General features: G+C 47.4%; 46 protein-coding genes, 10 tRNA genes, 3 rRNA genes and 1 other RNA gene (1 of these 60 only partly in view). 56 read left to right on the forward strand and 4 right to left on the reverse strand.

The window, feature by feature from the left end:
* Positions 1–1,744, reverse strand: the 5' portion of a protein-coding gene (locus tag MKY92_RS00555; protein WP_339298752.1) for a PBP1A family penicillin-binding protein. Its footprint begins 335 nt before the window's first position; only the first 1,744 of its 2,079 coding nucleotides appear in the window; the start codon lies at positions 1,742–1,744; its stop codon lies off the left edge, out of view.
* 412 nt (positions 1,745–2,156) lie between these two features.
* Here MKY92_RS00555 and speE point away from each other — a divergent pair, with 412 nt between their 5' ends.
* Both speE and speB read left to right on the forward strand, forming a co-directional pair.
* On the forward strand, positions 2,157–2,984 hold the full coding sequence (gene speE / locus MKY92_RS00560; protein WP_339298753.1) for a polyamine aminopropyltransferase: 828 nt from the start codon (positions 2,157–2,159) through the stop codon (positions 2,982–2,984).
* 15 nt (positions 2,985–2,999) lie between these two features.
* Positions 3,000–3,869, forward strand: coding sequence for an agmatinase (speB, locus tag MKY92_RS00565; RefSeq protein WP_237178613.1), 870 nt, complete (start codon positions 3,000–3,002; stop codon positions 3,867–3,869).
* 309 nt (positions 3,870–4,178) lie between these two features.
* Here the strand turns inward: speB and MKY92_RS00570 are convergent, their stop codons facing one another.
* Positions 4,179–4,310, reverse strand: a complete 132-nt coding sequence (locus tag MKY92_RS00570) for a hypothetical protein (protein ID WP_017691304.1) — start codon at positions 4,308–4,310, stop codon at positions 4,179–4,181.
* A gap of 392 nt (positions 4,311–4,702) precedes the next feature.
* On the opposite strand from MKY92_RS00570, the gene MKY92_RS00575 reads away from it, so the two are divergent.
* From MKY92_RS00575 to argS, 5 genes are all read left to right on the forward strand, one after another.
* On the forward strand, positions 4,703–5,890 hold the full coding sequence (locus tag MKY92_RS00575) for a hypothetical protein (RefSeq protein ID WP_339298754.1): 1,188 nt from the start codon (positions 4,703–4,705) through the stop codon (positions 5,888–5,890).
* Between the two features lie 218 nt (positions 5,891–6,108).
* A complete protein-coding gene (locus tag MKY92_RS00580; protein ID WP_339298755.1) occupies positions 6,109–7,590 on the forward strand; it encodes an alpha-N-arabinofuranosidase in 1,482 nt (493 codons plus the stop codon).
* Positions 7,591–7,593: 3 nt separating this feature from the next.
* The gene (locus tag MKY92_RS00585) at positions 7,594–7,860 is read left to right on the forward strand and encodes a DUF6171 family protein (protein ID WP_339298756.1); all 267 of its coding nucleotides are present in this window, start codon (positions 7,594–7,596) and stop codon (positions 7,858–7,860) included.
* 265 nt (positions 7,861–8,125) lie between these two features.
* Complete coding sequence (locus MKY92_RS00590) at positions 8,126–8,551, forward strand: DUF1934 domain-containing protein (RefSeq protein WP_017691299.1); 426 nt, start codon at positions 8,126–8,128, stop codon at positions 8,549–8,551.
* Positions 8,548–10,227, forward strand: a complete 1,680-nt coding sequence (gene argS / locus MKY92_RS00595) for an arginine--tRNA ligase (protein WP_339298757.1) — start codon at positions 8,548–8,550, stop codon at positions 10,225–10,227. The genes MKY92_RS00590 and argS overlap by 4 nt, the downstream gene beginning before the upstream one ends.
* 283 nt (positions 10,228–10,510) lie before the next feature.
* Here argS and MKY92_RS00600 read toward each other — a convergent pair whose 3' ends face one another.
* Entirely contained in the window at positions 10,511–11,665 is a 1,155-nt protein-coding gene (locus MKY92_RS00600; RefSeq protein WP_339298758.1) for a S8 family peptidase, read from the reverse strand.
* A gap of 462 nt (positions 11,666–12,127) precedes the next feature.
* Here MKY92_RS00600 and rpoE point away from each other — a divergent pair, with 462 nt between their 5' ends.
* From rpoE to MKY92_RS00845, 49 genes are all read left to right on the forward strand, one after another.
* On the forward strand, positions 12,128–12,697 hold the full coding sequence (gene rpoE, locus MKY92_RS00605; RefSeq protein WP_047841137.1) for a DNA-directed RNA polymerase subunit delta: 570 nt from the start codon (positions 12,128–12,130) through the stop codon (positions 12,695–12,697).
* Between the two features lie 453 nt (positions 12,698–13,150).
* Entirely contained in the window at positions 13,151–14,755 is a 1,605-nt protein-coding gene (locus tag MKY92_RS00610) for a CTP synthase (RefSeq protein WP_339298759.1), read from the forward strand.
* A 228-nt stretch (positions 14,756–14,983) separates the two neighbouring features.
* Positions 14,984–15,370 (forward strand): response regulator, encoded by a 387-nt coding sequence (locus tag MKY92_RS00615; RefSeq protein ID WP_017691292.1) that lies wholly within the window; start codon positions 14,984–14,986, stop codon positions 15,368–15,370.
* 260 nt (positions 15,371–15,630) lie between these two features.
* Complete coding sequence (gene fba / locus MKY92_RS00620) at positions 15,631–16,485, forward strand: class II fructose-1,6-bisphosphate aldolase (protein ID WP_036607263.1); 855 nt, start codon at positions 15,631–15,633, stop codon at positions 16,483–16,485.
* 147 nt (positions 16,486–16,632) lie between these two features.
* Positions 16,633–17,886, forward strand: coding sequence for a UDP-N-acetylglucosamine 1-carboxyvinyltransferase (locus tag MKY92_RS00625; RefSeq protein WP_017691290.1), 1,254 nt, complete (start codon positions 16,633–16,635; stop codon positions 17,884–17,886).
* A 463-nt stretch (positions 17,887–18,349) separates the two neighbouring features.
* Positions 18,350–19,675 (forward strand): transcription termination factor Rho, encoded by a 1,326-nt coding sequence (gene rho, locus MKY92_RS00630; RefSeq protein ID WP_036607258.1) that lies wholly within the window; start codon positions 18,350–18,352, stop codon positions 19,673–19,675.
* A gap of 97 nt (positions 19,676–19,772) precedes the next feature.
* Positions 19,773–21,047, forward strand: coding sequence for a radical SAM protein (locus MKY92_RS00635; protein ID WP_339298760.1), 1,275 nt, complete (start codon positions 19,773–19,775; stop codon positions 21,045–21,047).
* Positions 21,048–21,149: 102 nt separating this feature from the next.
* A complete protein-coding gene (gene rpmE, locus MKY92_RS00640; protein ID WP_036607255.1) occupies positions 21,150–21,347 on the forward strand; it encodes a 50S ribosomal protein L31 in 198 nt (65 codons plus the stop codon).
* Between the two features lie 148 nt (positions 21,348–21,495).
* An RNA gene (gene ffs / locus MKY92_RS00645) (signal recognition particle sRNA large type) lies at positions 21,496–21,763 on the forward strand.
* Between the two features lie 172 nt (positions 21,764–21,935).
* Positions 21,936–23,681 (forward strand): DNA polymerase III subunit gamma/tau, encoded by a 1,746-nt coding sequence (dnaX, locus tag MKY92_RS00650; RefSeq protein ID WP_221824830.1) that lies wholly within the window; start codon positions 21,936–21,938, stop codon positions 23,679–23,681.
* A gap of 41 nt (positions 23,682–23,722) precedes the next feature.
* Entirely contained in the window at positions 23,723–24,034 is a 312-nt protein-coding gene (locus MKY92_RS00655) for a YbaB/EbfC family nucleoid-associated protein (RefSeq protein ID WP_036607248.1), read from the forward strand.
* Positions 24,035–24,069: 35 nt separating this feature from the next.
* Positions 24,070–24,669: a recombination mediator RecR gene (gene recR / locus MKY92_RS00660; protein ID WP_036607246.1), complete on the forward strand. Its 600-nt coding sequence runs from the start codon at positions 24,070–24,072 to the stop codon at positions 24,667–24,669.
* Positions 24,670–24,857: 188 nt separating this feature from the next.
* Positions 24,858–25,133, forward strand: coding sequence for a DUF2508 family protein (locus MKY92_RS00665; protein ID WP_074092951.1), 276 nt, complete (start codon positions 24,858–24,860; stop codon positions 25,131–25,133).
* Positions 25,134–25,165: 32 nt separating this feature from the next.
* Positions 25,166–25,435: a pro-sigmaK processing inhibitor BofA family protein gene (locus MKY92_RS00670; RefSeq protein WP_339298761.1), complete on the forward strand. Its 270-nt coding sequence runs from the start codon at positions 25,166–25,168 to the stop codon at positions 25,433–25,435.
* Positions 25,436–25,783: 348 nt separating this feature from the next.
* Positions 25,784–27,336, forward strand: a 16S ribosomal RNA gene (locus tag MKY92_RS00675).
* A 99-nt stretch (positions 27,337–27,435) separates the two neighbouring features.
* A 5S ribosomal RNA gene (gene rrf, locus MKY92_RS00680) occupies positions 27,436–27,552 on the forward strand.
* A 36-nt stretch (positions 27,553–27,588) separates the two neighbouring features.
* Positions 27,589–27,665: transfer RNA gene (locus MKY92_RS00685), tRNA-Ile, on the forward strand.
* 22 nt (positions 27,666–27,687) lie between these two features.
* Positions 27,688–27,763, forward strand: a tRNA-Ala gene (locus tag MKY92_RS00690).
* A 209-nt stretch (positions 27,764–27,972) separates the two neighbouring features.
* Positions 27,973–30,900: ribosomal RNA gene (locus tag MKY92_RS00695) — 23S ribosomal RNA — on the forward strand.
* Together the 16S, 23S and 5S rRNA genes with 10 tRNA genes alongside form the textbook arrangement of a ribosomal RNA operon.
* Positions 30,901–30,981: 81 nt before the next feature.
* Positions 30,982–31,073: transfer RNA gene (locus MKY92_RS00700), tRNA-Ser, on the forward strand.
* 43 nt (positions 31,074–31,116) lie between these two features.
* A tRNA-Met gene (locus MKY92_RS00705) sits at positions 31,117–31,193 on the forward strand.
* A 9-nt stretch (positions 31,194–31,202) separates the two neighbouring features.
* Positions 31,203–31,278: transfer RNA gene (locus MKY92_RS00710), tRNA-Val, on the forward strand.
* A gap of 5 nt (positions 31,279–31,283) precedes the next feature.
* Positions 31,284–31,359: transfer RNA gene (locus MKY92_RS00715), tRNA-Thr, on the forward strand.
* A gap of 9 nt (positions 31,360–31,368) precedes the next feature.
* Positions 31,369–31,446 (forward strand) — tRNA-Asp (locus MKY92_RS00720).
* 21 nt (positions 31,447–31,467) lie between these two features.
* A tRNA-Phe gene (locus MKY92_RS00725) sits at positions 31,468–31,540 on the forward strand.
* A 12-nt stretch (positions 31,541–31,552) separates the two neighbouring features.
* Positions 31,553–31,638, forward strand: a tRNA-Tyr gene (locus tag MKY92_RS00730).
* A 7-nt stretch (positions 31,639–31,645) separates the two neighbouring features.
* Positions 31,646–31,718: transfer RNA gene (locus MKY92_RS00735), tRNA-Lys, on the forward strand.
* A 142-nt stretch (positions 31,719–31,860) separates the two neighbouring features.
* The gene (locus MKY92_RS00740) at positions 31,861–33,054 is read left to right on the forward strand and encodes a helix-turn-helix domain-containing protein (protein ID WP_339298762.1); all 1,194 of its coding nucleotides are present in this window, start codon (positions 31,861–31,863) and stop codon (positions 33,052–33,054) included.
* A gap of 103 nt (positions 33,055–33,157) precedes the next feature.
* Positions 33,158–34,285, forward strand: a complete 1,128-nt coding sequence (gene ugpC, locus MKY92_RS00745; protein ID WP_017691279.1) for a sn-glycerol-3-phosphate ABC transporter ATP-binding protein UgpC — start codon at positions 33,158–33,160, stop codon at positions 34,283–34,285.
* Between the two features lie 417 nt (positions 34,286–34,702).
* Positions 34,703–35,641, forward strand: coding sequence for an HPr(Ser) kinase/phosphatase (gene hprK, locus MKY92_RS00750; RefSeq protein ID WP_017691278.1), 939 nt, complete (start codon positions 34,703–34,705; stop codon positions 35,639–35,641).
* Between the two features lie 121 nt (positions 35,642–35,762).
* Positions 35,763–36,788: a prolipoprotein diacylglyceryl transferase gene (lgt, locus tag MKY92_RS00755; RefSeq protein WP_339298763.1), complete on the forward strand. Its 1,026-nt coding sequence runs from the start codon at positions 35,763–35,765 to the stop codon at positions 36,786–36,788.
* Positions 36,789–36,794: 6 nt separating this feature from the next.
* Positions 36,795–37,451, forward strand: a complete 657-nt coding sequence (gene ppaX / locus MKY92_RS00760) for a pyrophosphatase PpaX (protein ID WP_017691276.1) — start codon at positions 36,795–36,797, stop codon at positions 37,449–37,451.
* Positions 37,448–37,990: a DapH/DapD/GlmU-related protein gene (locus MKY92_RS00765; protein WP_036616162.1), complete on the forward strand. Its 543-nt coding sequence runs from the start codon at positions 37,448–37,450 to the stop codon at positions 37,988–37,990. The genes ppaX and MKY92_RS00765 overlap by 4 nt, the downstream gene beginning before the upstream one ends.
* Positions 37,991–38,380: 390 nt before the next feature.
* Positions 38,381–39,580: an ATP phosphoribosyltransferase regulatory subunit gene (locus tag MKY92_RS00770; RefSeq protein ID WP_339298764.1), complete on the forward strand. Its 1,200-nt coding sequence runs from the start codon at positions 38,381–38,383 to the stop codon at positions 39,578–39,580.
* Between the two features lies 1 nt (position 39,581).
* Positions 39,582–40,241, forward strand: a complete 660-nt coding sequence (gene hisG, locus MKY92_RS00775) for an ATP phosphoribosyltransferase (RefSeq protein ID WP_237178353.1) — start codon at positions 39,582–39,584, stop codon at positions 40,239–40,241.
* Positions 40,242–40,368: 127 nt separating this feature from the next.
* Positions 40,369–41,673 carry a histidinol dehydrogenase gene (gene hisD / locus MKY92_RS00780; RefSeq protein WP_339298765.1) on the forward strand — a complete coding sequence of 435 codons (1,305 nt, stop codon included), beginning with the start codon at positions 40,369–40,371 and terminating at the stop codon, positions 41,671–41,673.
* Positions 41,666–42,295, forward strand: a complete 630-nt coding sequence (hisB, locus tag MKY92_RS00785; protein WP_339298766.1) for an imidazoleglycerol-phosphate dehydratase HisB — start codon at positions 41,666–41,668, stop codon at positions 42,293–42,295. Before hisD ends, hisB begins: the two co-directional genes overlap by 8 nt.
* A gap of 3 nt (positions 42,296–42,298) precedes the next feature.
* Positions 42,299–42,925 (forward strand): imidazole glycerol phosphate synthase subunit HisH, encoded by a 627-nt coding sequence (gene hisH / locus MKY92_RS00790; RefSeq protein WP_076216872.1) that lies wholly within the window; start codon positions 42,299–42,301, stop codon positions 42,923–42,925.
* Between the two features lie 60 nt (positions 42,926–42,985).
* Positions 42,986–43,720, forward strand: a complete 735-nt coding sequence (gene hisA, locus MKY92_RS00795) for a 1-(5-phosphoribosyl)-5-[(5-phosphoribosylamino)methylideneamino]imidazole-4-carboxamide isomerase (RefSeq protein WP_047841450.1) — start codon at positions 42,986–42,988, stop codon at positions 43,718–43,720.
* 30 nt (positions 43,721–43,750) lie between these two features.
* Positions 43,751–44,512, forward strand: coding sequence for an imidazole glycerol phosphate synthase subunit HisF (gene hisF, locus MKY92_RS00800; RefSeq protein ID WP_017691268.1), 762 nt, complete (start codon positions 43,751–43,753; stop codon positions 44,510–44,512).
* A gap of 1 nt (position 44,513) precedes the next feature.
* Positions 44,514–45,239, forward strand: coding sequence for a bifunctional phosphoribosyl-AMP cyclohydrolase/phosphoribosyl-ATP diphosphatase HisIE (hisIE, locus tag MKY92_RS00805; protein ID WP_339301632.1), 726 nt, complete (start codon positions 44,514–44,516; stop codon positions 45,237–45,239).
* A gap of 12 nt (positions 45,240–45,251) precedes the next feature.
* Positions 45,252–46,076 (forward strand): histidinol-phosphatase HisJ, encoded by an 825-nt coding sequence (hisJ, locus tag MKY92_RS00810; RefSeq protein WP_074092958.1) that lies wholly within the window; start codon positions 45,252–45,254, stop codon positions 46,074–46,076.
* A gap of 264 nt (positions 46,077–46,340) precedes the next feature.
* Entirely contained in the window at positions 46,341–47,288 is a 948-nt protein-coding gene (locus tag MKY92_RS00815; protein ID WP_253504789.1) for a ribose-phosphate pyrophosphokinase, read from the forward strand.
* A 253-nt stretch (positions 47,289–47,541) separates the two neighbouring features.
* On the forward strand, positions 47,542–49,803 hold the full coding sequence (locus tag MKY92_RS00820) for a helix-turn-helix domain-containing protein (RefSeq protein WP_339298767.1): 2,262 nt from the start codon (positions 47,542–47,544) through the stop codon (positions 49,801–49,803).
* Between the two features lie 449 nt (positions 49,804–50,252).
* Complete coding sequence (locus tag MKY92_RS00825; RefSeq protein ID WP_339298768.1) at positions 50,253–51,842, forward strand: extracellular solute-binding protein; 1,590 nt, start codon at positions 50,253–50,255, stop codon at positions 51,840–51,842.
* A gap of 131 nt (positions 51,843–51,973) precedes the next feature.
* A complete protein-coding gene (locus MKY92_RS00830) occupies positions 51,974–52,873 on the forward strand; it encodes an ABC transporter permease subunit (protein WP_124118325.1) in 900 nt (299 codons plus the stop codon).
* Positions 52,874–52,944: 71 nt separating this feature from the next.
* Positions 52,945–53,817 (forward strand): carbohydrate ABC transporter permease, encoded by an 873-nt coding sequence (locus MKY92_RS00835; RefSeq protein ID WP_192136227.1) that lies wholly within the window; start codon positions 52,945–52,947, stop codon positions 53,815–53,817.
* A gap of 58 nt (positions 53,818–53,875) precedes the next feature.
* Positions 53,876–54,826: a TIM barrel protein gene (locus MKY92_RS00840; RefSeq protein ID WP_339298769.1), complete on the forward strand. Its 951-nt coding sequence runs from the start codon at positions 53,876–53,878 to the stop codon at positions 54,824–54,826.
* A gap of 264 nt (positions 54,827–55,090) precedes the next feature.
* Complete coding sequence (locus MKY92_RS00845) at positions 55,091–56,842, forward strand: hypothetical protein (RefSeq protein ID WP_339298770.1); 1,752 nt, start codon at positions 55,091–55,093, stop codon at positions 56,840–56,842.
* A gap of 139 nt (positions 56,843–56,981) precedes the next feature.
* Here MKY92_RS00845 and MKY92_RS00850 read toward each other — a convergent pair whose 3' ends face one another.
* Positions 56,982–57,431, reverse strand: coding sequence for a hypothetical protein (locus MKY92_RS00850; RefSeq protein ID WP_339298771.1), 450 nt, complete (start codon positions 57,429–57,431; stop codon positions 56,982–56,984).
* Positions 57,432–57,671: the final 240 nt, after the last annotated feature.

A 57,671-nucleotide genomic window follows, 5' to 3' on the forward strand; every position in this document is an offset into this window, starting at 1 on the left:
TGGCTTTGCCTTGGTCGTACCCAACCCATACGGCGGTAGAGAGCTCCGGTGTGAATCCGACGAGCCAGGCATCCGTATTGGTCGTTCCCGTCTTTCCGGCAACCGGACGTTTGATCGCCTTAGACACCCGGTTACCCGTTCCGCCATTTTCGAAGACACTTTCCATTAAACGAGTCAGGACATAAGCTGCTGCAGGTTCCACGACGGTCTTAGCCTTGGTTTGAGGCGATTCATAGAGTACGCGTCCTGCGGCATCTGTTACTTGCAGAATGGCGACAGGTGGCGTCCGTTGTCCACCAGCAGCAATGACGGAAAAGGCTGACGCCATCTCCAGCGGACTGACAGGTGACGTTCCCAGTGCAAGAGAAGGTACGGCGCTCAGGTTGCTTGTAATGCCAAGGTTTTTCGCCATACTCACAACCTGTTCAGGACCGATCTGCATAATGGTGTTCACCGCATAGATATTATCTGAAGCGGCGATCGCTTGTCTTAGATCAATCTCACCCAGATACTTGTCTCCAAAGTTGCCGGGTTTATAGGTTTTGCGGTCATTGTCATAGTGAAAAAGGGTAGGTTCACTGTTAAATATGGATGCGCTGGTGAGCTGCTTGGATTCCAGGGCTGCCAGATACATAATGGGTTTAAACGCCGAACCTGGCTGGCGTGTGGTCGCCAGTACATGGTTGATCTGATTGGTGCGGTAATTCTTGCCGCCTACCAGGGCTTTGATGTAGCCCGTACGAGGGTCGATGGACACGAGAGCCGTCTCCAGCTCGCTTTTGGCATCCATACCTTTTGCTACAGCATCTTCAGCCGCTTTTTGTACACGCAGATCCAGGGTGGTGTAGATATTCAATCCCCCATGATCCAGCATTGCTTCACTGATTCCCAGCTCTTTGATGGCCAGACTCCGGATATAGTCACGGAAATACGGGGCACTTTCCACCGTTTTACGCTCACTTTCCGGTTTGAACGAGAGCATTTTCTCATAGGCCTTATCCGCTTCAGCCTGGGTGATCTTACCGATATCAGCCATGGCATTCAGCACAATCTTCTGCCGGTCTTTGGCATTCTTCATATGGTTATAGGGTGAATAGTAGGTAGGTCCTTTCGGGATTCCTGCCAGCATGGCGCTCTCTGCAAGATCCAGCTGTTTGGCTGATTTGCCAAAATACATTCGTGAAGCCGCTTCGATACCGTACGCACCATGCCCATAATAGATTTCGTTCAAATACATCTGCAAAATTTCATCCTTACTGTATTTCATCTCCAATTGCGCCGTGTACATGGCTTCCTTGGCTTTGCGAGTCCATGTTTTCTCATGAGACAGATACAGGTTACGCGCCAGCTGTTGAGTCAATGTACTCGCACCCTGCGACATCTGCATATGTTCGAGATTAACAAGCACAGCCCGTCCCATCCCTTGCACGTCGAACCCGTAGTGATTATAGAATTTGCGGTCCTCTACAGCCAGAGTGGCATTGACCAGATCCGGAGCGATATCCTCCAGTTGAACAGGTACAGAGTCTTTGCCACCTGCGGAGAAGGTAGCTATGACTTCACCTTGACTGTCCAGTAATCTGGAATTCCGATCAGAGTCTGCGAGAGGCAGGCTGGTTGCATATAGGTACACCAATCCCGCAGCGACAGCAAGTATGGCGAGCACGGCGAGCAGAGACAGGTTTTTAAACAATTTTCGTATACGGAACCCGCGTTTGCGGGTCTTTTGATTTGGCTTGGTCATGGAACGGGCTCCTCTCTTTTCTTCCAGTATGGGACTTGATTGGCAGGGATATTCAATCGGGTGCATAAGCAAACAAAATGTAGCATTTTCGCCTTAAAAACCGTTTTGCAGTATAAACGTCAATCGCGTATAATGCAAAAGGGTAATGAAAAGGTAAGATTCGGCACAAGATACTAAAGCGCGTAAGAACGAACAGACGAATGGTCATTGACTCATTGATTAGTCAGACGCTCTGCACGCTCTGGTCAATTTAATCTATATAATGAAGTGAACCGCGGACTTTTCCCGCAGGCCAGCAATCATAACGTGATATGGCGCCGAACGCTGGACGTGCTTGGGCGAACCGATTATAGTGCACCGCACTTGGTCGGGTATGGCTGATCATTAACTTTACGGAAAGAAGGTAGAGATTATGGAATTGTGGTTTACGGAGAAACAGACCCCGGTATTCGGGATCACCGCGAAGATTAAGCAGACCTATGTTACAGAGAAAACGGATTTTCAAGATTTGGCCATGGTAGAAACCGAAGAATTCGGTAACATGTTGCTTCTTGATGGCATGGTGATGACGACTGTAAAAGACGAATTCGTATATCACGAAATGGCGGCACACCCTGCGCTGAACACTCACCCGAGTCCGAAAAAAGTTCTGGTTGTCGGTGGCGGCGATGGCGGAGTCATTCGTGAAGTCGTTAAACATGATGCTGTAGAAAAAGCAGTTCTCGTCGAAATCGACGGTAAGGTTATTGAATACTCTAAATATTATTTGCCTGAAATCGCCGGCAAGTTGGACGAGCCTAATGTTGAAGTGCTCGTAAACGACGGCTACATGCATATTATTGAACATAAAAATGAATACGATGTGATCATCGTAGACTCGACGGAGCCTGTAGGCCCGGCTGCTCCCTTGTTTGAACGTGGGTTCTATCAAGGCATCTACGAAGCATTGAAAGAAGACGGAATCTTCGTTGCCCAAACGGACAACCCTTGGTTCAAGGCGGATCTGATCCAGAAGGTGAACAAAGACGTCAAAGAAATCTTCCCGATCGTACATGTGTACGGCTGTAATATTCCAACCTATCCAAGTGGTTTGTGGACATTCACCATGGGTAGCAAGAAACATGACCCGCTTGAAGTGGATGAGACTCAAATCCAGGAGATGGATACCAAGTATTACTCTCCGCGTCTGCACAAAGCAGCATTTGTACTTCCTAAATTCGTGGAAGATTTAACGAAATAAAAGGGGAAATCATTAATGAAACTGGATCAAGCTTATTCAGGAAACGTATTTATTTGCAGCTCTGAGGATTATGAGAACTCCAAAGCGGTTATCTATGGTATGCCGATGGATTACACCGTCAGCTTCCGTCCAGGTTCCCGTTTCGGCCCATCTCATATCCGTCAGGCATCGGTTGGACTTGAAGAGTACAGCCCATATCTCGACAAAAGCATTGTAGACATGACATACTTTGATGCTGGAGACCTGCTCTTGCCTTTTGGTAACGCGGGACGCAGCCTTGAGGTAATTCATGAATACATCGGCAGTCTGCTCGCTGACGACAAATTCCCAGTGGGTCTCGGTGGCGAGCATCTGGTTACTTGGCCAGTCATCCAACAGATGTACAAGAAATACCCGGATCTTATCCTGATTCATATTGATGCACACGCTGACCTTCGTGAAAACTATGAAGGCGAGCCATTGTCCCACTCCACACCAGTGCGTAAAGCGGCTGAGTTGATGGGTGGCAAAAACATCTATCAGTTCGGTATCCGTTCCGGCTCCCGGGAGGAGTTCCAGTACGGTCGCGAGAACATCAACTTCTATCCATTTGAAGTGGCAGCTCCGATGAAGGAAGCTCTTCCGAAGATGGGCAATCGTCCGGTATACGTAACTATCGACATCGATGTGCTTGATCCATCAGCAGCACCAGGAACAGGTACGGCAGAAGCGGGCGGCATTACGTCCAAGGAACTGCTGGAAGCCGTTCATATGATCGCAGGATCTGATGTGAATGTCGTTGGTTGTGACTTGGTTGAAGTTGCACCAATCTATGATCCAACACAACAGACACAGATTGTAGCTGCAAAGCTGATCCGTGAAATGCTGCTTGGATTCGTGAAATAACATAGAATGATCGATAAGTATAACGCTCTCTGTCTGCGCGGTTTCAAATTTGCGCAGGGGAGAGCGTTTTTGTATTGTTAACTTTTGGACAGAGCTGTGCTATACTGACTACATAAGTATTCAGTAGTATATTAATTGATATATTACATTCGTGAAGTATATGGTGATTGGGTTCGGTCATATACTAAAAAAGAGTCTTCACCGCGTCAACGGTAAAGACTCTTAGGACCCGAAAGGCTGTGGATTGCCACGGCGCGCATGAACTAAATACTGTTATTCAAGCGAAACCCACCGTCAGGGCGTCCAACCTTATGAGGTGGGTTTTCGCTTGCTACGAAACTTTTTGCGCAACCAACGGTAAAGCTTTCGCCCACTCAGTACAATACTGAGGATCGCAGCAATCCATCGGATTACATCAAGCAACGCCACAAGTTTGACCATCGACGTCACCCCCTTTCGGGAAGCTGCGCCGTGGTCTGAAAAACATCCACCGATATTCAAAAGTCCATAACATTAATTATAGCACGTATGTTCCCGTGTCTCTACCATTTTTTGCTTGTGTTAGTATAGCTCGCACATGCAGGTTTCCTGCCTTGGCATGACTCCATCTTAATATTTATGCCTTTTCTTAAGTATCAGTTTTGTTATCCTTGCTGTGGTGACGTATCCCATTTAACTTAGAGTACACAATGTTTGGTGATGAACCACCCTTGCCTACATGATCCAATCATGGGTAAAGGTGGTTTTTTTCTTGCGAAATTGTCACCGGGGTTAATCAGATTGTTTCGTTAGAACCATCAAATTTGGGTAAAACCATAAAAGGAGGTGTTACGATGACAACCAAGAGTACAATGACATGGAAACGGATTGGTGCACTCGCATTATCGTTAACACTGGCTTGGGGGATGGGACCGGTACATACGCTATCAGGTGCTAACGCTGCATCCTCACAGGCATGTGGAAAGGGAGATCATGGACTATCTGCTACATTGAAAAAGGGCAGCGGTGTGGAAGAGCAACACCTGCAGTTTACTGACGTTGATTTTCTTAATGATACGACCGGACGAGCTGGGGGTGAAGGCTTCTTGATCGGCACCTCGAATGCAGGATGTACGTGGCAGTCCATATATACAGGGCAGTGGCAATTCACTCAGCTTGATTTTCCGAATAATGTGAATGGATATGCGCTGGTGGGAGTCAAGGGTTCACCTGCAACCTATCTGATCCGTACCAAAGATGGGGGATCGCACTGGACGCGGCTCGATACGCCGGGCATTCAATTCAAGCAAATCGATTTTCGCAATAAAGATGTAGGTTTTGGTTACACCTATAATGGTGCATATCAGACGAAGGATGGCGGGGTAACCTGGAGTAAAATGAATACACCTGCCAACACGCGTGCAGCTGCCTTTGCAACAGAGAAACAAGGGTATGCCGTCGTGGTTGTACCTGGATCGGGATATCATCTGAAGCAAACGAGTGATGGCGGCAAGAACTGGACCACCGCTCTTCGAGTTGTCTCAGACACATGGAGCGGAGCAGATCTGTATGCACATGGCCAGCAAGTATGGGCCCTTCTGTATGGTGATGCAGGCATGTCCCAACAATCCTACTCCCTCTATGCGAGCGGTAATCAAGGCAAGAATTGGACCCAAGTATTTGCGCAATCCACAGCAGGGGGAGGTCCTGCACCAGGTACAAACAGTACGGGCAAAGGAAACGGACCAGCCAACCCGGGTGGTCATCCCGGCAACATGGCGTTGATTGGTAATCAGACGGCTTATCTGTCTGCAGGTTCACCCGCAGCTGGCAAAGTGGGTATTGGACGTTCTTATGATAAAGGTTCCACGTGGAAAAACGTTGACTTGAAAGATCCGGGGTACAGTTCCCGTATCTCGTTCCCATCGGCCAAGACGGGGTGGCTCGTAGTCACAAGTGATAACTCCCCTGCGATCTATCAGACTAAAGATGGTGGAACGACGTGGATACAAAAAATGTTGTTGCCTTCAGAGCAGGATTAAATAGCCTGTTATTCTGAAATAACAACGGGGCAAATCCAAATTAGAAATGAATGATAATCAATTTGGCATGTCTCCGTATGAATTTCTATAACAAACAAGCCTCTTCCTAATCAATTACACAGGAAGAGGCTTGTTTGTGTAGAAATAAAAACGGTTGAAACCTACTCCAAAACGAGTTATTGTAAGCGATAACAATACATTATATGGAGGTTGAAACTATGGTTGATGTTATTTTAAAGGCGGATTCAGATCAAGGATTAATAAATGGCAATATATATGGTCACTTTTCCGAACATTTGGGACGTTGTATTTATGAGGGGCTGTGGGTAGGAGAAGATTCATCCATTCCGAATACGGATGGGATTCGAAATGATGTATTAACGGCCTTGCAGAAGCTTAATATTCCAGTACTTCGCTGGCCAGGTGGTTGTTTTGCCGATGAATATCACTGGAAAGATGGTGTAGGTCCGAAGAGTGAGCGTGCTCGTATGATCAATACACACTGGGGCGGTGTGGAAGAGAACAATCACTTTGGCACACATGAATTCTTGAGATTATGTGAGTTGCTCGGCACGGAGCCATATATCAGTGGCAACCTGGGTAGCGGTACAGTGCAGGAGATGCAGGAATGGGTGGAATACATCACGTTTGACGGCGAATCCCCGATGGCGAACTGGCGTAAGAGTAACGGTAGGGAAGAACCGTGGAAAATGAAGTATTTTGGCGTGGGAAATGAGAACTGGGGATGCGGCGGCAATATGCGCCCTGAATATTATGCAGATGAATATCGCCGGTATGCTACATATGTACGTAACTATTCCGGGAACGAGATTTATAAAATCGCTTGTGGACCCAACGAAGGCAACTATGAATGGATGGAAGTCCTGATGCGGGAGGCTGCTCGCTTTATGGATGGGATCAGTCTTCATTATTACACTATCCCTACAGGAGAGTGGAATGATAAAGGCGCAGCTACAGGATTTGGTGAGGCTGAATGGTTCACCACCTTGAAAAAGACGCTCCATATGGATGAATTACTGGTGAAGCACTCCGAGATTATGGACAAATATGATCCAGAGGGCAGAGTCGGCATTATTGTGGATGAATGGGGTACGTGGTATAACGTTGAGCCGGGAACCAATCCAGGATTCCTATATCAACAAAATACGATGCGGGACGCTGTGCTTGCAGGTGTTAACCTGAATATTTTTAACCAACATAATAAACGGGTACATATGGCAAATCTTGCTCAGATCGTCAATGTCCTTCAATCGCTTGTGCTCACGGAAGGGGACAAGATGCTCCTGACACCTACGTATCATGTATTTGATATGTATCAGGTTCATATGGATGCGCAGCGACTGGATTTAAATTATGAAAGCCCTGGGTATACCTTGGGAGAAGAAACCATTCCTCAACTCAGCTTGTCATCTTCCCGCAACAAGGATGGGGTTATTCATGTGACAGCTTGTAATCTGAGTCATACCGATGAGTTGGAAGTTGTGTGTCAGCTGGACGCAGCTCAAGCGGCTAAAGTAACCGGGCAGATTCTGCACCATACTGATTTTGGTGCATTCAATACCTTTGAACAGCCGAATCATGTTCAGCCTGTGGCGTGGGACGGAATCACACTGGAGAATAACACACTGCGTTTTATTCTTCCACCAGCCTCGGTTGGGGTGCTCGCTGTAGAGGGTTAATGCATGAAAAGGCAGGAACCTTGCAAGGGGTGTCACGATCAGTACGATGTGAAGATTAGCGATGCCAAAATGGCCAGACTTGTGGAGATTGCCTCGCGTTCGCGTCCGACGGTACAGGATGAGGAATATGAACGTCGGCTATCCATCTGCTCTGCTTGTCCGGGATTGCAATATGGCACAACTTGTCGGCATTGTGGTTGTCTCGTACAGGTGCGAGCGAAGCTGAGTGAGTCGACATGTCCTTTTCCTTATGAATCGCAATGGGCCTGATCGGATGAACGAAACTTATTATAATGAAGCAAAAGGGAGTTGCACTTTACAGGTGCGGCTCTTCTTTTTTGGCTTGATGAGGAAAAAACTCTGAATTTGGATTTGAATTGAGCGAGGGAACTGGATATAGTTATACAGTAGAGTGTAGGATAGCGAGCTATCCGGGAATATGAGCGCGTATAGCGACACAACAATACGGGAAGGGCTTTTCTCACCAGCCGTGCCTGATTTTGCGTCGCCTCGAATATAATGGAGGTTAACATTCATGTCGAACATGCGACCGGTACACATCCGGCTGCACAGCCGTTATGAAGGTGAAGATGTGCTGCAGGAAATGCAGGGTGAAGCTGTGTTAAAAGGGTCCGTTCTTTATGTTCGTTATGAAGAACCGCAGGTTGGACCTGAGGGAGGTACAACCCGTACAACATTGAAGCTGGGCGGACAATCCATCAAGATTATACGTCACGGTGAGGTGGAATCGGAGCAGACTTTTGAGTTAAATCGGAAGCTTCCTGGTTTCTACCGATCACCATACATGTCGTTTGCCCTGTCCACGCATACACAGAAGCTGGAACTTTCCATTCAGGGATTGAGCGCACGCGCAGCGTGGAGCTACGACTTTTACCGCTTTGATGAAGAATCCGGACATTTCGCGATTAGTTTGCATATACAGGAGGAACCAATTTCATGACACGTAATCCACTAGATACGATTAACGAACGGGTAAGCACGGCCATCGGCAACGCCATTGTGACGGCCGGAATTGTTACGCAGGAGGAATTGCCAGCCATCACATTGGAAGTGCCACGTGAGAAAACACATGGGGACTTGGCTACCAATGCTGCCATGCAGCTGACCAAGATTGCCAAGCGCAATCCGCGTCAGATTGCTGAAGAGATCATTGCCAATCTGAATCTGGCTGAAGCAGGAATCGAGAAGGCTGAGATTGCGGGACCAGGATTCATTAACTTCAAATTGGACAAGAGTTACCTTTACCCAGTACTTGCGCTTGTGCAGGAGCAGGGTAAAGATTACGGAAGAATTAACATCGGAGAAGGACGCAAAGTCGAGATGGAGTTTGTCAGTGCCAACCCGACAGGCAGTTTGCATCTGGGCCATGCCCGTGGAGCAGCTGTAGGTGATGCACTATGTAACATCCTTGACTACGCAGGATATGATGTAACCCGTGAATACTACATTAATGATGCAGGTAATCAGGTGTTTAATCTGGCTCGTTCCATTGAAGCTCGTTATCTGCAAGAGCTGGGTCAGGATGCTGAGATGCCTGAAGACGGTTATCACGGTGAAGATATCAAAGGATTCGCCAAGCAACTTGTTGCTGAAAAGGGTGACGAATTGCTGTCCATGCATCCGGGTGACCGTGCGGCTTATTTCCGTGACTTTGGCCTGGAGAAGGAACTGGACAAGATCAAACGTGACTTGAATCGCTTCCGTGTTAACTTTGACATCTGGTTCAGCGAAACTTCCCTGTACGACAACGGAGAAGTGCTGCGAGTACTTGATGAATTGCGTGACCGCAATGAGATCTATGAGCAAGATGGGGCAACTTGGTTGAAAACGATGCAGTACGGTGACGACAAAGAACGTGTATTGATCAAGAACGATGGCACGTATACTTACCTGACACCAGATATTGCTTATCACCGCGACAAATATGCTCGTGGATATGACACGATGATTAACATCTGGGGTGCCGATCACCACGGATATATTCCACGGATGAAAGCCGCGATGCAAGCACTGGGTAATGACCCTGAGAAACTGGTGGTCTTGATTGCACAGATGGTGAGCTTGTTCCAGAACGGTGAAAAAGTGAAGATGTCCAAGCGTACAGGTAAAGCTGTAACGATGGAAGATCTGATGGATGAAGTCGGCATTGATGCCATCCGTTACTTCTTCACAATGCGCAGTATGGACTCCCATCTGGACTTTGACATGGACCTTGCGATTTCGACATCAAATGAGAATCCGGTATTCTACGTACAGTATGCGCATGCCCGTGTATGCAGCGTATATCGTCAGGCTGAAGAACAGGGTATTGAGCTGTTGCCACTGGCACAGATTGACCTGTCCAAGCTGACAACAGATCATGAGTATGACCTTCTCCGCAAAATGGGAGAGCTGCCTGAGGAGATCTCGGCAGCAGCAACAGGATATGCACCTCATCGTATCATCCGTTATGTATATGAGCTGGCATCCCTGTTCCACAGCTACTACCGTGCAGAACGTGTTATTACGGAAGACGCGCAGCAAACTCAAGCACGTCTGGCACTGATCGGTGCTGTTCGTACCGTTATCGCAACAGCGCTTCGTCTGGTAGGCGTAACCGCTCCTGACAAAATGTAAATTCCAGGCTCGCGGCCTATCCCGCTCTGCCTAAGGCAAAAAGTCTCCATGTCCACGTTGAGTGCCTTCAACGTGGTACATGGAGACTTTTTTGTTGTGTACCCCGGAGCTGAAGAAAACGAAATGCCTGGTCCAAGGCACACTAGCCTGCCCTGACATCACAGCGGGCGTAACTAGGGTCTCAGCCACTACGTAATACTCCCTCGTGCGTACTGCCTGGGCCGGGCTACTACGTTTCGCCACGAGCCTCAATCAAGTTCTGCTGACGGCTGATAGAGCTGGCTCACTCCCCGCCCTCTTGCATTAGCTTCAGGGCATCAATCTCACCACCGCGCACCTTGCTTTTTGCGGTGGTGGTCTTGCGGGCGCGCAGCGGGATCGTAGCACGTTTGACGAGTGTCTTGATTTCACTAGGGGATAACCCCGGATGTTTGGAGAGCAGCAAGGCGATAGCGCCACTCACATGGGACGTCGCCATGGATGTGCCGCTCATTTCGTGATGTTTGCCTTGTACCCAGGAGGAGACAATTTTATCACCGGGTGCATAGACATCCACATATGCGCCACGATTGCTGAAGGACGCAATACGTCTGTTTTTGTCAGTTGCCCCAACAGATATGGTCTGGGGATACCGTGCAGGGTAATCAATACTGCGGCGTTTGCCGTCATTTCCTGACGAAGCAACGATAACGATTCCGGCATGGTACGCACGATTGACAACGTCAAGAAGCGCCTTGCTGCGTGTTTTCATCCCAAAGCTCATATTGATGATATCGACCTTGTTACGTACACACCAGTCGATGCCAAGTACAATGTCGGATACATAAGCTGATCCGTTGTGGTCAAATGCTTTCACCGGATAGATCAGAGAGCGTGGTGCTACACCAATCATGCCTGCGGTACTGTTGGCAGCAGCGATAGTCCCTGCAATGTGGGTACCGTGTCCGTTATCATCATGAGGAAGCAGGCTGCGGTTTAACAGATTGATTCCGCGTGCCAGGGAATAACGAAGATCAGGATGGTGATAATCAGCACCTGTATCAATCACACCGATTTTAATCCGGTGTCCGGTAGACACAGACCATACTTTGGGCGCCCGAATCTGCTTCACACCCCAGGGTATGCCCTGGGCATTGCTTGGTTTGCTGTGGAGTGCGGTGGCATGGAGGGAGATGGGTACGTCTGCTTCAATTGTAATCTCATCCCCATAGCGGTATAGTTCCTCCGGGCGTTGGACTGGAGCGATAATGGAACGAGCCAGTCGCGAGGAACGGACAACTCCAAGATCGGTGAATTCATTCCGCATTCGGGACAATTCTACGAGACAGGCCTCGTACTGCTGCGGTTTGGCAAATCGGATCAAATATCGCCCTCCTTGTTCTGGTTCAGGGCGTCGCATTCCGTCAATCAATTGATGCAATAAACCAGTATAGTCCATAATGGGCAGCCCCCTTCGGGATGAACATGCTGAGGTATTCTATGAATGCGCTCATCCCGCCGCATGGGGAACTTGCCCTTTTTTTACAAAAACACATTCTCTTCGTGTCAAAACGGGCGCAGGGACATATGATGGATGGAGAGCTAGAGGGCTCTTGCGGGGAACCTGGTGAGGAGTAATCCTCCAAGGGTATACAGTCAGAAGGCGGAGGGGACTCCGTCTTTTTTACGATGGAGTTGTCTCTTTGGCAATAGAGGATATTTCTGTGGGATCGATGTCACTTCACGTTTAATATGTGGACATATTGTTGCTGCTCTCCGCATTTGCGTCACATCCGTACATAAAAACTTGCTTTTTAACGCTAAATAGGTTTTACTTAGGTTTGTTAATGGATATGTTATACGTAACAGTCCAGTTCGTAGGGGTTAAAAAGTGAATTTTGTGTGAGAGGAAGTGTCTGCAGTGAGTACCTCGCTCAATTTGAAAATTGATAAAGAGAAGGTAAAAGAGATCCCTTTGGTGGACCTTGCCTTTATGGTGCTGAAAGCGGCTAATACGCCGTATTACTATCGTGACTTAATGAATGAGGTAGCGAAGCAGCGCGGAATGACTGATGAAGAAATCAACGAGTTTATCGCCCAGCTATATACCGAGATTAATATCGATGGCCGTTTTGCTTGCGTCGGTACAAGCCTGTGGGGCTTAAAGCGCTGGTATCCGGTAGCTGGAACAGAAGATTCCATGACGGGTGCGAAGCGTCCGCGTATCATCAACGATGAAGACGATGATCTGGAAGATGAAGACTTCGGTGAAGAAGAAGACAGCTATAGCAGCGATGAAGGCTTCGACAGCACGGATAAAGACGAAGAAGAAGACGAAGAAGAGGAAGAAGAAGACGACATCTTTGACGAAGAAGACAGCGAAGAAGAAGTGCTGGTTGAAGATGACGATCTGGAAGATGAAGACCTCGAAGAAGACGAAGAAGAGTCCGAAAACGAGGATGAATTTGACGACGATTCTGATAATCGGTAGTCATTTTTGACGTCTATAATTTACCCGTTTCCCCGGAATAGTCAGCCTTGACAGCAGACGGGGTAACGGGTAAACTATTGCATGGGCTTATGAATGAGCGACAATATATTTATGTTTTTTATAGAAGGTGCCCCGTCCTGCGGGAGTACTTTTTTTTGTATTTTTAGAGGCATAATTTTGCAAAATGTTTTCAATTCCACATGCTCCCGGCCAACATTTCGTGGCCCGTTTTTGTATATCAAAAACACGAAATGGAATGAAGGCTACCGGAATGTTTGCACCATTTTTTGCTGTAAAACAATGTTTATTTAAACCGTCTTCGCAGAAAGAGCAGTTCGCAGATGCAGGGAATTTCTGCCATTGCTCTTTTTAACGATGATTACCTGGGAAACAGGTTACGATAACACCATATATCGCCTGAATTTCTGTACTTATATTAGGAGGGTAATAACAGTGACAAAGTATATTTTCGTGACGGGCGGAGTTGTGTCCTCCCTGGGCAAAGGGATTACGGCTGCTTCTCTGGGCAGATTGCTGAAAAACAGAGGGCTTAAGGTAACGATCCAGAAATTTGATCCATATATTAACATCGACCCAGGGACAATGAGCCCTTATCAGCATGGCGAGGTTTTTGTAACGGATGATGGCGCGGAAACGGATCTGGACCTTGGCCACTATGAACGTTTTATTGATATCAATCTCTCCAAAAACAGCAACGTCACGACTGGTAAAGTATACTCTTCCGTCATCAGCAAAGAGCGGCGCGGGGAATATCTGGGCGGAACGGTACAAGTTATTCCACACATTACGAACGAGATCAAAGAGCGTGTATTCCGCGCTGGACGTGAAGCGGGTTCGGATGTGGTTATTACGGAAATTGGCGGAACAGTGGGCGACATTGAGAGTTTGCCTTTTCTGGAAGCTATCCGTCAGATCAAGAGTGATGTAGGTCGCGACAATGTGATGTATATCCACGTAACACTTATTCCTTATATCAAAGCAGCTGGTGAAGTGAAAACAAAACCAACGCAACATAGTGTTAAGGAATTACGCAGCATCGGTATTCAACCAAATGTGATTGTATGCCGTACAGAGTATGAATTGTCTAAAGACATGAAGGCCAAGATCGCTCTCTTCTGCGACATTGATGAGAATGCCGTGGTTGAATGTCGTGATGCAGACACGTTGTATCAAGTACCTCTGAACCTGCGTGAAGAAGGTTTGGATGAGATCGTGGTAAATCACCTGAAACTGACTACTCCTGCACCGGATATGAGCGAGTGGGAAGGGCTGGTTGACCGGATCAACAAGTTGGAGCATACAGTTGAGATCGCTATTGTTGGTAAATATGTAGCGTTGCATGATGCATACCTGAGTGTTGTTGAGTCGTTGTCTCATGCGGGATTTGCATCCAATGCTGATGTGAAAATCCGCTGGGTTCCTTCTGAAGATATTACGGATGAGAATGTAGGCGACCTGTTACATGGTGTTGGCGGTATCCTTGTTCCTGGCGGATTCGGAGATCGTGGTATTGAAGGTAAAGTATCGGCAATCCGTTATGCTCGTGAGAAACAAATTCCGTTCTTCGGGATTTGCCTGGGTATGCAGGTTTCCGTTATTGAATATGCACGTTCCATCGTTGGTTTGAATGGCGCGAACAGTTCCGAGATTAATCCGGCTACGGAATTCCCGGTGATCGATCTGTTGCCTGAGCAAAAAGATATCGAGAATCTGGGTGGAACGATGCGTCTGGGTCTGTATCCTTGTAAGCTTCAGGAAGGTTCTTTGGCGATGGCTTGTTATGATGACGAACTGGTGTATGAGAGACACCGTCACCGGTATGAGTTCAACAATGAATACCGTGAAACGATCGAAAAAGCAGGACTGGTTATCTCGGGTACATCTCCGGATGGACGCCTGGTTGAGATCGTCGAACTTCCAGGACACCCATGGTTCCTGGCGGTACAATTCCATCCGGAATTCACTTCCCGTCCAAACCGTCCGCAACCATTGTTCCGTGAGTTTGTAAAAGCTTCTCTGGAGAATGCGCAGAAGTAATACATGGTTTTAGTGTTAACGTAATAGATATTGGGGATGTTCCTGGCAACCATAGCGGCTGCCTGAACATCCCTTTTTTTGCATAAAGAGCAGGTGAAAATGCTTTTTGTCATTTTGTGAAGGTAGCAGGATTTTAATGGAAGAGGTAGAATACTTATCATGACGACTATGGGATAGTTATCCAGATTCGATGATGTGCATGCTTTCCTAATTCTAGGAGGTTACAGAGTGGAAGATAAAAAAGTTTTGATTGTTGATGACCAGAATGGTATTCGAATCCTGTTAATGGAAGTGTTCAGCAGTGAGGGGTATAACACGTTTCAAGCACCCAACGGCAAGGTTGCTCTGGAGATTGTGAATAATGACAAGCCTGACCTGGTATTGCTCGATATGAAGATTCCTGGGATGGACGGTCTTGAAATCCTGAAGCATATTAAAGAAATTGATCCGGGTATCAAGGTGATCATGATGACCGCTTATGGTGAACTGGACATGATTAAGGAAGCAACGGATCTCGGAGCGCTCATGCACTTTACGAAACCGTTTGATATCGACGAGATGCGAGTGGCTGTGAATATGCAACTTCGCAATGGTACTGCCAATAAATGCAGCTGAATCCTGTTGATACAGGATTTTTTTGCGTGTGGGGAACATAGAAGGTGCTTGGTGGGAGAATGGGGTATTTCACTCCTTCATCCGGGGAATATTGGAAATGGGGAAGTTATAAAGCGGTGTCTATGAAAACTGTGCTGCAAAGCACAGCATTTTTGCAAATGCTTGTTTAGTATTTGACATGGGATGTGGTATAATAAGCCCGTATGTGATTTCGGCTAAAAACCATAGACACAACCCAAACCCCTAGGAGGATTGAAACCATGCCATTAGTATCTATGACAGACATGTTGAACAAAGCACTTGAAGGAAAATATGCAGTTGGTCAATACAACATCAATAACCTTGAGTGGACTCAAGCGATTCTTGGTGCTGCTGAAGAAGAGAAATCCCCAGTAATCTTGGGTGTATCCGAAGGCGCAGCACGTCACATTGGTGGCTTCTACACTGTAGTTAAAATGGTAGAAGGACTCATTCACGACATGAAAATCACCGTTCCAGTTGCAATTCACCTGGACCACGGTTCAAGCTTCGACAAGTGTAAAGAAGCGATCGATGCTGGATTCACATCCGTTATGATCGACGGTTCCCACCACTCTATCGATGAGAACATCGAAATGACTAAAAAAGTTGTTGAATATGCACATGCTAAAGGCGTTTCTGTAGAAGCTGAAGTAGGTACTGTAGGCGGACAAGAAGACGACGTTATCGGCGGCATCATGTACGCTGACCTGAACGAGTGTATCCGTATCGTTAAAGAAACAGGTATTGATACATTGGCACCAGCTCTTGGTTCCGTACACGGTCCTTACCATGGCGAGCCTAACCTGGGCTTCAAAGAAATGGAAGAAGTTCGTGACGCGGTACAAGTTCCACTCGTATTGCACGGTGGTACAGGTATTCCTAAACACGACATCGACAAAGCCATTTCCCTGGGTACATCCAAAATCAACGTAAACACAGAGAACCAAATTGCTTTTGCAAGAGTGGTTCGTGAAGTGCTTGCAGCTAAACCAGATGCTTACGATCCACGTACATTCATCGTACCAGGCCGTGAAGCAATCAAAGAAACCGTTAAAGGTAAAATCCGCGAGTTTGGTTCTAACAACAAAGCGTAATTTATCTTTACCAGTTCCATACTGTGAAATGGAAAAACACCGCCTAGCCGGTGTCTTTCCATTTTCACACCTTATTTCTACATCGGAAGCCAACAGCACGTATTGCCGTTCATCGGCTGCAAAACACGTAGGGGGACATTAAGCTTTATGGAAAAATTGATGATTAGTGGCGGACGTCCGTTACAGGGAACTGTAACTATAAGCGGCGCCAAGAACAGCGCCATTGCGCTTATTCCTGCAGCATTGCTTGCCGAGTCAGAAGTCGTGTTGGACAACCTGCCGCTTTTGAGTGACGTGGCGGTTTATGCAGAAATTTTGGAGGAACTCGGAGCACGTGTGACTTGGGAAGGCAGTCAGATGAAGATTGACCCTTCTGACATCAAATCCATTCCTATGCCGAATGGTCCTGTGAAGAAGCTTCGCGCTTCGTATTATATGATGGGTGCATTGCTAGGGCGTTTCAAAGAAGCGACCATAGGTTTACCAGGGGGCTGTAATTTTGAGCCTCGTCCAATTGATCAACATATCAAAGGTTTTGAAGCGCTTGGCGCAACCGTAACAAACGAACATGGCTCCATTCATTTGCATGCCAAAGAGCTGCGCGGAGCAAAAATCTATCTTGATGTAAGCAGTGTCGGCGCAACCATTAATATCATGCTGGCGGCTACTCGTGCCAAAGGCTCTACAATTATCGAAAACGCGGCTAAAGAGCCTGAGATTATAGATGTAGCAACACTTCTGAATTCCATGGGTGCCAGCATCAAGGGTGCAGGTACCGAAACGATCCGTATTGAAGGGGTCTCGGAGCTTAAAGGCTGCCGTCATTCCATCATTCCGGACCGTATCCAAGCAGGTACGTATATGATCGCTGCAGCGGCGACGCGCGGAGATGTTCTGATTGACAATGTGATTCCCAAACATCTGGAAGCTTTAACGGCAAAGCTGCTGGAAATGGGTGTTGGCATTGAGGAATTGGATGAAAGTATACGTGTCATTGGTAAACCAAGCTATAACCACGTTGACGTGAAGGCACTTGTATATCCTGGTTTTCCAACGGATCTACAGTCACCCATGACCAGTGTTTTAACACAGGCAACCGGTGTGAGTGTCCTGAGCGACTTTGTATACAGTAATCGTTTCAAGCACGTGCCAGAGCTGGTGCGGATGGGCGCTAAGATTCGGGTAGAAGGACGGTCAGCGATTATTGAAGGCAGTGCATTAAACGCAGCCAAAGTAAAAGCATCCGATCTTCGCGCTGGGGCAGCGCTGGTAATTGCAGGTCTCACTGTCAGTGAAGGTGTGACTGAAGTAACGGGGGTCGAATATATCGACCGCGGTTATGATCATCTGGTGACTAATCTGCGCCTGCTCGGTGCAGATGTATGGCGGGAAACTGATTAATAGGAAGCAATATGCATAATTCGATCCTACACATGTTTTTTTAACTGAACTGCATATCTTTTTGTTGATTGGGTAAACCTGTTTTAATAGAGTTCTCAGTCTCTCCGGCATAAGACGAAATGTTTCTGTTTCCTTTACCGGAGGGTCTTTTTTTGAATTAAACTTCATATGGCTGTAAGAACATCATTTCTCATCCCCAACCCCCGGTTTTGTTTGAACTGCGCTCCACAGCCGGTCTATCCGGATTGATCGCCTCAATGCATCGTTCACTCAATAGCGGATCTGCCGAATGTTGGCCATCCCACCCGGAAACTTACACTCAAAGACAAGTATTTGCATTATAACGGTTACATTCCGTACAATGGACAGAAGGGATTGTGGCAGACGCCGCTCTCTATAGCCGGAACATCTAGCGAAACTATCCATTTCACACGGACTTATTAATTGAATAGGTGGTTATTATATGGATCTACAAATTTCCGATTTGGAAGAAATGAAACTAACGGACCTCTACAAACTGGCCAAAAAATATCAGATACCTTACTATGGTACGTTAAAAAAGAAAGAATTAATCTTTGCTATACTACGTGCACAAGCTGAACAAAGTGGCCTGATGTTCATGCAAGGCGTACTCGAGATTTTACCTGAAGGTTACGGATTCTTAAGACCTATCAACTACTTGCCAAGTACAGAAGACATCTACATCTCAGCTTCTCAGATTCGCAAGTTTGACCTCAGAACAGGTGACCTCGTATCAGGTAAGTGTAGAACGCCTAAGGAAAATGAGAGATACTTCGGTTTGTTGCAAGTCAACGCTGTAAATGGTGAGAATCCATCGGCGGCTGCAGAGCGACTTCACTTCCCGGCACTAACTCCACTGTATCCGCAGAAAAAACTGGTTCTCGAAACATCCCCCAACCATTTGTCCACACGCATTATGGATGTGCTTGCCCCGGTAGGATTGGGACAGCGCGGATTGATCGTAGCACCTCCCAAAGCGGGTAAAACGCTTCTCCTCAAAGAAATTGCCAACAGCATCTCAACTAACAATCCAGAAATTGAACTGTTTGTCCTGTTGATTGACGAACGTCCAGAGGAAGTAACGGATATGTCGCGTTCGGTAAAAGGGGAAGTTGTGGCTTCAACATTTGATGAGCTGCCTGAGAATCATATTAAGGTGGCGGAATTGGTGCTTGAACGTGCGCTTCGTCTGGTTGAGGCCAAAAAGGATGTTGTTATCCTGCTGGATAGCATTACACGTCTTGCCCGTGCATATAATCTGGTTATTCCACCATCTGGTCGTACACTTAGTGGTGGTATTGATCCAGCTGCATTCCATCGTCCGAAACGTTTCTTCGGTTCTGCACGGAACGTGGAAGAAGGTGGAAGCCTGACTATTCTGGCAACTGCCTTAATTGATACCGGATCACGTATGGATGACGTCATTTATGAAGAATTTAAGGGTACAGGTAATATGGAGCTTCATCTGGACCGTCGTTTGGCAGAGCGCCGCATATTCCCGGCAATCGACATTCGTCGTTCCGGTACACGTCGTGAAGAAGTGTTGCTTAGCAAGGAAGAGTTGGATACAATCTGGGCGATTCGTAAAAACATGAATGATTCCCATGACTTTGTTGAAGGATTCCTGAAAAAACTTCGTAACAGCAAGACAAATGCAGAGTTTTTGGCGGCATTTGATTCGGCGGGTAATAGCCCAACAAGCAATTCGGGGACAACCACAACCCGTCGCTCACCTAGACAGACAGCAACGTCAGGTACATCGACGTAAGTGTCGTTCGACTAATCACTTTCTTTTTGCAGCATTGCTGTGAATGTTACAATATACTCGTCGTTAGGTTTAACCCATTAGATGTGAGGAGAACATCATGTATTTAGTATACGCAGATGAAAAAGGTAATGTATTTGATCATCCTTCCCTGTACGGGCTTGCCCGCAGTGGAGATATGATCGTTGAGATTATGGAAGACGAACTCATCCCTTTGCCAGAGGGTGCAACGCTGGTTGGACTTCCGAGTACCCGGCCCATTGGTATGGACCCGGACACAGGTGAGATGTTGCCAATGCCAACGGACACACAGGCTGTAGGTGCGTTGCTTCCACAGGGATTCACTCGTTTGTGTCTCCCTGGTTATGTGAAGACGGATAAAGAGTATAAATTGCCGTTATTCGGCTATTCCGCAGTGGTTTGGAAAGATGGCGGTTTCTATGTCACGGCTGCGAAGTCGGATAGTCCTGACCAATGGAATCCTCTGAACTGTGATCGTGACGATGTGCGTTCCGGAGTTAAACGGTTGACGGAGCAATATCCCGAGAACCGTCTTTTTACCCATCTATCCAATTGTGCGCTTGGTTATGAATGCCTAACTTCATCGAACACGTTCCTGAATCGTTGGGAAGGTGGAGTGCCGGTATCCTATTCATGCAATGCGGGCTGTTTCGGGTGTATCTCCGAGCAACCGGATGATAGCGGCTTTGTTTCCCCGCAGACACGTATGAACTTCCGACCACGTGTGGATGAGATTGTGGAGGTTATGCTGGAACACCTGAAGACGCCGGAGTCCATCATTAGCTTTGGACAAGGTTGTGAAGGGGAGCCTTCCACGCAGGCCAAGCTGATTATTGAAGCGATTCGCGAAGTGCGTTCCGTAACGGACATGGGGTATATCAACATTAATACCAATGCCGGACTGAACGATCACATTAGAGGTATTGTAGATGCTGGGTTGGATCTGATGCGCGTAAGTACAATTAGCGCACTGGATGACCACTATAACGCCTACTATAAACCGCGTGGTTATACCTTAGCCAATGTTGAGAAATCGATGAAATATGCAGCGCAGCAGGGTGTATACACGTCCATTAACTACCTGATCTTCCCAGGCGTAACAGATCGTGAAGAAGAGATTGAGGCGATGATTGAGTTTGCGAGAAGAACCGATCTACGCTTGATTCAGATGCGTAATCTCAATATTGATCCAGAGAGCTATCTGGAATTAATTCCTCCTGCTCAAGGTGATATTTTGGGCATGAAGCAGATGATTGAGATTTTCGAAGACGAGCTGCCTGATGTTGTGATCGGATCGTATACCCATGTTCCACCCGCTGGAATGGCACGTCCAAAACGGTTGATTACCTCATAACAATAATGGATTGCAACAGGCACAAGGCCGTGTTATAATCTCAGAGTTGTGCCATTTACTCTGGGTCCGCTTGAGGCTCAGGGCGGAAAGAGGTGAAAGGTAATGAAAGAAGCAATTCATCCTAATTACACGATTGGTCAAGTATCTTGCGCTTGCGGGAATACTTTTGAGACAGGTTCGGTTAAAGACGGACTTCGTGTAGAGATTTGCTCCGCGTGCCACCCGTTCTTCACAGGTAAACAGAAGTTTATCGATGCTGGCGGCCGTGTTGATCGTTTCAAGAAGAAATACGGAATCTAATTGGACAATTCTTGGAGTTGTCTGCTAATTGCATCCAACACACCCCTGCTGATCTGGCAGGGGTTTTTATATATTTTATAGGTAAGCATGGTTGCTTACGAGTTCCTCTGGTTGCAATTTGGATAACCTTACGTTATACTATTTCTTACCGTGCTAGATGGGGAGGTAGCGGTGCCCTGTAACTCGCAATCCGCTATAGCGAGGTTGAATTCCTGCTAGAGGTTTTGCCGATGTGAGGTTTGGTCCCTAAACGTGGTGTTGACGGTTGGGTCCTCCGCAATGAGTACTCATGAACCTGGTCAGGTCCGGAAGGAAGCAGCCATAAGTGAGATCACTCTTGTGCCGGAGGGTTGCCTAGCCCGAGCTATTGTTCAGGGGTGCCACTTGGATCGCAAATATCGATAGCAGGTGCACGGCTTACCATTTAAATGTAGAGACCTTTGCAGTAGTATGTATGCAGAGGTCTTTTTGATATGTCTTAATAAACCGCATGAATGAGTCAGATAAAGTTTGGATTCACCCTAGAATATAGTATAATAGGGGAACGACAAAGGACTCGAATGCGAAGTGGAAGGAAGGTAACGCATCATGGAGCATATCGCGTTATACCGGGCTTGGCGTCCCCAGTCGTTTCAAGATATGGTGGGGCAACAGCATATTATTCAGACCTTGCAGAACGCGATTCGTGAACAGCGGACTTCCCATGCCTACTTATTTAGCGGGCCCAGAGGAACGGGAAAGACAAGTGCCGCCAAGATTTTGGCCAAAGCTGTGAACTGCGAACGTGGGCCTGCGCCTGAACCTTGTAACGAGTGTGAAGCTTGCCGCAGAATTACGACTGGCGCTGTGATGGATGTGCAGGAGATTGATGCTGCATCCAATCGGGGCGTTGAGGAAATCCGTGATCTTCGGGAAAAGGTTAAATATGCGCCAACCGAGGTCCGGCAGAAAGTCTATATTATTGATGAAGTGCACATGCTGACAACGGAGGCATTCAATGCTTTGCTCAAAACATTGGAAGAGCCACCACCACATGTGATGTTTATTTTGGCAACAACGGAACCGCACCGCCTTCCGGCTACCATTATATCGCGCTGTCAGCGATTTGATTTTCGCCGGGTATCCCTGGAAGAACAGACAGCGAGACTTACACTGATCTGTGAACAGGAAGGCATGGAAGCTGACCAGGATGCGCTCCAATACATTGCCCGTTTATCGGACGGTGGAATGAGGGATGCACTTAGTGTGCTGGATCAGATCTCTTCATTTACGGATGGACGAGTAACGTACCAGCAGGTTATGGACATGACGGGTGGAATTGCTTCAGAGCAATTTGCCAAACTGGCTGCTTCGCTGCTCAAAGGTGATGTTGGTCATATTTTGCAGATGATTGAAGGTTTCATGCATGAAGGAAAGAGTGCAGACAAGTGCATGGAGAATTTACTGTATTATTTCCGTGATTTGCTTATGATTAAGATGGTACCTGATGCAGACAAACTGACGGACCGGGTACTTAATCCGGAGTCTTTCCGTGATATGGCGGAGTCATTCACCAAGGAACAACTGTTCCACATGATTGACACCCTTAATAGGTACCAGAGTGAAATGAAATATGCAGTACAACCACAGACATTATTTGAAGTTGCATTGCTTAAACTGTGTAGTATTCCAGCTCAAGGTGAGGCTTCTGTTCAGGTGGGAGCTTCAGCTCATGCAGCACCTGCTGATGGGGGAGAGATCAACCGCTTGAAGCAGCAGCTTGCTGAGTTGGAGAAGAAGTTGGATCGTGCACTGAAAAGTGGTTTGTCTGGTGGAGAAGGTTCATCGAGTGCTCCATCTCGCCCGGCAACAAGAGCGCCGGTATCGAGAGGCAATTCGCCTGCGAAGCTTCCTGCACAGTTGGATCAGTATGTTGCACGCAAGGGAGCCCCTGAGTTCGCAGAGATCAGCAAAAAATGGAGTCAGATCCTGCAACGAGTGAAGGAAGAGAGGGTTACCGTTCACGCCTGGTTTGTGGATGGTGAGCCGGTATCATTGCTTGAAGACAATGTGTTGGTTGCTTTTAAAAACAACATTCACCGTGAAACAACGGAGAAGCAGGCTAACCGCGAAGTCATTGAGCGAGTGTTGTCCGAACAGCTTGGGCGTCCTGCACGATTGGTGACGATGATGCTAAAAGATTGGACCGGAGCAATGGAGGGAGCTTCTGAAGCGCCAAAGGAGGACTTTAAGCTTGAACCTGAGCATGAAGACGGCGGTTCAGGCAACAAACAGCCTTGGATTGATGAAGCCATCCAGCTCTTTGGTGAGGACCTTGTAGTGATCAAAGAATAATGCGCATAGCGCGATAACCATAACAAAGGAGATGAACAATTATGAACAACATGAACCAAATGATGAAACAAGTGAAGAAAATGCAGGAGCAAATGCTGAAAGCGCAAGAGGAACTGGCGGACAAAACAGTCCAAGGTACTTCTGGTGGCGGTGTAGTGACGGCTGAAGTTAACGGACATAAGAAATTGCTTGCTATCACGATCAAACCTGAAGCGGTAGATCCGGAAGATGTTGAAATGTTGCAGGATCTCGTTATGACAGCTGTTAATGATGCAATGGCCAAAGCCGATGAGATTGCCAACAAGGATATGGGCAAGTTTACAGGCGGCATGAATATTCCGGGATTATTTTAATTAAAAATTGATCCTGTCAAAGGAGACATAATCGATTGTATTATCCCGAACCGATAGCCAAGCTGATTGATGCCTTCACCCGGTTGCCGGGTGTGGGTCCCAAGACGGCAGCGCGTTTAGCTTTTCATGTGCTTAACATGAAGGAAGATGACGTTATCGATTTTGCCAAAGCACTCGTAAGTGTGAAGCGTAATCTTCATTACTGTTCTGTATGTTGTAATATCACTGATACGGACCCGTGTCGCATCTGTCAGGATAAGTCCAGGGATGTCTCTGTAATCTGTGTAGTTCAGGATTCGAAAGATCTGGTGGCCATGGAGCGCACCAAGGAATTCGATGGGTACTATCATGTGTTACAGGGCGCGATTTCACCTATGGAGGGGATTGGCCCAGACGATATTCGTTTGAAGGAACTCCTAGTTCGATTAAGTGATGAACGCATAAAAGAGATCATCTTGGCAACGAACCCCAACATTGAGGGTGAGGCTACAGCGATGTATATCTCCCGCTTGGTGCGTCCGTTTGAGATCAGTGTGACCCGGATTGCGCATGGATTGCCTGTAGGCGGTGATCTTGAGTATGCGGATGAAGTGACCCTTTCCAAAGCGTTGGAAGGGCGCAGGGAGATGCGTTAGTGTGATCGATTTGTATTACGCAGCGGACTTCCTTGGAAACTACGGATGTTAAATAAGTTTCGATGTGCAAAGAGAGCCTTAGGGCTCTCTTTTTTTTTTTATGAAGAAAATGAATGTCCGAGTTCTAAGTTTGTCCTTTCTCTGATAAGTATGAGAATATGCTGTGCTGATCAGGAGGGGGAGAGTTTATGTTTTTGTGGAGAAATACACGGAACTCGGTAGAGAAACACAACAGAATGTTGAAGGAACTTGAGGCGGATCAGATCTATGCAGATATTCAGATGGCTAAGCAGGAATGGGAACGGGCTATGAGACAGTTTGAAGATGCGCAGGGGCAGGATGAGATTGATTATGCCATTTATGTATTGGAGGCAGCTGAGCGGAAATACCAGATCCACTTGAGAAGAGCGAAGCGAGCCAGAGCTAATGATGATGTTACATCACAGCGAGGGATTAGTATGTAGTCACGTTTACATTAAACACGGAGGTGTAACATATGAAGAGTATCATACTTGGAAGTGTGTTGATTATATCATTACTGGGGCTTATCGTTGTTTTATTCAGAAAGCGGATAGGGTTATCGTTTTTCACATCATTCGGAATTCACCTGGTGCTGGCTGCAGTAGGGATATATATCGTGAATTATTCCGGCTGGATTACAGGAACCTACATCCCGCTGAACCCTGCGACGATAGGGACTGTAACTGTTTTGGGATTGCCAGGTGTGGGGCTATTATTAGGGTTGAAAATTTCTTTGTTCGGATAGTTGACTCGCAGGATATTTATATGGTACATTATATCTCGTTGCTTTGCTTGCTTGGTTAGATGCTTTAGATGAAATGAAGGAGTTCATTGCGAACTTCGAAAAATAATTTCAAAAAAACACTTGACCAAAACAAACGAAGTATGATATATTATAAAAGTCGCCGCTGAGAGAAAATGGTGACAAAAAAACGAGTTTGATCTTTGAAAACTGAACAACGAGTGAGTAAACATTCTGCTTGCAGAATGAACGCGAAAGTTTGAAACAAGCCTTGGCTTGAATCGACTGGAGCACAAATGAGATTTTTAATCTCGTCAGATTCAAAATGAGCTTATCGCTCTTTTCAATACTTTATTGGAGAGTTTGATCCTGGCTCAGGACGAACGCTGGCGGCATGCCTAATACATGCAAGTCGAGCGGACTTGAAGAGAAGCTTGCTTCTCTGATGGTTAGCGGCGGACGGGTGAGTAACACGTAGGCAACCTGCCCTCAAGTTTGGGACAACTACCGGAAACGGTAGCTAATACCGAATAATTGTTTTCTTCGCCTGAAGGAAACTGGAAAGACGGAGCAATCTGTCACTTGGGGATGGGCCTGCGGCGCATTAGCTAGTTGGTGGGGTAACGGCTCACCAAGGCGACGATGCGTAGCCGACCTGAGAGGGTGATCGGCCACACTGGGACTGAGACACGGCCCAGACTCCTACGGGAGGCAGCAGTAGGGAATCTTCCGCAATGGGCGAAAGCCTGACGGAGCAATGCCGCGTGAGTGATGAAGGTTTTCGGATCGTAAAGCTCTGTTGCCAGGGAAGAACGCTTGGGAGAGTAACTGCTCTCAAGGTGACGGTACCTGAGAAGAAAGCCCCGGCTAACTACGTGCCAGCAGCCGCGGTAATACGTAGGGGGCAAGCGTTGTCCGGAATTATTGGGCGTAAAGCGCGCGCAGGCGGTCATTTAAGTCTGGTGTTTAATCCCGGGGCTCAACCCCGGATCGCACTGGAAACTGGGTGACTTGAGTGCAGAAGAGGAGAGTGGAATTCCACGTGTAGCGGTGAAATGCGTAGATATGTGGAGGAACACCAGTGGCGAAGGCGACTCTCTGGGCTGTAACTGACGCTGAGGCGCGAAAGCGTGGGGAGCAAACAGGATTAGATACCCTGGTAGTCCACGCCGTAAACGATGAGTGCTAGGTGTTAGGGGTTTCGATACCCTTGGTGCCGAAGTTAACACATTAAGCACTCCGCCTGGGGAGTACGGTCGCAAGACTGAAACTCAAAGGAATTGACGGGGACCCGCACAAGCAGTGGAGTATGTGGTTTAATTCGAAGCAACGCGAAGAACCTTACCAGGTCTTGACATCCCTCTGACCGGTACAGAGATGTACCTTTCCTTCGGGACAGAGGAGACAGGTGGTGCATGGTTGTCGTCAGCTCGTGTCGTGAGATGTTGGGTTAAGTCCCGCAACGAGCGCAACCCTTATATTTAGTTGCCAGCACTTCGGGTGGGCACTCTAGATAGACTGCCGGTGACAAACCGGAGGAAGGTGGGGATGACGTCAAATCATCATGCCCCTTATGACCTGGGCTACACACGTACTACAATGGCCGGTACAACGGGCTGCGAAATCGCGAGATGGAGCCAATCCCAACAAAGCCGGTCTCAGTTCGGATTGCAGGCTGCAACTCGCCTGCATGAAGTCGGAATTGCTAGTAATCGCGGATCAGCATGCCGCGGTGAATACGTTCCCGGGTCTTGTACACACCGCCCGTCACACCACGAGAGTTTATAACACCCGAAGTCGGTGGGGTAACCGCAAGGAGCCAGCCGCCGAAGGTGGGATAGATGATTGGGGTGAAGTCGTAACAAGGTAGCCGTATCGGAAGGTGCGGCTGGATCACCTCCTTTCTATGGAGAATCGTTTCCCGAGTGGAAACATTCAAATATGCAGCTTAGCTGCAAAACACTCACTCGTTGCTCAGTTTTGAGAGCTCAAACTCTCAAACGTTTGGTGGCGATAGCGAAGGGGTTCCACACGTTCCCATCCCGAACACGACCGTTAAGCCCTTCAGCGTCAATGGTACTTGGACCGCAGGGTCCTGGGAGAGTAGAACGCCGCCAAGCGTAACCCATTTTGGGTTCAAATAGTATATGTAATGTGGGCCCTTAGCTCAGTTGGTTAGAGCGCACCTCTGATAAGGGTGAGGCCGGTGGTTCGAGTCCACCAGGGCCCACCATCTATACCTTTAAACTTTATATGGGGCCATAGCTCAGCTGGGAGAGCGCCTGCCTTGCAAGCAGGAGGTCAGCGGTTCGATCCCGCTTGGCTCCACCAAAAAAATGTTTTATAAGCTTGTTCTTTGAAAACTAGATATCGAAACGAAACAAACGCGAATTAGAACATTCCTTTTTAGCTGAACTTGTGCAAACAAGTCAAGTGTATAAAGGTAGTTAAATTGCTTTTGTGATGGTATCGGGTGAGAGCGACTTTTGGCTTTGCGCAAGCAAAACAAGGGAAGCGAGCGACCGAAACCGGAACAAAATGGTTAAGCTACTAAGAGCACACGGAGGATGCCTAGGCGCTAGGAGCCGATGAAGGACGTGGCGAACAACGAAACTGCCTCGGGGAGCTGTAAGCAAGCTTTGATCCGGGGGTGTCCGAATGGGGAAACCCAGCTGGGGTAATTTCCAGTTACTCATAACTGAATACATAGGTTATGTAGAGGCATACCAGGGGAACTGAAACATCTAAGTACCCTGAGGAAGAGAAAACAATAGTGATTCCGTCAGTAGCGGCGAGCGAACGCGGAGAAGCCCAAACCAGAGAGCTTGCTCTTTGGGGTTGTGGGACGTCTCACATGGAGTTACAAAGGAACCGGTTAAGCGAAGAGGTCTGGAAAGGCCCGCCAAAGAAGGTAAAAGCCCTGTAGTTGAAAGTCTGTTCCCTCCGAGACGGATCCCGAGTAGTGCGGGGCACGTGAAACCCCGTATGAATCCGGCAGGACCATCTGCCAAGGCTAAATACTTCCTAGCGACCGATAGTGAAGCAGTACCGTGAGGGAAAGGTGAAAAGCACCCCGGAAGGGGAGTGAAATAGAACCTGAAACCGTGTGCTTACAAAAAGTCAGAGCCCGTTTTAGGGGTGATGGCGTGCCTTTTGTAGAATGAACCGGCGAGTTACGTTCCCGTGCAAGGTTAAGGTGAAGAGCCGGAGCCGCAGCGAAAGCGAGTCTGAATAGGGCGATGTAGTACGTGGACGTAGACCCGAAACCGGGTGATCTACCCCTGTCCAGGGTGAAGGTGCGGTAACACGCACTGGAGGCCCGAACCCACGCATGTTGAAAAATGCGGGGATGAGGTGGGGGTAGCGGAGAAATTCCAATCGAACTCGGAGATAGCTGGTTCTCCCCGAAATAGCTTTAGGGCTAGCCTCGGAAAACAGAGTCGTGGAGGTAGAGCACTGATTGGGTGCGGGGCCCGCAAGGGTTACCAAGCTCAGTCAAACTCCGAATGCCATAGACTTACTTCCGGGAGTCAGACAGTGAGTGCTAAGATCCATTGTCAAAAGGGAAACAGCCCAGACCATCAGCTAAGGTCCCCAAGTGTGTGTTAAGTGGGAAAGGATGTGGAGTTGCACAGACAACCAGGATGTTGGCTTAGAAGCAGCCACCATTGAAAGAGTGCGTAATAGCTCACTGGTCGAGTGACTCTGCGCCGAAAATGTAACGGGGCTAAACACACCACCGAAGCTATGGCTTGATGCTTTGCATCAGGGGTAGGGGAGCGTTGTATAAGGGTTGAAGGTGTACCGTAAGGAGCGCTGGACATTATACAAGTGAGAATGCCGGTATGAGTAACGAAAAGATCAGTGAGAATCTGATCCGCCGAAAGCCTAAGGGTTCCTGAGGAAGGCTCGTCCGCTCAGGGTAAGTCGGGACCTAAGGCGAGGCCGAAAGGCGTAGTCGAAGGACAACAGGTCGAAATTCCTGTACCACCGTAAGCCGTTATGAGCAATGGGGGGACGCAGTAGGGTAGTGACGCGGACTGATGGATGTCCGTCTAAGCAGTGAGGCTGATGTGTAGGCAAATCCGCACATTGTAAGGCTGAGCTGTGATGGGGAGCGAAAATTATAGTAGCGAAGGTCATGATCTCACACTGCCAAGAAAAGCCTCTAGCCAGGTGATGGTGCCCGTACCGCAAACCGACACAGGTAGGCGAGAAGAGTATTCTAAGGCGCGCGGAAGAACTCTCGTTAAGGAACTCGGCAAAATGACCCCGTAACTTCGGGAGAAGGGGTGCCCCGGTAGTGTGAATAGCACGAGGGGGCCGCAGTGAAAAGGCCCAAGCGACTGTTTAGCAAAAACACAGGTCTGTGCGAAGCCGTAAGGCGAAGTATACGGGCTGACGCCTGCCCGGTGCTGGAAGGTTAAGGGGAGTGGTTAGGGAGTAATCCCGAAGCTGTGAACCGAAGCCCCAGTAAACGGCGGCCGTAACTATAACGGTCCTAAGGTAGCGAAATTCCTTGTCAGGTAAATTCTGACCCGCACGAATGGCGTAACGACTTGGGCGCTGTCTCAACGAGAGATCCGGTGAAATTTTAATACCTGTGAAGATGCAGGTTACCCGCGACAAGACGGAAAGACCCCATGGAGCTTTACTGCAGCTTGATATTGAATTTGGGTACGATCTGTACAGGATAGGTGGGAGCCTTTGAAGCATGAGCGCCAGCTTGTGTGGAGGCAACGTTGGGATACCACCCTGATCGTATCTAGGTTCTAACCTGGTACCGTAATCCGGTGCGGGGACAGTGTCAGGTGGGCAGTTTGACTGGGGCGGTCGCCTCCTAAAGAGTAACGGAGGCGCCCAAAGGTTCCCTCAGAATGGTTGGAAATCATTCGAAGAGTGCAAAGGCATAAGGGAGCTTGACTGCGAGACCTACAAGTCGAGCAGGGACGAAAGTCGGGCTTAGTGATCCGGTGGTACCGCATGGAAGGGCCATCGCTCAACGGATAAAAGCTACCCTGGGGATAACAGGCTTATCTCCCCCAAGAGTCCACATCGACGGGGAGGTTTGGCACCTCGATGTCGGCTCATCGCATCCTGGGGCTGAAGTAGGTCCCAAGGGTTGGGCTGTTCGCCCATTAAAGCGGTACGCGAGCTGGGTTCAGAACGTCGTGAGACAGTTCGGTCCCTATCTGTCGTGGGCGTAGGAAATTTGAGAGGAGCTGTCCTTAGTACGAGAGGACCGGGATGGACGTACCGCTGGTGTACCAGTTGTTCCGCCAGGAGCACCGCTGGGTAGCTATGTACGGACGGGATAAACGCTGAAAGCATCTAAGCGTGAAGCCCCCCTCAAGATGAGATTTCCCAGTATGTAAGACCCCTTGAAGACGACGAGGTAGATAGGCTGGGGGTGGAAGTGCAGCAATGCATGGAGCTGACCAGTACTAATCGGTCGAGGGCTTATCCAATAGCAAGTTCTAAATCGCATGCTTCGTTTCGAATCTAGTTTTCAGGGAGCAATCCTTGAATGATGTTGATGATTGTTATTCGGAGAGATACCCAAGTGGCTATAAGGGGACCCTCTGCTAAGGGGTTAGACTGCGTAAGCGGTGCGAGGGTTCGAATCCCTCTCTCTCCGCCATCTTTACCTAAAGGTGGACAAGCAATCAAGACACAATTAATATGGCGGTGTAGCTCAGCTGGCTAGAGCGTACGGTTCATACCCGTAAGGTCGGGGGTTCGATCCCCTCCGCCGCTACCATATTACCCAGGAGGCTTAGCTCAGCTGGGAGAGCATCTGCCTTACAAGCAGAGGGTCGGGGGTTCGATCCCCTCAGCCTCCACCATATACGCCGGTGTAGCTCAACTGGTAGAGCAACTGACTTGTAATCAGTAGGTTGGGGGTTCAAGTCCTCTCGCCGGCACCATTAATGCCTGGAACCGTGGTGTAGTTGGCCTAACATGCCTGCCTGTCACGCAGGAGATCGCGGGTTCGAATCCCGTCGGTTCCGCCATTAATCCTAAAAATTAAATATGGCTCGGTAGCTCAGTCGGTAGAGCAGAGGACTGAAAATCCTCGTGTCGGCGGTTCGATTCCGTCCCGAGCCACCTTTAATCCCTGGAGGATTAGCGAAGTGGCCAAACGCATCAGACTGTAAATCTGCTCCCGTACGGGTTCGGTGGTTCGAATCCATCATCCTCCACCAGTTTTATGAGTCATTAGCTCAGTTGGTAGAGCACCTGACTTTTAATCAGGGTGTCGAAGGTTCGAGCCCTTCATGACTCATCTTTAAAAAAGAGTGATTAATCATTAATTTGATTAGTCGCTCTTTTTTGTTATGTGATTATAGCTCAATATGGATATTTATTAATGCTGGGCAAGATATGATAAACTAATAGAAAACATGCAGAGTGGTGACGTTCATTATATGAAGCTCATACCTGATCTAAAACAGCAAATTGAAGTCATTATTGGCACAACTTTGGACGAATATGAAATTACAATAGAAGAATGGATGCAGTCCGTTGCGAATCTGGTTGGTCGACATGAAAATTCAGAGACCTTTGGTGATGAGGGTGAGTATCAGGAGTTATCTGATCAATCTGCATATCCAAGTTCATCCGATGTGATCAGTCTGAATACGGGAGAGCGTATATTTTTTAAGGTTCGGATGAATGAGAAAGAAGAGACCGTTGTGTGTTGGGGATGCGCTGCAAGATCTATTACCTTGGAAACACGACAATTGATCGAGCTTGTGATCCGTACTAACACGGCTCTACCCGATGAGGTACAACCTGTTGTATATGAGAATGATAGGGAGCAGTATTTGACTGAATTGGGTCTCTGGCTTAAAGAGCAGATCGAAGAACCAACCAAGCAGAAATCTGAAGCGGTCCCTGATCGCTATGTAGTGGCAGCAGAGTTGAATACGGAGAAGATTCTCTTCTTACTGCAAGGAGATACACCGGATGCCCATCGTTTACGATCCAAGGAGCTCAACAAGTTGCTTGAGAGTTACTTTGGCGAGGAGATTGTCTTGATTCCTTTGGGGGAGCAAGAGTGGATATTCATGGGTGATAAAGAAATTGTTACAGAAGAAGCCGAGGAAGATACAACGGAAGCCAAAAAGGATTCACTGAACGCTTTTTGTCTGGGGTTGCATGAATTGGTTGCCAGTGAGTGGGCTGGGGTGTTCCATCTGTCTGCATCTCTGCCATGCATTCCTGCGCAACAACTTGTATCGGTCACAACTCTTCTTAAAGAAAGTGTTCACTTGGGGAGAGCATTCCATGTTACGCAGCATATTCATCTCCCATGGGATCTTCACCTGGAGCGGTTGGTTGCGAGCATTCCAGATGAGCAACGTACACGTTTTATACAGGAAACAGGCAAAGACACGTTAATCTTCAATGACAGTGAGACACTTGCTACGCTGGAGACTTTTTTTAGTCTGGATTGTAATGTTAGCGAGACAGCGAAACGACTTTTCATCCATCGTAATACGTTGGTATACCGTCTGGATAAGATCAAACAGGAGATTGGCTATGATGTGAGGCACTTCGAAAGTGCTGTTCTAGTGCAGTTTTTACTACTAATGTACAAAGTGACGAAAAAGCATTGATATTTTTGTGCAGTTTGCGAATAGTCAAACCTCACGTAGATAGGGTATTATATAAATACAAATTGTATTCGATTACAAAATGATCTCTGAGGAGGCAACAATCATGGCTGGAGTACGTTTAGAGCATATTTTCAAAAAATACCCGGGTTCTGATAAAGCAACTGTAGTTGACATTAACCTGGACATTAAAGATAAAGAATTTCTGGTACTGGTAGGTCCGTCCGGTTGTGGTAAATCAACAACACTTCGTATGATCGCAGGCCTTGAGGAAATTTCTGAAGGTAAACTCTATATCGGTGACCGTGTCGTTAATGATGTTGCACCTAAAGACCGCGATATCGCGATGGTATTCCAATCCTATGCCTTGTATCCGCATATGAGCGTATATCAAAACATGGCGTTTGGTTTGAAATTGCGTAAGGTTAAAAAAGATGAGATCGACAAACGTGTACGTGAAGCAGCTAAAATCCTGGATATCGAACATTTGCTTGAGCGTAAACCTAAGGCATTGTCCGGTGGTCAACGTCAACGTGTCGCTTTGGGACGTGCGATTGTCCGTGACCCACAAGTGTTCTTGATGGATGAGCCTCTCTCCAACTTGGATGCCAAACTGCGTGGTCAAATGCGTGCAGAGATCACTAAACTTGCGAAACGTTTGGAAACAACTGTTATCTACGTAACGCATGACCAGATCGAAGCTATGACGATGGGTGATCGGATCGTTGTTATGAAGGATGGTATCATCCAACAAGCAGCTTCTCCGGAAGAGTTGTATAACCTGCCGGCTAACCTGTTCGTAGCTGGTTTCATCGGTTCCCCGACAATGAACTTTATCTCGGGTAAACTCGCTGAGCAGGGTACTAGCATGCATTTCATAGCTCCTGGTGTGGATGTTGAAATCCCGCAAGGTAAAGCACAAGTGTTGAAATCTAGAGGATACATTGGTAAAGAAGTGATTCTGGGTGTTCGTCCAGAAGACATTCACGAAGAGCCAGTATTCCTGGAAGCATCCCCGAACTCTGTATTCTCTACACACGTAGATGTTACAGAGAACCTGGGTCACGAAATGCTCCTCTACTTGAGCGGTGTTGGTAATGATACAACGATCGCACGTGTAGACGGACGTTCTAACACTCGTGATGGTTCCACAGTTAAAATGGCCATCGACATGAACAAAGTTCATATCTTTGACAAAGAGACTGAAGTGAACGTACTTCTTCAAGACAAATAATACTGGGATTCCTCGGTGACGATGGAACCTGACAGTTAACGCAATTATACATTGTAATGAGAGCCCCTTCCGTTATTGCTGGAAGGGGCTTTTTTAAGATTAATGAATTTATAAGTTTCGGCAGAGTTGAAGGATTAATAATCGTAAGAAAAACACCCCTTAAACTACGAATGTAGTATCCTAGAAGGTGCTTCGATCAGAAGACTTTTCTTACTAATGGTTGTCGGAGGCTGCGATTGCATTCATCCCGGAATTCATTTAAGATTATTTGAAGGTCTGTCTTCATATATTTGAGGAATCGACTGTTGGAAGGATATGCAGTCCGTACCCCATGTAGTGAATGTGCTAATAATGGAAATAACTGATACACGATCTGATGTACATAGAGGGACAGCTAATGCTGAAAGGAAGAGACAAATGGCGAAAAAAGTGAAAGTATCTGAACTGGTGCAACAATTTCAGTTGGAGGTTGTTTCTGGATCTCACGGATTGAAAAGAGTCATTACGGTAGATGACCTGAACCGTCCTGGTCTGGAAATGGCCGGTTATTTTGAATACCATCCACAAGAACGGGTACAGCTACTTGGAAGAACGGAGTTAGCTTTCTTTGCAATGTTACCTGAGCAAGAGCGGCGCGATCGTATGCAACGTCTTTGTACGGAAGAGACACCTTGTATCGTTGTCACGCGTGGACTGGAAGTTCCGCAAGAGCTGATTGATATCAGTGAAGAACAGAATCTGGCTGTACTTCGCAGCAATATGGCTACTACGATTCTATCCAGCCGGATCACGGGATTCCTGGAAAAGAAATTGGCACCAACAGCAACCATTCACGGTGTACTTTGTGATGTCTATGGCGTAGGTATGCTGATCACAGGTAGCAGCGGTATTGGTAAGAGTGAAACAGCGCTTGAACTGGTGAAACGTGGACACCGACTGATTGCTGATGATGCGGTAGAGATCCGCCAAACGTCAGATTTTCAGCTGCACGGTACTGCACCAGAGTTGATCCGCCACTTGCTCGAAATTCGAGGTGTCGGTATTATCAACGTCATGACATTGTTCGGGGCCGGTGCGGTTCGGAATAACAAAAGGATTACTTTGGTTGTACGTCTGGAAGCATGGCAGCAGGATAAACAATATGATCGTCTGGGTCTGGATGAAGAGACTACACGTATCATTGATACGGATGTACCTCTGGTTACAATCCCTGTTCGTCCGGGACGGAACTTGGCGGTTATTATTGAAGTGGCAGGTATGAACTATCGCCTGAAACAGATGGGTCTGAATGCTGCACTGCAATTCACGAACAAGCTGACAGCAACCATCTCGGAAGATATGGAAGACATGGATTAAGAAACATTTTATACAAGGAAATGAAGATAAATGGTTGACATGTACTGCTTCTCTTAAGGCGCAGGGCATGCCAACCATTCGTCATGCGTACGATTGATTGAATAAATAGGAGTGTGAATGAATGGATACATTATTACTGTTGAACCCGATTGCGTTCTCTATTGGAGCGTTAAAGGTTCACTGGTACGGGCTTATTCTTGGTGCCGCGGCACTTATAGGACTCCTGCTCGTGATCCGGGAGGGCAAACGATACAATATTCCACAGGAAGTGTTCATGGACATGGTCCTGCTGGGTGTGCCTTCTGCCATCATTGGTGCCCGTATCTACTACGTAGCATTTAAATGGGAAGATTATAAGGATAATTTCTGGGATGTCTTTAAAATATGGAATGGCGGTATAGCCATCTATGGTGCCCTTATTGGTGCAATCATCTGTGCAGTTATTTTCTTCCGTCGTAAAGGATATAACTTCTGGCGTATGGCCGATATCTGTGCGCCTGGACTGCTCGTTGGACAGTTGATCGGACGCTGGGGGAACTTTGTGAATCAGGAAGCCTACGGCGGTCCTGTAGAAGAATCATTTTTGAGAGACAAGCTTCATCTGCCGGACTTTATTGTGAATCAAATGAACGTAGAAGGCGTATTCCACCATCCTGCATTTTTGTATGAATCGATGTGGAGTCTCGTTGGTCTGGTCGTGCTGCTGGTTCTGCGTCGTCAGAAGTTTCTGCGTTCAGCTGAACTGTTCATGTCTTATTTCATCTGGTACTCTATCGGTCGCTTCTTTATTGAAGCTTTGCGTACGGACAGTCTGGGCTTCCAGGCTCCGCAGTGGGTTGCTTCATTAGTGAACGGGCTGTGGTCTCCAATGACTGCAATGGGCTTTGAACAAGGATATCTGGATCCTGCTTACGGTAACGTACGAATCTCACAACTGCTTGCTATTGGCATTATTATTGTAGCTGTTGTATTCATTGTGGTGAGAAGAGTGACAGGCAAAGCGGATGTTCGTTACAGTGATCCAATTGTATCGTCCAAAGTTCTTGCAGATGATATGGAGCATACGGGAACGGTTGCTGGCAAAGAGAACAAGATATCACCTCCAGCCAAAGATGATCCGAAGCAAGTTGATGATAAAAAGGAGTAATGCAACATGATTGACACGGTATTGTTTGATCTGGACGGAACGATTATTGATACCAATGAGTTGATTATCAGCTCATTCCAGCATGTTATGGGGGGATGGGAGCATTCAGCTCCATGGACTCGGGAACAGATCATTCCACATATGGGTGGCACACTGGAGCAGCAAATGCGCACTTTCTCTGGCCAGGAGGAAGTCTCCGAGTACGTGAAAGGTTACCGTGCTTATAATGATATCCATCATGAAGCGATGGTTAGACCTTTTCCACATGTTATTGAGGTAGTAGAGGCGCTGCATCAGGCTGGCATTGTTATGGGTGTGGTCACAACCAAGATTCGTCCATCTACATTAAAGGTGCTGGAACGTTTTGACCTACTGAAATATATGAAGACGATTGTAACAGTGACCGATGTGACGAATCCGAAGCCGCACGCTGAACCTGTACTGAAAGCCATGACGGAACTAGGTGCAGATCCTGCCAAAACGTTAATGGTGGGTGATAGTCCAGTAGATATCCAATCGGCACAGAATGCGGGCGCTCTATCGGCGGGGGTTGCATGGTCCCTTAAAGGGGAAACAATCCTGAACGGATATGGACCCGATCATATGTTGCACGACATGAGAGACTTGTTGAAACTCATCCGTATTGAAACGGGACGTTCATGAGAAAAGTAACCCGCTATCCGGTAGAGGACCAGAATGCACTTTGGCATATCTACAAGACAGTGAGTCCGTGGAAGGGCGTTCGTAATTTTATCTGGATCCAGTTGTCACGCTACTGTCCAATCCTATCGGTGAAGAATTGGATTTACCGCCGAATGCTCGGCATGAAGGTGGGAAAACACACTGCTTTTGGCCTGATGGTGATGGTGGATGTGTTTTTTCCGGAGAAAATAACGGTCGGCGAAAACTCGGTCATCGGTTACAACACAACGATTCTCGCTCATGAGTATCTCATTAAGGAGTACAGGCTCGGTGAGGTGATTATCGGGGAAAATGTACTGATTGGTGCCAATACAACGATTCTGCCCGGGGTAACAATAGGAGACGGAGCCGTTGTGGCTGCTGGAGCTGTCGTACATAAGGATGTTGCACCAGGAGCTTTTGTTGGAGGTAATCCACTTCGTGATTTATCCCGCGCGGCAGCTTCTACGGAAGAAACGGTCTTTAACACGGATGATTCTTCTCAGGGTAGTGTGCATTGAGTCAATAAAGTAATGAATGAAGATGGGTTGAAGTAAAAAGCTGCTTATGGCAGCTTTTTTCGTATATAAATACCCCTTTGTGAGCGTAACGGCGTGTATATAAAACGATATGTCGATCCAAGGGCAATCAAGCTTTGGTATTGTTGACGGTAGTGCGGATTTCATGTTATCATATCCCATATCCTTTAGTTTGTTAGCACTTTACCATGTGAAAGTATCCCTAGAGAAATGAAGCATGATAAAGATTGAACTAAACCAATAGTTGAAGGCGTATGCGATAATATTGTGATTCAAGGTTTATAAGATAGAATGGGGATTTACACTACATAAATCCTGTTGAAATAGAACGAGTACAACTCTTAAATTACTGACTCGGGGTGAATAATACCAATGTCCAAACCAAAAGGTTTTGAAAAACCGACCGGATTCCGCGACTATACACCACATGTAGTATCCAAGCTGCGGACGATTGAACGCAATGTACTGGAATGTATGGAACGCTGGGGTTACCGTCAGATCATCACACCAACGATTGAATATTACGATACGGTGGGTGTAGCAAGCTCTACATCAGATCGCAAATTATTTAAATTGCTAAACAGCCGGGGAACCACACTGGTACTCAGATCGGATCTAACGGCTCCAATTGCACGCGTAGTTTCATCCATGCTCAAAGATGAGCAGTTGCCACTGCGTTTATCCTATCATGCGAACGTATTTCGTTCCATTGAAGAGGAAGCTGGGCGTGAGGCTGAATTTTTCCAGACGGGCGTGGAGCTGGTAGGGGACGACTCACCTGAGGCGGATGCAGAAGTTGTTGCCCTTGCGATTGCCTCTTTGCAGGCAGCGGGCGTGTCTTCTTTTAAAATAGCCATGGGCCATATGGGATTCCTGAACGGATTACTGGAGGAAGTAATTCCAGGCCAGACCGCTGAGCAGGAGCAATTGAAGGAGGGGCTGCTCGGACGTGATTATGTCGGCTATCGCCAGTCCATTGAAGCATTAAATCTGGAGCAGAAGTTAAAAGAACAGCTTGAAGCGATCCTGCGTCTGCGTGGTGGCAAGGAAGTATGTACACATGCGGTAGAGCTAAGTTCAAGTGCTGAAGCAGCACAGTCGATTGCACATCTGTGTGCGGTGTTCGAAGTGTTGGAAGCGTACGGTGTATCCGAACATGTGCTGATTGATCTGACGATGATCGGTGATTTCTCCTATTATACGGGCATGACCTTTGAAGGCTATGCAGCCGAACTGGGATCTCCGGTATGTAGCGGTGGACGGTATGATAATCTGTTACAACAGTTTGGGCGTTCGTTGCCAGCTACAGGATTTGCACTGAAAACGAACCGGATTATTGATGGTGTTCATGGCATTGTCATTGAAGAGAAACAACCGGTACTTATCCAATATGACCCGAAACGTCGGGCCGAGGCACTAACAGAAGCGGCAAGATTACGCAGTATGGGACAAAATGTAGTGACACTCCTTCTTCCTGGAGATGGGGCTGAGGCAAGTGCCGTATCGGTTGAAGCAAGAACCGCTCAGGCTGAGCAGGTTATTACTTACGGATCTGAAGAAGGAGGACGCTGAGATGTCGGATATTCTGAAGGTGGCCATGCCGAAGGGCCGAATCTACAAAAAAGCCTCCAAATTGTTTCGTGAAGCGGGGCTGGATATTCCAGAAGACGTAGACGATACACGCAGATTGGTCATTGAAGTGCCGGAAGCTGGAATGGAATTCATTATGGCTAAGCCAGTAGATGTTCCAACATATGTGGAGTACGGTGTTGCCGATATCGGAATTGTTGGTAAAGACGTGCTGCTAGAGGAAGATCGGGATGTGTACGAACTGTTAAATCTGGGAATCGCTCAGTGCCGTATGTCTGTGATCGGACTTCCCGACTGGAAGCCAGGCATCCAGCAACGTGTTGCAACGAAGTATCCGAGGATTGCTTCACAGTATTTCCGGGAGCAGGGGCAGCAGGTCGAGGTGATCAAGCTGAATGGTTCCATTGAGCTTGCGCCTTTGATTGGTCTGGCAGACCGGATTGTCGATCTGGTGGAGACAGGTCAGACGCTGCGAGAGAACGGACTTGTGGAGATGACGGGCATTCTGGATATAACGAGCCGTCTTATCGCGAATCGGGTAAGTTATCGGATGAAAAATGCACGAATCCAGGCTTTGTGTGATGCACTTCAGCAAGTCATTCCAGTATCGAATGAAATTTCGGCGGGAAGCCTTCGGGGATAAACTAATGCGTTGGAAACATAGATGAGAAACATACAAAGCAGAAGCAAAAGTAAGAGTAAGAGACACAAGAAAGAAACAAATCGGCCATGAATAGGCAGGCATTACAGGGGATAAGGAGGTTGTACGTATGAAAATTGTACCTGCACGGGAGTTTGATCTGAAGCGGGAAGTGGAGTATGGCACGCCGGAGCAAAATGAAACGGTACGGCGTATTGTCAGCGACATTCGCCGTGAGGGTGATGCGGCACTGCTGCGTTACACGGAGCAGCTGGACCGCACGAAGCTGACGGCCGCGGAATTGCGCGTGCCGCAGGAAGAGCTGCAGGCGGCTTATGCAGCCGTGGAGCCATCCTTTGTGACGGCGATTCGGCAAGCCGCCGCCAACATTCGTGCGTTTCACGAGAAACAGAAACGCAACTCGTGGATGGATTGGCAGCCGGACGGCAGCCTGCTGGGCCAGGTCATCCGACCGCTGAAGCGGGTCGGGGTCTATGTACCTGGCGGCAAAGCAGCGTATCCATCGTCTGTGCTGATGAATGTGATTCCGGCACAAGTGGCAGGTGTGCCGGAGATTGTTCTTGTGACGCCGCCGTCTACCAACGGTGGTGAAGGTATTAACCCGTACATCCTCGTTGCTGCTGCGGAAGCAGGCGTGAGCGAGATGTACCGGGTTGGCGGCGCTCAAGCTATCGCCGCCCTCGCTTACGGCACGGAGAGTATTGCCCCGGTTGACAAGATCTGTGGACCGGGCAATATTTACGTGGCGCTCGCGAAGCGCGAGGTGTACGGTGCGGTCGATATCGACAGTATCGCCGGGCCGAGTGAGATTGTGGTGCTCGCCGATGATACGGCGAATCCGGTGTACGTCGCCGCCGACCTGTTGTCGCAGGCGGAACATGACGAGATGGCATCGGCCATTCTCGTCACGAATTCGGCCACTCTGGCGAAAGCCGTGCAGGGCGAAGTACAGCGGCAGCTTGAAGTGCTGCCGCGGCGGGATATCGCTGCTGCATCCGTGGAGCAGTATGGCGCGATTATTGTGGTCGATTCCATCGATGAAGGGATCGACGTGGTGAACCGGCTTGCACCGGAGCATCTGGAGATCATGGTGCAGGAGCCGATGGCTTACGCTGGCCGGATCGAAAATGCCGGTGCGATCTTCCTCGGCCCGTACAGCTCGGAGCCGGTGGGGGATTATTTTGCAGGACCCAATCACATTATTCCGACCAATGGAACTGCGCGATTCAGTTCACCGGTCGACGTGGATGATTTTATCAAGAAATCGAGTCTGATCTATTATAGTAAAGAGGCGCTGCTACAGAACGGAGCGGCTATTATAGAGTTGGCCCGCCATGAAGGTCTTGAAGGGCATGCCCGTGCAATCGCTGTACGGTTAGAACAGGAAGGAAAGGCGGAATCGGACAATGGATAAGCAAAATAATGGTGTGGAACTTGAAAACAAAGGTGCAGTGCGCCAAGCAGAGGTTGACCGCAAAACAAACGAGACCAATATTCAATTGGCCTTTAATGTAGATGGAACAGGACAATCCACGATTGAAACGGATGTACCTTTCCTGAATCATATGCTGGATCTGTTCACAAAGCACGGACAATTCGATCTGAACGTACATGCCCGTGGAGATATTGATATCGACGATCATCACACGGTTGAAGACATCGGGATCTGTCTGGGACAGACGTTGCGAGAAGCATTGGGTGACAAACGCGGCATCAAGCGTTACGCCAGTGTTTTTGTACCGATGGACGAGGCACTCGCTCAGGTCATTATTGATGTGAGCAACCGGCCTCACTTTGAATACCGTGCAGAATACCCTTCCCAACAGGTAGGCAGTTTCTCCACGGAGCTGGTACATGAATTCCTGTGGAAATTGGCGCTGGAAGCTCGGATTACGTTACATGTCATTGTGCACTATGGTCAGAACACCCACCACATGATTGAAGCGATCTTTAAGGCATTGGGACGTGCACTGGATGAAGCAACGATGATTGATCCACGTGTAACGGGTGTGCCTTCCACGAAGGGAGTGCTGTAGACGATGGCGATTGCAATTGTCGATTACGGTATGGGTAACCTGCACAGCGTCGGCAAAGCGGTCGAACGTCTTGGCTACGAAGCGCTGGTCACGGGTGACCGGGAAGAGATTCTTGGCGCAGATGGTGTCATTCTGCCAGGCGTAGGCGCTTTTGGTGATGCGATGGTTCATCTGCGGGAGAGTGGACTGGATACGGTGGTCAAGGAAGCCGCTGCCGGTTCCAAGCCACTGCTCGGTATCTGTCTGGGGATGCAGTTGTTGTTCAGCTCAAGTGAAGAGCATGGCGAGCATGAGGGACTGGATATTTTGCCAGGTAAAGTGGTGCGATTCGCACCGGGAGAGCTGAAGGTTCCTCATATGGGATGGAACCGGTTGGAATTCCTGCACGCGGAAAATCCGCTATTTACGGGGCTTGAAGCAGGTCACGTCTATTTTGTCCATTCCTATCATGCGCTTACTGAAAACAGGGACGATCTGCTGGCGGTAACGGATTACGGACATCCGGTGACAGCCATTGTAGGCAGAGGGTCCAACTTCGGCATGCAATTCCACCCGGAGAAAAGTGGAGAGCTTGGTATAAAACTGCTCGGCAACTTTTTGGCTCTGACAGGAGCACCTGTACAAAGGTAAAGCATCATCTCTTCTACTATAGAAAGCGTACAAATCTAATTCATATTCAGGAGGCCTTGTATGTCATCTTTTATCCTATATCCGGCGATTGATATCCGGGACGGCAAATGTGTAAGACTGGTGCAGGGAGATTATAATCAGGAGACCGTGTATAACGATGACCCGGTTCAAGTGGCTCTATCCTGGGAGAAACAAGGCGGTACATACGTTCATCTGGTGGATCTGGATGGTGCGAAAGCAGGGCATCCTGTTAATGATGAGCTGATCGGGCGGATTGCCTCGGCTGTGAATGTACCTGTTCAGGTGGGCGGCGGACTTCGTACAGTAGCGGATGTAGAGCGTTTGCTGGGTCTGGGTGTTAGCCGGCTGATCATTGGAACAGCAGCGATTGAGGATCGTGCTTTTACAGAGGAAGTACTGGGACGTTACGGCGACAAAGTGGCAATTGGCATCGACGCTCGTAATGGTTATGTAGCAACCCGCGGATGGCTTGAAACATCGGAAGTACAGGCAGAGGTGCTCGCGAAGGAATTGGCGGCATATGGGGCAGAAACGTTTATCTTTACGGATATTTCCCGTGATGGTATGATGCAGGGTCCTAATGTGGAAGCGATTGTGTCTCTAGCCAAGGCAAGCGGACGGACGGTTATTGCTTCCGGCGGTGTGAGTGTAATGGATGATCTGCTTCGTCTGAGTCGCCACGCGGATGATGGTGTTGGTGGAGCAATCGTGGGTAAAGCACTGTATACGGGAAGCATCGATCTGTCTGAAGCAGTACGTGCGGTAAATAAGTAAGAGATATTCGGATAGAGAGGAAGAGGTAACATGCTGGCAAAAAGAATCATCCCCTGTCTGGATGTGAAGGACGGCCGGGTCGTCAAAGGCGTCAACTTCGTTAATCTCCGCGATGCGGGTGATCCGGTAGAGCTGGCGGCACTATATGACCGCGAGGGCGCGGACGAATTGGTATTTCTCGATATCTCCGCTTCGGTAGAAGGTCGCGAAACGATGGAAGAAGTCGTGCGGCAGACGGCGGGCGAAATCGCTATTCCCTTTACCGTAGGTGGTGGCATCTCCAAGGTAGAGGACATGAAGCGGATTCTCCGTGCAGGAGCGGATAAAATTGCAGTGAATACAGCCGCGGTACTTAACCCGCAGTTGATTGCAGATGGTGCACGTCGCTTTGGCTCGCAGTGTATCGTGGTAGCGATCGATGCCAAGTATAACGAAGCTTGGGGCGAGTGGGAAGTCTATACACATGGTGGACGGAAACCCTCCGGGATCAAGGCGCTGGAATGGGTTAAACAGGCTGAGAGCTTGGGCGCGGGGGAGATTCTTCTCACAAGTATGGACGCGGACGGAACAAAAGACGGCTTTGATCTGAAGCTGACGGCAGCAGTATCCGAATCTGTGCGTATTCCAGTCATCGCATCAGGCGGTGCGGGCAAGGAATCTCATTTCTATGATGTATTTACCACAGGCAAAGCGGACGCAGGGCTGGCCGCAACGATTTTCCATTACAAAGAAATCGCCGTACCGGCGCTAAAACAACATTTGAGAGAACAAGGGGTGGAGATCCGTGACTAAAGTGAGCGATGAAATCAAGGAACAGTTGTCCTTGGAACAGGTTGTGGAACACATTCGTTGGAGTGACGGACTGGTTCCTGCCATTGTGCAGGATGTGGATACTCGGGAAGTCTTAATGATGGCTTATATGAATCGCGAATCTCTGAAGTTGTCGCTGGAATCCGGTGAGACGTGGTTCTGGTCACGCTCGCGTCAGGAGTTGTGGCATAAAGGGGCAACATCTGGCAACGTGCAGACGATTACTTCTCTGAAATATGATTGTGACGGCGATACTTTGTTGGTTGAGGTGAAACCGAACGGTCCGGCTTGCCATACAGGGGCGGTAACTTGTTTCCATAATGAAATCATTGGTTTGCCAGAGAAATCGGCAGACAAGGCTTTGGATGAAGCGGGTGCGGCATCTGCATCTGCAAGTTCCGGTTCCGAAAGTCGCTTTGAGGTATTGGCTGAACTGGAATCCGTTATTGCAGAGCGTGAACGTGAGCGTCCTGAGGGTGCATATACAACGTATCTCTTTGATAAAGGTGTAGACAAAATACTGAAAAAAATCGGTGAAGAAGCGTCCGAGACAATCATCGCCGCCAAAAATAAAGATAATGACGAGCTTCGTCTGGAAGTCAGTGACCTGATGTATCACCTGCTCGTCCTGTTACAAGAGCGCAAGCTGCCGCTGGACGACATTATGTCAGAGCTGAGCCGCCGTCATGAACGGCCTCGCCGCGATTAGGAGGCGAGTTTCGTGCGTATAGACTATCATACACACCATGAGCGGTGTGGACATGCCGTTGGCAAACTGGAAGAGTACGTGCAGCGTGGTGTGGAGATCGGACTCTCCCAGATTGGATTGTCCGATCACATGCCATTGTTGCATGTCGATCCGGCTCAATATTATCCGGAAATGGCGATGCCTATGGATGAACTGCCGCGTTACGTGGAGGAGTGTTTCTCCCTGAAAGAACGTTACCGCGGGCAGATTGACGTACGTGTTGGTCTGGAAGGTGACTATATTGAAGGCTGGGAAACAGAGATCCGTGCAATCATTGAGCGTTATCCATGGGATTATGTGATTGGCTCTGTTCATTTCCTCGGGGAATGGGACATTACGGATTTCCGCCAGACCCATCACTGGGAGGGCAAAGACATCCTTGAGGTATATCGTCAGTACTACGATGCCGTAAGCAAGGCAGCCGCCACGGGCATGTACGATATTATGGGTCATACGGATGTCATTAAACGGTTTGGTTTTGTTCCTTCAACAGAGCAAACAGAAGAACGTATCTCACTGGAGAACGCAGCGCTGCAGGCTATTGCCAAAAGTGGCTGCGCCATGGAACTGAATGCTTCCGGGTTATCGAAGCCTTGTGCCGAGATGTTCCCTAGTCGCAGAATGCTGACGGAAGCCATTCGCTTGGGTATTCCATTAACCATGGGCTCTGATGCACATGACCCAATGAAGCTGGGCGATTATTTGCCTGAAGCTGAAGCACTTTTACATGAGTTGGGCTGTACGGAAGTCGCTGTTTTCGAAGGCCGTCATCGCTCGTTCATTCCTTTAAATGTATAAGCCATTAGAGTATAATGAGGGTAGGAAATAACCTTTTAGAGGTAGTTCAAAAAGTCCGCCTTTGATTACGAAGGATGCCTAATGGCATCTTCAGCATCGAAGCTGGAATTCAGCCGAAATGTCCGTTGCTCACGTAGTTTTGCCTACGCTCCGCTACTCCATTTCTAGCTTTATCCCATCTTCTCGGTACTGAAATCCGGTCTTTTTGAACACTCGCTTTTAGCTAAGGGATTATATAGGGATTTCAACCCTCGGGAGGGCATTATGCAGCATTCGTTACGTATTTTTTCCGGTTCATCGAACCCTAAGCTGGCAGAACAGGTATGTGACAAGCTGGGTGTACAACTGGGCAAGATCAAGCTGTCCAGGTTCAAGAGCGGAGAAATATACGTTCATTATGAAGAAACGATCCGTAATTGTGATGTGTTTCTAATACAGTCGTTGTCTCATCCGATCAATGAGCTGTTTGTCGAGTTGCTTGTGATGATTGATGCCGCAAAGAGGGCTTCCGCACGCACGGTAAACATTATTGTTCCGTATTACGGCTATGCTCGTCAAGAGCGCAAATCCGCTCCACGGGAACCAATCTCGGCCAAGATGGTAGCAGATGTATTAACGACAGCTGGCGCCAATCGAGTGGTAACAATCGATCTGCACGCAGCGGCCATTCAGGGATTCTTCAACATTCCGGTTGATCATATGACATCACTGGATCTAATTAGTGATTATTTGTTAAGCAAAGGGATTGAGAACCCTGTTGTAGTCTCCCCGGATGCGGGACGAGCATCGATGGCAGAGAAGCTGGCGAACCGTCTGGATTCTCCATTTGCCATTATGATCAAGAAACGTCCAAGCCATAATGAATCGGTGATTACCCATGTCATTGGTGATGTAGAAGGGCGGACACCTATTATTATTGAGGATCTGATTGACACCGGAACAACCATTCTGAATGTTGTGGAAGGGTTGAAGGAACGTGGCTCCAAAAATGTCTATGTATGTGCAACACACGGATTGTTCTCCGATGGGGCAGTGAGTAAATTGAATCACCCGTCAATTGAAGAGGTGGTCGTTACGGACTCGATCGCACTGCCAGATGACCACCCCGAATGCTTCAAAGTGTTACCTGTTGCACCAATGCTGGCCCGCGCCGTACGCATTATTGTGGATGGTGGCTCTATGGCCACATTGTTTAAAGATTCTGGCATTTAGAGCATCGAGGATATAACGGTGTGCTGCCAGATGAACTGTCCCGTGTCTGAGTTGTTGTCTGCTCAGCACGGTTTTTTTGTTTTGCTCTTTGAATTCAATTCTTGCTTTGCTGCTCAGAGGCTTGTGCTATAATAACATAAAATCAGTTATGATAGCGTTATCATATAGTATTCAGCCTCTAAGGCGAGATGGATGCTGAACAGTAGAACCACGGCTGAGAACATTGGCATCGTGGAGTGAGGAGTGGGGTCTATTGTCTCGTAATTGGTACTACCGGTTATTGTTTTCGTATTTCCCAATTTTTTTTCTTACGGTGACCATACTCATTTTTATCGCGTTTGTATTCATCAATGACATCTCTAAAGAAGAAACAAAAAAAGCAGACCGGATCTCCTCCAGTTATATGATCGACACAGTGGATCGCACAATCAGGGATATTGAACTATCCATTCTGGAGACGGTACAGAGTCAGCAGGCATACAAACTCTATTTTAATAACACAAACCTGACAAGCTCGGACACGGTGTATGCAATTGCGCAGAATTTACGTGAGCTATCCAATTCGTCCTCATGGATTCAGTCCATCTATCTATATGACAAGCGAAATGAACATGTTCTGACTGTAAGTGGTTCCAAAGAAGCGGAAAGTTACTCGGATAACGCATGGATTGATCAAATGGTTAACGGGTCTATAGGTTCGGGCTGGCAGCCGGTTCGGGAATTTGATGCGGACTCTGTTCAACGTACTCCTATTCGCGTATTAACCGTGAACAAGGACATGCCTTTGCCTTTTGGCTCACAGGGCACATTGGTCATTAATATCAAGATGAGCAGCATTGAACAGAGTGTAGATAGTATGGTTAATGGTCAGCTCTCATTCCTGACGATTACGGATCGGGACGGTAAGGTTGTGTATAATGCACACTCGGACCAAGAGGGCTCGATAGACGGTCAGGAACTGAATAGGCTATCGCTAGAAAGACTGGGCTGGACAATATCCAGTGGAATTAAGGCCGGCAACTTATTTGGCTGGGTATCTGTTATATCTTATGTATGGGTAATCATTGCTATTGTGACTGTCATCTGTGCGATTGTATATATCGTGTATATTACTCGCCGTAACTATAAGCCCATTCAGATCATCATGAACCGGATTGAGTCTCATCAGATTCGGGCGTTCGAACACTCAGGTGCTCGCACGGATGAGATGAAGATGATTGACGGTGTGCTTGAGAATCTCATTAATCATATGATGGATTATGACAAGAAAAGCAGGGAAAATGTACTCATGCAGCGCAGCAAGTTGTTCAATGCCCTGTTGCATGGTGAACACATGGAAAATGCAGCAGAGCAATTAAAAGAGCTCTCTCCACTGAATGACGTGCATGACTCGTCGCGTTTTGTCGTTGTTGTTGGAGAGATTAACCGTTATGAGAAGGGATTTCAGGAGAGGTACACGAGAGGTGAACAAAATACGCTGAAGTTTGCCTTGATGAACGTTTTGCAAGAGCTGTCACGTAATACGGGAGTCCAATGCTGGACGGAATGGATTAGTGTGGATCGAATTGCAATCCTTTTTGTGTTCAAAGAACAGAATGATAACAACTTGGATATGTCTGGGCAGATTCGTATTGTAGCTGAAGAATGCAAATCATGGGTAGAACAAAATCTACGCATTTCCTTAAGCTTTGGCATTGGACCTATTGCTCAGGGAATCGGTACAATACGAGATTCCTATGCGGCCGCAGAAGCGGTAATGCAACGTAAACTGTTGATGAATGGAGATGTCGGCCAAGCCGACTGCGGTGAACCACAGCATCCTTTGCTGGATACCTATACCTATCTGCAGATGATTGCGGACTTTGTTAAGCGGTTCCGGATGTCGAGTGGACAGTGGCGGGAACAGTTGGAGGAGATCTTTACAGCGTTTGAACAGAACAAACTGCCAGATGACGAGATTCGTTCTCTGATTCAGGCTATGTTGCAGATGCTCAGCCGAGAGGTGGCTATGATGTCGGAAGGACTCCAGGAAGAGCTGTCCGAAGAAAACATCAACAGATGGTTGAGTGCTGTAGAAGAGGCAGAGACGCTTACGGATGTGAAAAGTCTTTTGTTTGATGGTTTGACGGACATGTTCAGAACGTATGTGGCGGTAACGGAAACCAAGAGTTACAAAGCCATGGTCAATGAAATGAAAAATTATATCGAAGAACAGTTTGCGAATCCTGATCTTTCATTGAAACATCTGAGCGACCGATTCCAGATTACGGGCAAACATGCCAGTTATTTGTTCAAGACAGAATTCAACATGAAGTTTGTTGATTTTGTTACAGAGCTTCGCATGAAGGAGACAGAGCAGCTTCTGCTCAATACCGATTACTCTCTACAGGATATTGCCCTGAAGGTTGGGTATGCAAATGGAATTACGTTGGGACGTGTATTTAAACGGGTAACGGGCATTACACCAGGAGATTATCGTCGTTTGAAACGAGAACATCGAGAACCCGAAGAGTAACGCAATGATGATCTTATTCTGAGATTTGTAGATCAGGATAACACAGGGTGAATTTCATGCGGTCACTTTCCACCAGGAGAGCAGGCTTGCAGAGGTTCGCCCTGTTTTCGTTGAACAGTTCTCTGCTGCCCGAGAGATCGTATGCAACTGTTTTCGCAGGATAACAAGCGTATATTCCTGTTTTTCCCCGTTTACGAATATAGGCAGTGTGTGAAAATGGTTTATCCGAATTGGGACAGGCAGTTCCGAGTCGTGAGGCGTTGAGAGCCATCTTAGCCTAGTGCAGTGCAGCTTTGGGAAAATAATCAGTCTGCGAAAATGGGCTTATCACATAAACTAAATTCCGTTTGTAAGCGCTTCCGAAACTGGTTTATTGCTAGAGTTCGGGAAGATGTGGAATACTCGGAGCAAGCCTTAAACATTCACGCAAAGTAAAAGGGGATGACAAAATGATTGGAAAAGCAACCAAGGGGAGTAAGAAGAAATGGATGGGTCTGGCACTTACGATGGTAATGGGGGTGTCCTTACTTGCGGGGTGCTCATCTGCATCAGAAAAAGAATCAGCAGAAGGCGGGGCAACAACTAATGGTGAGCGTGTTACTTTGAAAGTGGAGGTTTTCGATCGTGGTAACAGTCCTTCTCCACATACGATCACTAACAACTACTTAACTAAATTTGTTCAAGAGAAATTCGGCGATCCGAATAACATTGATGTGCAATTCGTACCTGTTCAACGTTCAGAAGAAACAACCAAGCTCAACGTGTTAATGGCCAGCCCCAGCGACGTTCCAGATATTGTGTTTGTATACGACTCCAGTGTGTTCTACCGTTATGCTCAGCAAGGTGGTCTAACTGAAGTAGGTGAACTTCTTAATGAACATGCACCTAACTTAAAAGAATATCTCGGCGAAGACCTTTTGAAATTTGGTCAGCTTGAAGGTCAGCAATTCGCTATTCCGGGTAAACGTGCCATTACTTCCCGCTACAATTCTTATATCCGCCAGGATTGGCTCGACAAAGTTGGAATGAAGGCGCCAACGACAACGGATGAGCTTTACGAAACGCTGAAAGCATTTAAAGAGAAAGATCCGGGTAATCTGGGCAGCAAAAACATCCCAATGGGTATGGCACTTGCCCCAGCCCAGTACGAGACATTGATTTACTCATTTATTAAACCTGTACAAGATGGACTTACGTACAGTCAGCGTTACGAGCTACCATTGCATGATGGCTTCAAAGATGCGATGCAGTTCCTTAACAAGCTTTACAATGAAGGTCTGATCAGCAAAGACTTCAGTCTTGATGAAGAAAAAACGCAATTGGTCAAAGACTTCCAGAACGGTAATATCGGCTACATGTCTGAGGACGTAGGTCAGATTCTGTATGCAGATGGTATGCTTGATAATTTGTACAAAAATGTACCGGATAGCAAAGTGGTAGCAGTTGACGCTTACACCAACTCGAATGTGGACAATAAACACATCAAATCACGCTATGGTAGCAACGGTATGTACATCATGATTCCAAAAAGCAGCAAACGTTCGGTTGAAGCAGTGAAATACCTGGACTGGATGGCTTCTGGAACGAACTTGCTAGAGATAAACACCGGTGTCGAAGGTGAAAATTACGATATGGTTGATGGTGTTCCAGTTGTTAAAGATGATGCACCACAGGATGTCAAAGATCGTATCTACAACGGTGGTGACATGGCCATTATTGCCAACGGTAAAGTTGTTGGAGATCAGGCAGCCAATGAAGCCGCATGGATTGCAGGCTTCCCAGAACGTAACCAAGAGCTGATGAGACAGTCCATTGATATCGCTAATACGGATACGATCGGCCCGGTTATCTTCAGCAAACCAATTGAAGCAGAATCTAAATATGGTACAGCGCTAAATGATAAGTTGAAAGTGCTTATTGTGAAAACTGCGATGGCTAAACCGGCAGACTTCGAAGCGGTATATGAAAAAGAAATGAATGATTTCATGTCACTGGGTGGCACAGAACTGAAGAAAGAGCTTGAAGCAGCACTTCAGTAAGCGTTATTAAATAAGCAGGTTCATCTTGTGATTACTAAATCAATATATAATTTACCGCATAACTTTGGAAGGAACGTGTGCCGCCAGTATGGGCGGCACAGCCGTTTCTCTGTTGATAGGAGGAAACCGACTTGACCATCACATACTTGAAAAGGTATTGGCAATTATATGCGCTCATCTCACTGCCTCTGATCTACTTCTTGATCTTTCGTTACGGCCCAATGTACGGGGTTCAGATCGCTTTTAAGGATTTCAACTTGTTTCAGGGCATCAACGGGAGTGAGTGGATCGGTTTCGATGCTTTCCGTGAAGTATTTGGAATGCGGGACTTCTACACCACATTACGAAATACCTTCATGCTAAATTTCCTCGACCTGCTTGTTTCGTTCCCTGCTCCAATTTTATTGGCCATCATGCTCTATGAAGTTCGATTCAAATGGTTCAAAAAAATATCGCAAACGATTCTGTACATTCCTCACTTTATCTCCTGGGTTATTATCGGGGGAATTGTATACCAATTGTTTGGCAATCAATCCGGTATGGTTAACGGTGTGTTGGAAAGTATGGGTTTAAATTCAATACCATTTTTGACTGAGAAAAACCCATGGCTTGTGACGTATTTGTTCACAGGTGTCTGGCAGAGTGCAGGGTGGGGAACCATTCTATATCTGGCTGCATTAACCGGGGTGAACAAAGAATTGTTTGAGGCTGCCGAGATTGACGGAGCTTCAAGACTGAAGAGAATCTGGCATATAACGTTGCCAAGTATTAAACCAACCATTGTGACCTTGCTTATTCTTAATCTCGGACATATGGTCAGCATCGGTTTTGATCGGCCTTATATTATCGGTAACACAGCCGTACGTGAATATTCAGATGTACTTAGTACTTTTGTATACAGGGTCGGCCTTGAATCAGGACAATACACGCTGGCAACTGTCGTAGGACTATTCCAGGCTGTTGTAGGGCTAATCTTTGTACTTGGTTCTAACTATATTTCAAAAAAGGCAACCGGCGAAGGGATTTTATAAGTTATCAAAGGCATGAAAGATACGCCAATCGGCTTGTATGTATAGACCATCAGTAAAGGAGCTGTGCGCATATGAGTGAACGCACCTCAAATCGGATTTTTGATATCGTTAATATCTCCTTTATCAGTTTGTTTGTTATATTTTGTCTGGCTCCATTTTTGCACACCATTGCGATATCTCTAAGTTCTAATCGGGCTATTACTTCGGGAGAAGTGACCATTTTTCCTAAAGAATTTAACTGGGATTCGTATATTCAAGTATTCTCTGATCAATCCATGCTATATTCACTGGGCTTTACGACTATTCTGACAGTGGCAACCACAGTGTTGTGCATGTTATTCACACTTGCTGCTGCATATCCGTTAACCAAGAAAAAATTGAAAGGGCGCAAGCTCTTTATGTATGTCATCATCATTACGATGTTTTTCAGTGGCGGGATGATCCCCGAGTATTTGCTCATTCGTGATCTAAACATGCTTAATTCAGTCTGGGCACTGATCTTGCCGGGACTGGTTAGTCCATTTAACCTCATTATCCTGATCTCATTTTTCAGAGGCATTCCTGAAAGTCTGGAAGAATCAGCAGAAATTGACGGCAGCTCACATGTACACACGCTATTCAAAATCATACTGCCATTATCCATGCCTGTACTTGCCACATTAGCGCTATTCTATGCGGTTGGTCGCTGGAACGGATTCCAAGATTCACTTTTGTATATTAATGATCCCAAGTTGTATCCGCTACAACTGAAGCTCTTCCAAATGGTTCAAAACAATATGGTGAGTGAGCTTACATTAATGGAAGGTGCTAACCGCACACCACTGACTCCGGAAAGTCTCAAGGCAGCCACAGTTGTATTCGCAACTGTACCGATTCTGCTCGTCTATCCGTGGCTGCAAAAGTATTTTGTCAGTGGTGCGATGCTTGGCGCGGTAAAAGGTTGAGTTAAGGCTGGTGCAAGAGTTATAGCCATTTCGCCAGAGGGAAGGAGAAGGAAAACAGATGCAGCACATAGATAAGGGTATATATTCGTTCTCCACATGCTGGAATATCCGAAAACATGATGTCGGGGAAGCCATGATTCGGGAGATTGCCGAACTTGGCTTTCGCCAGGTCGAGCTCAACTATAACGTAACGAAGGAAATGCTCACGACGATTGAGCCCATGATTGAACGCGGAGACATCGGTATCTCCAGTGTCCATAATACGTTTCCACATGATCCTGATCCCGATTATGGTACGGATTCAGTCCTGCTTGGATTCGAGGATGAGGTTAAACGTCAGCGGGCAATAGAGTTACTTGTTGAGTCGGCAGAATGTGCCCATCGTTATGGTGCTAAAGCTGTAGTCGTACACCCTGGGGAAGTACCTTTTCCTGAGGATATCAGCAAAGATCTTGGAAAGCTCTATCACGAGGAAGGGCCGGATTCCCCGAAGTATCGCAGCAAATGGGCAGAACTGATGGAACGGCGGGAGACACTCAGCTCCGGTTATGTACAAAAGATTATTGTTAGCCTGGATGAGGTCTGTAATCGAGCTGCAGCCAAAGGTCTGGATGTTCGTTTCGGAATCGAGACAAGATCCAGACCACAACAGATTCCTACCCTGGCCGAAGCGAAGACCATCATCACGGCCCTTAAAGGGGCTCCAGTTGGTATCTGGTACGATACCGGTCATGCCATCATGATGGACCGAATGGGCCTTTATGACAGTGTGGGAGAAATGCAAGGCTTGATGGATGATATCGTTGGTGTTCATATCCATGAGACACTGGGTCTCTCTGACCACTGGTGCCCTTATGTACACAGTAAGGACATGAATTTCTATGATGCCTATCTGCCTATGATTCGCCGGGCACAGGTGAAGGTATACGAGTTAAAGTCTGCCTGTAAGCCAGAAGAGATCCACGAGAGTCATGACTTGCTTATGAAGAAGCTTGGATTGGCAGAGTAGCAGAATAGGAGCCGTGAAGTTAGGAACATTCTGCGTGTTAAAAACGTGTGTTGAACGGCGGTTTTCTCGGTGATGAAAATCACATGAAGTTTGGTGAAACAAGAACGGAATTCTAGCGACTTTTGTAAAAATATGATAAATACAGACGAGAAAAAATGAACTCACGTTACGGGCGGTATGGGAAGCAGCTCCCGGTTTGAATCGAAGAGCTGAAGCAACATACTTTGCACATCGGGAGAATGCATTGGTATGGAGGGACTGCACATGTACAAACAACTGGTGGACAGTAATGACAGAGCGGTAGAAAGAGGCATATCCCGGCAAATGCTTGATCCGGAAAGCCGTTACTATGGAGGGACAATTGATCCCTTCACAGGTGTTGCCTGGGTCAACCATACGACAGGAACGCCCACGGATATGTGTTACTGGGGAGCTGCGATCTCCAATCCGGACTCCGTCTATTACCGGGATGAGGCATTGTTAAATCGACTGCTGTTAGCTACGGAATATGTACTTCGCTTCCAGCATGAAGACGGCTCAATATCACCTGGCTGGACCAATTACCATTCCCCTCCGGATACTGCATTTGTCGTTGTAGGGTATTCGCAGTTGTATCAGCTTCTTCTGCAACAGGAATGGGAGCCGCTGCAACCTGTATTGGACAATATGAGGCTGTTTCTGGAACGGACAATCCCAACCATGCTAACGGGAGGCTGTCATACGCCAAATCATCGCTGGGTGCTATGCGCGGCGCTTGGTTTCCTGCATGAACTATTTGATCTGGAGGAAGCTGTGCAGCGCGCAGAGCAGTGGATGGATGAAGGCATGGATATTACACCCGATGGAGAGTGGACCGAGCGGAGCAATGGGATATACAGCGCCGTTAGCGACATCATGTTAATTCATGCAGCGCGTCTGCTCAATCGTCCTGAACTGCTTGAACCGGTGAGGCTCAATCTTCGCATGATGGTGTACCTTGTGCATCCTACAGGTGAGATTGTTACGGACTATTCAGGTCGACAGGATCTGGGCAGTGTTCATGATCTGTCACCTTACTATCTGCCGTATGCCATTCTGGCGCGGCTGGACAGTGATCCACTCTTTGCTGGCATGGCAGCCTGGGCGGGAGATACATTAACAGATCCTGGAGTTTGCTCAGTGAATACGCTCATTCGGTTGATGCTTGAGCCTGAGCTTCAGCAGACAATTGAGGCAACTGATGCATTACCGGAACAGTATGAGATCATGCTGAATGAACATTTTCTCCGGGGAGAATATCTGGAGCAGATGGATTCGGTAGGACATCACGGACGTATCTCTCACAGTCGGATGCATACGGATTTTGGTGCTCCGGTAGCCCGAATTCGGGATGGCGCTACTAGTGTGACTGTGATGACAGAAGTTCCTTCTTTCTTCGCGCTTCGTCATGGCAAGGTGCGCCTGCTGGCTGTGCAACTGGCTTCTTACTTTAATCCAGGGTATGTACCTATGCAGCAAATGACGAGGCTGTCCGAAGGGTATCGACTAACTGGTGAGCAGAAAAAAGGTTACTACGGCCCAATCCCTGCGAACCTGCTGCCAGAATCGGCTGCATCAGCCATCAGTCCATGGTACTTGTTGCCTCATCAGAGTCGTCAGCTTACTCATGAGCAGACCTTCCGTGTAGGAGCAGAATTACAGCCAACGGAAAACGGATGGACCATGCATCTATCTGGACAGGAACCGGAAGACATTATGATGCAGTTGTCCTTTGTATTCGGAAGCGAAGGTGAACTGACCTGTGAGGACGCAATTGAAACGAGTGAGGGTCATTATTTGTGGAAAGGCGGTACATTACGCTATACCTGCGGAGAAGACTGGCTGGAGATCACCGGGGGCGAGCTGAGGCATCTGGCGGCAACGGTACGTGAGGCAAAACTGCCGGACAAGTGCAAGGTTGTGCTGGTCAATTTCATGACACCTTTTGATAAGACCCTTCATATTTCACTTTCTCCTTCGATGGCGTTGAAGCTTTAGATTTATTGGATCTTTAAGCCATAACAGTTAGAAGACCGAGCCCAAATGCTCGGTCTTCTTTTTGTACGAATGACTGCAATTAACCTTCTAAAATGATATTCCCACTGTCGAGCTCAGTCCAGTAATGTATGAACTAATATCATTCCAGTTGATTTAACGCAGTTTCGATTGGTTTAGTGAACAGAGGGTTATCTTTGGTTTTGCTCCAGTAAACGACAAGAATATTTCCTTTCTCATATAGATAAGGGAATGTTGTGAAATGTGCATTTTCCATGTGTTTATTGAATTCTTTTGTCCCGTTGATGCGATCCTTTTCAGAATTGAAAATATAAAAATGTATAAATTCAGGGCTATATGGTTCTTCTTCCATGAGCACTTCAACGGAATACACCTCAGGTACAACATCATTTAATTTCAAAGGATACCCGGTTATACCAAAGGACACTAAATCCAGTTCTTGAGACTCGAGCGCTCTCAGTACATCATCTAATGTGAACTGATTTTCTATGTTTTCTATATCTTTTGAACATCCATTCAAAGCAAACAAACAGATTAAGATGAATACAATTGGTTTTATCTTCGAGATCATCAATATAACATCCCCTTAAAATAATAATGATGGGTCTTATCATAACCGGATCGAATCCAGTTAGACGTCCGTAAGCGACAGATGGACTAATGCAATACTGCAAAGAGAGCCTGTGGCAAGTGAGTGTAGGAGTCTCTAGGTAAACATGGTTTTCCTTTAAATAAACAACACTCAAAGGTGATAGGTTTCCGCAAAATGGAATATCACCTTCTTTTGCATTTTTTTCATAAACGACATGAA

The sequence above is a fragment of the Paenibacillus sp. FSL R5-0623 genome, assembly GCF_037974265.1.
Lineage (GTDB): Bacteria > Bacillota > Bacilli > Paenibacillales > Paenibacillaceae > Paenibacillus.

Coding starts and splice junctions, on each gene's coding strand:
- speE (WP_339298753.1), top strand. CDS start 2,157: ATGGAATTGTGGTTTACGGAGAAACAGACCCCGGTATTCGGGATCACC.
- speB (WP_237178613.1), top strand. CDS start 3,000: ATGAAACTGGATCAAGCTTATTCAGGAAACGTATTTATTTGCAGCTCT.
- MKY92_RS00570 (WP_017691304.1), bottom strand. CDS start 4,310: ATGGTCAAACTTGTGGCGTTGCTTGATGTAATCCGATGGATTGCTGCG.
- MKY92_RS00575 (WP_339298754.1), top strand. CDS start 4,703: ATGACAACCAAGAGTACAATGACATGGAAACGGATTGGTGCACTCGCA.
- MKY92_RS00580 (WP_339298755.1), top strand. CDS start 6,109: ATGGTTGATGTTATTTTAAAGGCGGATTCAGATCAAGGATTAATAAAT.
- MKY92_RS00585 (WP_339298756.1), top strand. CDS start 7,594: ATGAAAAGGCAGGAACCTTGCAAGGGGTGTCACGATCAGTACGATGTG.
- MKY92_RS00590 (WP_017691299.1), top strand. CDS start 8,126: ATGTCGAACATGCGACCGGTACACATCCGGCTGCACAGCCGTTATGAA.
- argS (WP_339298757.1), top strand. CDS start 8,548: ATGACACGTAATCCACTAGATACGATTAACGAACGGGTAAGCACGGCC.
- MKY92_RS00600 (WP_339298758.1), bottom strand. CDS start 11,665: ATGGACTATACTGGTTTATTGCATCAATTGATTGACGGAATGCGACGC.
- fba (WP_036607263.1), top strand. CDS start 15,631: ATGCCATTAGTATCTATGACAGACATGTTGAACAAAGCACTTGAAGGA.
- MKY92_RS00625 (WP_017691290.1), top strand. CDS start 16,633: ATGGAAAAATTGATGATTAGTGGCGGACGTCCGTTACAGGGAACTGTA.
- rho (WP_036607258.1), top strand. CDS start 18,350: ATGGATCTACAAATTTCCGATTTGGAAGAAATGAAACTAACGGACCTC.
- MKY92_RS00635 (WP_339298760.1), top strand. CDS start 19,773: ATGTATTTAGTATACGCAGATGAAAAAGGTAATGTATTTGATCATCCT.
- rpmE (WP_036607255.1), top strand. CDS start 21,150: ATGAAAGAAGCAATTCATCCTAATTACACGATTGGTCAAGTATCTTGC.
- dnaX (WP_221824830.1), top strand. CDS start 21,936: ATGGAGCATATCGCGTTATACCGGGCTTGGCGTCCCCAGTCGTTTCAA.
- MKY92_RS00655 (WP_036607248.1), top strand. CDS start 23,723: ATGAACAACATGAACCAAATGATGAAACAAGTGAAGAAAATGCAGGAG.
- MKY92_RS00665 (WP_074092951.1), top strand. CDS start 24,858: ATGTTTTTGTGGAGAAATACACGGAACTCGGTAGAGAAACACAACAGA.
- MKY92_RS00670 (WP_339298761.1), top strand. CDS start 25,166: ATGAAGAGTATCATACTTGGAAGTGTGTTGATTATATCATTACTGGGG.
- MKY92_RS00740 (WP_339298762.1), top strand. CDS start 31,861: ATGAAGCTCATACCTGATCTAAAACAGCAAATTGAAGTCATTATTGGC.
- ugpC (WP_017691279.1), top strand. CDS start 33,158: ATGGCTGGAGTACGTTTAGAGCATATTTTCAAAAAATACCCGGGTTCT.
- hprK (WP_017691278.1), top strand. CDS start 34,703: ATGGCGAAAAAAGTGAAAGTATCTGAACTGGTGCAACAATTTCAGTTG.
- lgt (WP_339298763.1), top strand. CDS start 35,763: ATGGATACATTATTACTGTTGAACCCGATTGCGTTCTCTATTGGAGCG.
- ppaX (WP_017691276.1), top strand. CDS start 36,795: ATGATTGACACGGTATTGTTTGATCTGGACGGAACGATTATTGATACC.
- MKY92_RS00765 (WP_036616162.1), top strand. CDS start 37,448: ATGAGAAAAGTAACCCGCTATCCGGTAGAGGACCAGAATGCACTTTGG.
- MKY92_RS00770 (WP_339298764.1), top strand. CDS start 38,381: ATGTCCAAACCAAAAGGTTTTGAAAAACCGACCGGATTCCGCGACTAT.
- hisG (WP_237178353.1), top strand. CDS start 39,582: ATGTCGGATATTCTGAAGGTGGCCATGCCGAAGGGCCGAATCTACAAA.
- hisD (WP_339298765.1), top strand. CDS start 40,369: ATGAAAATTGTACCTGCACGGGAGTTTGATCTGAAGCGGGAAGTGGAG.
- hisB (WP_339298766.1), top strand. CDS start 41,666: ATGGATAAGCAAAATAATGGTGTGGAACTTGAAAACAAAGGTGCAGTG.
- hisH (WP_076216872.1), top strand. CDS start 42,299: ATGGCGATTGCAATTGTCGATTACGGTATGGGTAACCTGCACAGCGTC.
- hisA (WP_047841450.1), top strand. CDS start 42,986: ATGTCATCTTTTATCCTATATCCGGCGATTGATATCCGGGACGGCAAA.
- hisF (WP_017691268.1), top strand. CDS start 43,751: ATGCTGGCAAAAAGAATCATCCCCTGTCTGGATGTGAAGGACGGCCGG.
- MKY92_RS00815 (WP_253504789.1), top strand. CDS start 46,341: ATGCAGCATTCGTTACGTATTTTTTCCGGTTCATCGAACCCTAAGCTG.
- MKY92_RS00825 (WP_339298768.1), top strand. CDS start 50,253: ATGATTGGAAAAGCAACCAAGGGGAGTAAGAAGAAATGGATGGGTCTG.
- MKY92_RS00835 (WP_192136227.1), top strand. CDS start 52,945: ATGAGTGAACGCACCTCAAATCGGATTTTTGATATCGTTAATATCTCC.
- MKY92_RS00840 (WP_339298769.1), top strand. CDS start 53,876: ATGCAGCACATAGATAAGGGTATATATTCGTTCTCCACATGCTGGAAT.
- MKY92_RS00845 (WP_339298770.1), top strand. CDS start 55,091: ATGTACAAACAACTGGTGGACAGTAATGACAGAGCGGTAGAAAGAGGC.
- MKY92_RS00850 (WP_339298771.1), bottom strand. CDS start 57,431: ATGATCTCGAAGATAAAACCAATTGTATTCATCTTAATCTGTTTGTTT.